This window comes from Streptomyces sp. NPDC058198 (assembly GCF_042882605.1).
Lineage (GTDB): Bacteria > Actinomycetota > Actinomycetes > Streptomycetales > Streptomycetaceae > Streptomyces.
The window spans coordinates 493,136-547,962 of the sequence record NZ_JBHVVP010000004.1; the positions used below are offsets into that span (position 1 = coordinate 493,136).

Genomic DNA, 54,827 nt, shown 5'->3' on the forward strand with positions numbered 1-54,827 from the left:
ACCCATGACCGGGTGGCCGCCCCTCCCGCCTGTGTGCCGTGGGCGTCAGCCGAGCAGCCCGCCGATGGGGTTGCTGTTACTGCCGCCGCCCCCGCCCGACGAGGAGCCGCCGGTGGCGGAGCCGCCGCTGTCGCCGCTGCCTCCGGTACTTCCGTCGCCCGCACCGCCCGTCGTGGACGGTCCCTGGCTGCTGGACGGCGGCGGGGCCTGCCGGCCGGGCTGCGGGGGCTGCTGGCCCGTGCCCTGGGTCTGGCTAGGCTGCTGCTGTGTCTGTCCGGTGCTGACACCGCCGGTCCTGGGGGCCGTGGCGTCGCCGGGGGCGGACTGCGGGGCCGACGGGCTGCCGGACCTGCTCGCCGACGGCTCGGACTTCTTGTCGTCCTTGGGGTCGCCGCCGGGGGTGCCGGACACGCCGCCGCGGCCGGGCTGCTGGGGCAGCGGGATGCCCGGCAGCTGGTTGACGGGGTCGACGTCGGGTCCTGGCACGGTGACCATGTCGGAGGACCGTACGGCGCCGCCGAGGACCGAGCCGACCACGAGCGTGAGGCCGATGACGACGGTCGCGACGACCGAGCCACGGCGCAGAACGTGACGCCGCAGGTCCCAGATCTCCGAGCGCGGTCCGAGCCTGCGCCAGGCTTCGCCCGCGAGCCGCGCGTCCATGGAGTAGACGGGGGCGCCCGCGATGATCAGCGGGGACCAGGCGGCGAGATAGATGATGTCCGGCGCGTCGTACGCCGGTACGGTCCGCCAGCTGACGGTGAGGAGCAGCGCGGCCGAGAGGAGGGCGCCGAAGGAGGCCGCGACGCGCTGCCAGAGGCCGAGGACGGTGAGGACGCCGACCACGACCTGGAGAAAGGCGATGCTGAGCCCGGCGCCGACCGGGTGGGAGAGCGCGAAGTCCCTGAGGGGTTCCGCGAGGGCCCAGGGGTGCAGCGAGTTGAGCCACTTGGCCATGGAGCCGCGCTCGCCGCCGTCGAAGAAGACGGGGTCGCAGAGCTTGCCCATGCCGGCGTAGATGGAGATGAAGCCGAGGAAGACGCGGAGCGGGAGCAGCACCACGCCGAGGTTCATCCGGCGGCCGGGGTAGTAGGCGTGCCGGACGGCTTCCGGGGTGTGCCGGTGGGAGCGGGGCCGGCCGTGCGAGGCGGGGCCCGTACCGAGGTCCGTACCGAAGTCCGCGCCGGTGCCGGAGTCCCCGTACGGGTCCGTGCCGAAGTCCGCGCCGAAGTCCGTGCCGATGCCGGTGCCGGGGTCTCCGTACGGGTCCGGCTCGGGTACGTCGTACGCGCCGACTGCCCGCCGCATGGGAGGCAGCAGCGGGGTGGTCCCGGTGCGGGATCTGCGGGGTCCGCGCGGTCCGCCGGGTCCTGGTCCGCCGACGACGGGCGTCGGCATCGTGGAGTCGTCCTCGAAGCCGGGCCGGGGGATGACCTGGGTGGCTCCGCTGTTGTATCCCCTTCCGGATACGTCGTTGTAGCCGCCGCCCGCCCGGAGCACGGAGGAGTTCCGTACGGCTTGGAGGAGTCCGGTCGCTGCGGGGTCGCCCGGAGCCGACCTGCCGCTCCAGACGACGGGAGCCCTGCGGCGTGCCGCCCTGCCGGCGGCCGCGCCGCTCATGGCGGGGATACGCGCGGCGTCCGCCGCGGCACGTGCGGGGCTGGGGCGCTGGCGCGATGCGAGCTTCACCCGGAAGCTGGCGTGGTTCACGATGACCTGCGCGGGATCGCAGTCCACTTTGAGCATGCTCAGCGGGGGCTGATCGTCGAACCCGGGCCGGGGCGTTCTGGTGTCCACACTCATCTAACCGAGTGACTTGTGTTTAGGACACTGCCTTGACGCGCGGGAAATGTCCGAGGCCCGTCAAGATCACCAGGCAGGGCCGTTCGAGTGGCCCCTCGGCGGCCACTCGTGACCCGTTCGAGTGGCCCTTCGCGGCCCGTTCGAGGAGCCGAGCAGGCCCCAGCCGGGCAAGCCCCCCGCCCCCCGCCGCCTCAGGCGCGTCGGCGGGCCGCCTCGTACAGCACCACTCCGGCCGCGACGCCCGCGTTCAGCGACTCGGCGCCGCCCGGCATGGGGATCCGTACGCGGAAATCGCACGTCTCGCCGACCAGCCGGGACAGGCCCTTGCCCTCGCTGCCGACGACGATCACGACGGGGCCGCCGAGGGCCTCCAGGTCACCGACCTCCGACTCACCGTCCGCCGCCAGACCGACGACGACGACACCGGCCTTCCGGTACGCCTCCAGGGTGCGGGTCAGGTTGGTGCAGCGGGCGACGGGCGTACGGGCCGCCGCGCCGGCCGAGGACTTCCAGGCACCGGCGGTCATCCCGGCGGCACGCCGCTCCGGTACGACGACGCCGTGGCCGCCGAAGGCGGAGACGGAGCGGACGACGGCACCGAGGTTGCGCGGGTCGGTGACACCGTCGAGCGCGACGATCAGCGGGTCCTCGCCGTCGTCGAAGGCGGCGGCCGCGAGGTCCTCGGGGTGCGCGTACTCGTACGGCGGGACCTGGAGGACGAGGCCCTGGTGGTTGAGGCCGTTCGTCATCCGGTCCAGCTCGGGCTTGGGGGCCTCCATCAGGTGGATGCCGCCGCGGTCCGCCGCGAGCTGGAGCGCCTCGCGGACGCGCTCGTCGTTGTCGATGAACTGCTGGACGTAGAGCATGGAGGCGGGCACGCCGTCGCGCAGCGCCTCGAAGACGGGGTTGCGGCCGACGACCATCTCGCTGGTGCCCTTGCCGCCCCGGCGGGCGATCTGGCGCCGGGCGGTCTGCTTGGCCTTGGCGTTGGCGGAGCGGTTCTGGACATGGCCCTTGCGGGCCGCCGCGGGCGGCGTGGGGCCCTTGCCCTCAAGGCCGCGGCGTCGCTTGCCACCGCTGCCGACCTGCGCGCCCTTCTTGTTGGACGTGCGGCGGTTCCTGCGCTGGCTGTTCCCGGCCATGACCTACCTGTTTCGTTGCTTCAGACGTGCGTACGAGCCGTACGCAAAGTTCCTGTGTGTAACAGCGTTGTGTAACAGCGTACGCAAGTGTGCCGCCCGGAGGACCGGGCGGCACATCGGGCGAGGTCAGCGCGGGCCGAGAGTCCAGCGCGGGCCTGCCGGGCCGTCCTCGATGACGAGTCCGGTCTGCTGGAGCTGGTCCCGGATGGCGTCCGCGGTGGCCCAGTCCCTGCGGCCGCGCGCCGACTCGCGCTGCTCCAGCACCAGTCGTACGAGGGTGTCGACGACGCCGTGGAGATCCTCGCCGCGGTCGGTCTCGCCGGCCCAGTGCGGGTCGAGCGGGTCCAGGCCGAGGACGCCGAGCATGGCGCGCACCTCGGCGAGCCGGGCGACGGCGGCTTCCTTGTCGTCGGCGGCGAGCGCGGAGTTGCCCTGCCGGACGGTGGTGTGGACGATCGCGAGGGCCTGCGGGACACCCAGGTCGTCGTCCATGGCCTCGGCGAAGGCGGGCGGCACCTCGTCCGCCGCCTCGACCATCCCGCCGGCCTTCTCCACGACGCGCTGGACGAAGCCCTCGATGCGCGCGAAGGCGGACTCGGCCTCGCGCAGGGCCTCGTCGCTGTACTCGATCATCGAGCGGTAGTGCGGAGTGCCGAGGTAGTAGCGCAGGACGATGGGGCGCCAGTGCTTGACCATCTCGGACACCAGCACCGAGTTGCCGAGCGACTTGGACATCTTCTCGCCGCTCATGGTGACCCAGGCGTTGTGCACCCAGTACATGGCGAAGTCGTCGCCGTACCCCTTGGCCTGCGCGATCTCGTTCTCGTGGTGCGGGAAGATCAAGTCGAGGCCGCCGCCGTGGATGTCGAAGGCGCTGCCCAGGTACTTGTGGGCCATCGCCGAGCACTCCAGGTGCCAGCCGGGCCTGCCGCGTCCCCAGGGGGTCTCCCAGCTGGGCTCGCCGGGCTTGGTGGCCTTCCACATCGCGAAGTCCCGCTGGTCGCGCTTGCCGGTCTCTCCGTCGCCCGAGGGCTGGCGCAGATCGTCCAGGTCCTGGTTGGACAGCTCCAGGTAGCCGGGGTAGGAGCGGACGTCGAAGTAGACGTTGCCGTCGGCCTCGTAGGCGTGGCCGCGCTCGATGAGGCCGCGCATCATCTCGATCATCTCGGTGATGTGGCCGGTGGCGCGCGGTTCGTAGGTCGGGGGCAGGCAGCCGAGGACGTCGTAGCCCGTGTTGAAGGCGCGCTCGTTCTCGTAGCCGATGGCCCACCACGGGCGGCCCTGGGCGGCCGACTTGGCGATGATCTTGTCGTCGATGTCCGTGACGTTGCGGATGAACGTCACCTCGTAGCCGCGGTACGCGAACCAGCGGCGCATGATGTCGAAGTTCAGTCCCGACCTGATGTGCCCGATGTGCGGGGCGGCCTGCACGGTGGCGCCACACAGGTAGATCGAGACGCAGCCCGGCGTGAGCGGGGAGAAGTCACGGATCTGCCGGGCGCCGGTGTCGTACAGCCGAATAGTCACGCGACCAGGGTAGTGCGCCAGGGGTAGTGCCCCGCGACCCTTTGGGCCACGGGGACACCGAAGCGTGACACTTATGGCCTCGCGGCCGTGCCATCAGTCATTTTTTGGGCTCATCGGCCGCTTTTGGGCTCCTCGGCCGGTGCGCGCTCCCGGGCCTGTCGGCTGGCTCCGTAGTGGTCGCTGGTGCGCGCTCCCGGCCCGTCGGCCGGCTCAGAGCCGGCCGACGACCTTGCGTGGGGTGATACGGACGACCACGCGCTCGCTGTCCTCGGCGGAGGCCGGGTTGAACTCCGCGTACGGCTTGCCGGTGTACTTGAGCGACAGCTCGTTGATCAGTTCCTCGCCACCCTCGGTGGTGAGCGTCGCGGAGCCACGGATCTCCGCATACGTGTACGGGGAATCGAAGGGCTGCACGACAACCGTCACCCGGGCGTCGCGGCGCAGGTTCCGCTCCTTGCGCCGGCCGACCGTGGTGGAGATGAGCACGTCGTCGCCGTCTCGCTTCACCCAGACCGGCGACACCTGCGGGCTGCCGTCGGGCTGGATGGTGGCGATGTTGACGAAGACGGGTCCGTCCAGGACCTGCTTGAGCTGCTCGGAGAGTGCGGCTGCCATGAGTGCCTTCCTGATGACTGAGGCCTGCCTGATGACTGACGGGCATACGCCTACCCGCCGAACTTCCTCAACTCACGGACCGCCGCGGTTATTTCGAGCAGGTCAGTCCGTACGGACCAGCAGCGCCGTGGCGATGGCGGCCAGCCCCTCGCCGCGGCCGGTGAACCCGAGCCCGTCGGAGGTGGCCGCGGAGACCGAGACGGGGGCGCCCGCGGCCTCGGAGAGGACCTTCTGCGCCTCTTCCCTGCGCTTGCCGATCTTCGGCCGGAGACCGACGACCTGTACGGCGACATTGCCGATCGTGAAACCCGCGTCGCGCACGATCCGGGCCGCCTCCGTAAGGAGGGTCAGCCCCGAGGCTCCGGACCACTCGGGGCGTCCGGTGCCGAAGTGGGCGCCGAGGTCACCGAGTCCCGCGGCGGAGAACAGCGCGTTGCAGGCCGCGTGCGCGACGACGTCCGCGTCGGAGTGGCCGGCCAGTCCCGGTCCCTCGTTCTCCCAGAGCAGGCCCGCGCACCACAGCTCGCGGCCCTCCTCGAAGGCGTGGATGTCGGTGCCGATGCCGACCTGCGGCAGGCGTACGGACACGGGCAGCGGGACGTCAGAAGCCATCGTTGGCCCTCCTTCGGGCGAGAACCGCCTCGGCCAGCACCAGATCGAGCGGCCGGGTCACCTTGAACGCCTCCTCGTGGCCGGGTACGACCACGACGGGCGCGCCGAGCCGCTCGACCATACCGGCGCAGTCCGTCGCGCCCTCGCCGACCGGCAGCACCGTCCGGTGGGCGCGCTGGAGCGTGTCACGGTCGAAGCCCTGCGGGGTCTGTACGGCGCGCAGCAGGGCCCGCTCCGGGGTGGCGACGACCGGCTCCGGCTCGCCCTTCTCCCGGGGCTCGACCTGCTTGACGGTGTCCGCGAGCGGCAGCGCGGGCACAACGGCCGGCGCTCCGTCGCGTACGGCCTCGATGACGGCGTCCACGGTGTCCACGGGCACGAGCGGGCGGGCCGCGTCATGGACGAGGACGGTGGTGATGCCGTCGGGGAGTGCCTCGACACCGAGCCGTACGGACTCCTGGCGGGTGTCACCTCCCGGCACCACGAGATAGTCGGTCCGCTCGGGCAGCGCGTGCTCGTCGAGGAGGTTCTTCACCTCGGTGGCGCCGTCGGGCGGCGCGACCACGACAACGAGCGAGACGGCGCGGGAGGCGGCCATCGCGCGGACGGCGTGGATCAGCATCGGGGTGCCGCCCAGCGTGCGGAGCGCCTTGGGGGCGCCCGGGCCGAGCCGTACCCCCCGGCCTGCTGCGGGGATCACCGCGGCGGTGCGGTGGGGGCGGGCTTCGTCTGACATCGGTTGCACTCCGGCAGGTTTGTTTCCTCGGCCGACATGGGTATGGCCTCAGCGTGCCTGGCGCGACGCCTTGACCGGACCCTTCCGTGACACATGGTCGAGACGAACCGCGCCGGCCGCCCGGGCCGTGGCGCATCGCGGTCGCGGTGTTCCGCTGCCGGGGCACGCGGTATACAAGACACACACGCGGATATCAGCGCATGTGAAGGTGTACGGGGGATGTGTACGGAGTGTCGGACGGGGTGCGGGTTTACGGACATGCCGCAGCGCCCGGCGACACAGCTTTTCCCTGATAGCTGGTCAACGGGCACCACGGCATTCACTGCGTTGTTCGTTGTGACGTCATGCGCTGCTGGAACGGCAGCGTCATGATTCAGGACGCGAGGACCTCGTCGAGCAGAGCCTCGGCCTTGTCTTCATTCGTGTTCTCCGCGAGAGCGAGTTCGCTGACAAGAATCTGTCGCGCCTTCGCGAGCATGCGCTTCTCGCCTGCGGAGAGTCCGCGCTCGCGCTCCCGACGCCACAGGTCACGCACGACTTCAGCGACCTTGATGACATCGCCGGAGGCGAGCTTTTCGAGATTTGCCTTGTATCGACGGGACCAGTTCGTCGGCTCCTCTGCGTACGGTGCCCTGAGCACCTCGAAGACCCGGTCCAGCCCGTCCTGACCGACCACATCGCGCACGCCGACGAACTCCGCATTGTCCGCCGGTACACGTACCGTCAAGTCGCCTTGGGCGACCTTGAGCACCAAGTAGGTCTTGTCCACGCCTTTGATCTGGCGAGTTTCGATTGCCTCGATCAGCGCGGCCCCGTGATGGGGATAGACCACGGTGTCGCCTACCTTGAACGTCATGTGACAGGTACCCCTTCCGTGGCTATCCAGGGTAACACGAGAATGGCTTCTTCTGAATGGCGTTTTCGCAGGTCAGGGCGCATCTCGGGGCTTGACAACAGCGACACGAACGTGCTGCGAGCGGCTTCCGGAAGGGGGTATTCGCAGGTCGGAGCGGCTACACGGGCGCGGAGAAACACACGCGTCACCCACCGCACAACACCCTCCGAAGAGGCTGAACGTCCCGATTTGCCGGATTCCAGACGGTGCAGTTCCCGTACTCCGTTCGGATGTCGGTCACCCGTACGGACGGAAGTGCGGGGGAAGTGCAGCGGAAGTGCGAGGGATTCTGAATTTGATCACCACGGCTCCTGTGCACGGTATTCGTAAGGAATGTGTGGCGGCCGGATAATTGATCACCGGCGTTATGTGAACGGCGCGCGAAACCGCGTGATCAAGCGCGGGATGGCATGCGGGATGGGGCGCGGTCGAGGTCCGGAATCGGCCGGGAACCCGTCGGGGAGCCCGTGGGGGGCGGGTCGGGTGCGGGGCGGTCAGGACGGCTCGGTAACCTGAGCCCGCTGATACACCCTGCTACACCCTGAGACCGCCACAGCTCGTCCCCTGCCCCTCCGTCCGTACGTCCTAGGAGTTGCCGCCGCCGTGAGCCGCAGCCTTCGACGCGGCGCCCTCGCCGCTTCTGCCCTCGTGTTCTCGCTCGCCACGCTCACCGCGTGCGCCGCCGGCAACAACGCGCAGACACTCGGCGTCAAGCCGGACAACGCCGCCACGTCCATCGGCGACATCACCATCCAGAACGCGACGGTGATCACCCAGCCCAAGGCCGATACGCCGGGCCCGGCGGTCGTCACCGGCACGCTCTTCAACAACGGCAAGACCAAGCAGACCCTCGACTCGATCACGCTGCCCGGCACCCGTGCCACGGTGAAGCTCTCGCCGGCCAAGGGTTCCGGACCGATCACCGTGCCGGCCCTCGGCTGGGTCCAGCTCGGCGGCGCGGGCAATGCCTCCGCCGTGATCGTGGACGGCCGTGAGGCCGGGCGGGACGGCGACGCACAGCAGGTCGTGTTCGCGTTCAGCGAGACCGGTGACGTGAGCCTGCGCGCCTTCGTCTTCCCCTCGAACACGTACTTCAAGGGCGTCGGCCCGAGCGCGCTGCCCACGCCGCCCGCGGCTCCTTCCGGCACGCCTTCCGGATCACCTTCCGGCACCCCCTCAGGGACGCCGTCGGGCACGCCGTCAGGCTCTGCGTCGGAGTCCGGGCAGCCCGGCTCGGCCATCATGCCGTCGGACTCCTCGTCCGCCTCGCACACGGCCGGCTGAGGCACGCGGCACACAGCCCGGCACACTCAGCCTGGCACGCAGGCACGGCACACGTCCCGGACGTGGCTGTGGCGCCCCACCCGGGTCTCCCGGGACGGGGCGCCACATCTCTGCCGACCCTCGTCGGCGCGGTGCCGGACTCAGTCCGGGCCGAGGTACCCCGGCCCGACCCGCTCTGGCCCGACCTGACCCGGCCCGACCCGCTCTGGCCCGACCCGGCCGAGGCCGGTTTACGGCTCGAATTTGTAGCCCAGGCCTCGTACCGTCACCAGATAGCGCGGCGCTCCCGGGTCCGGCTCGATCTTGGCTCGCAGCCGCTTCACATGGACGTCGAGCGTCTTCGTGTCGCCCACGTAGTCCGCGCCCCAGACCCGGTCGATCAGCTGCATCCGGGTCAGCACCCGGCCCGCGTTGCGCAGCAGCATCTCCAGCAGGTCGAACTCCTTGAGCGGCAGGTCGACCTTGCCCCCGGAGACCGTGACGACATGGCGGTCCACGTCCATCCGGACAGGACCGGCCTCCAGCGCGGCAGGAGTGACCTCCTCCGGCTCGCCCCGGCGGCGCAGAACCGCGCGGATACGGGCCACGAGCTCACGCGAGGAGAAGGGCTTGGTCACATAGTCGTCGGCCCCTATCTCCAGGCCGACGACCTTGTCGATCTCGCTGTCCTTGGCGGTCACCATGATCACCGGGACATTGGACTTGCCGCGCAGCTGCCGGCAGACCTCGGTGCCCGGCAGGCCGGGCAGCATCAGGTCGAGGAGGACGAGGTCGGCGCCGTTGCGTTCGAACTCGTCGAGCCCCGCGGGCCCGGTGGTCGCGATGGCAACCTCGAAGCCTTCCTTGCGGAGCATGTAGGAAAGGGCGTCGCTGAAGGATTCCTCATCCTCGACGACGAGCACTCGGGTCACGGAAGGACCTCCGGGGCAGGAATCACGGTCGGTGGAGCCAGCTCGAGGCTGGAGTCGGTGTCGTAGGGCCGGTCGTCTTCGTCCGGGCCGGTGGGTGTGCGGTCCCGTACGGCGGCCGCTTCGGGCAGCCTCAGGGTGAAGGTGGAGCCCTGGCCTTCGGAGCTCCATACGGTGACTTCCCCGCCGTGCGAGGCGGCCACATGTTTGACGATGGCCAGGCCGAGCCCCGTACCGCCGGTGGCTCGGGAGCGGGCGGGGTCGACGCGGTAGAAGCGTTCGAAGACCCGCTCGCGGTCCTTCTCCGAGATGCCGATGCCCTGGTCGGTCACGGCTATCTCGACCAGGTCCCCGCCGGGAGCGGAGACGCGGTGCGCGGCGATACCGACGCGAGTACGGGCCGGGGAGTAGTTGACGGCGTTCTCCACGAGATTACCGAGAGCGGCGGCAAGCTGGCCACGATTGCCCCAAATGTGCAGGTCTGCGGTGCCTCCCGGGGCCATGGTGATCTGTTTGGTGGACGCCGCGTGCCGGGACCGGTCGATGGCCTCGGCGACGAGTTCGTCCACGCGCACGGGCTCCGCGTCCTCCAGCGGGTCGTCGTTCTGCACCCGGGAGAGGTCGATGAGTTCCTGTACGAGGTTGGTGAGCCGGGTCGCCTCGATCTGCATCCGGCCGGCGAAGCGGGTGACCGCCTCGGGGTCGTCGGAGGCGTCCATGACGGCCTCCGAGAGCAGGGAGAGCGCACCGGTGGGGGTCTTGAGCTCGTGGCTGACATTGGCGACGAAGTCGCGCCGTACCGCTTCGATACGGCGGGCCTCGGTGAGGTCCTCGACCAGGAGAAGGACCAGGCGGGAACCGAGCGGGGCGACCCGCGCGGAGACGGCGAGCGCCTCGCCCCGGCCCGTACCGCGCCGCGGAAGATCCAGCTCCACCTGTCTTATCTCACCGTCACGCCGGGTGTCGCGCGCCATGTGCAGCATCGGCTCGACAGCGAGCTTTCCACCCCTGACCAGGCCCAGCGCGTACGCCGCGGAGCTGGCCTTGACCACGGAGTCGCTCTCGTCGAGCACGACCGCGGAGGAGCGCAGCACGGACAGCACGGTGTCGACGCCCGGGGGCAGTACGGCATCCGTGTGCAGTGAGGTACGAGTGGGTCTGGCCTGGTCGCGCTCGCTCCAGCGGAACGCCAGCATGGCGATGACGCCGGTACACACCCCGGCGATCGCTGCCACTGCGGCGACCGCCGCGTTCACGTCCATGCATCCAGGTTATGCGCGGGTACGGACACTCTCCCAGCGGTCAAGGTGTCTCCTCGGACACTCGTCGCCCAGAGTTCACCGAGGAGAAAGTGCCGGTTCACTTGTGCGGGAGGAGCCGGACGCGTAACGGACAGAACGTGGGAACGTGGGGGCACGGGCCCCGGCCCACGGCCCCTGGCCCACGGCCCCCCTTCCACGGCAGGAACGTTCAAGAGAGGGACACCCCATGCGGGACGCGTACCACGAGGAACTTGACTCGATAGGCGAGGACCTGGTCGAGATGGCCCGGCTGGTCGGTTCCGCCATCGGGCGTGCCACCACCGCCATGCTCGACTCCGATCTCAAGCTCGCCGAGAGCGTGATCGCCGCGGACCAGAAAGTCGACGATCTCCAGCACGCCCTGGAGGCCAGGGCCATCGCACTGCTGGCCCGCCAGCAGCCGGTCGCGACCGATCTGCGGATCGTGGTCACCTCGCTGCGGATGAGCGCCGACCTGGAGCGTTCGGGTGACCTGGCGCAGCATGTCGCCAAGCTGGCCCGGCTCCGCTTCCCGCAGTCCCCGGTGCCTCACGACCTGCACGCGACGCTGCTGGAGATGGGGCAGCTGGCGCAGCGCCTGATGGCGAAGGCCGCCGAGGTCATCATCACGAAGGACGTCGAGCTGGCGCTCCAGCTGGAGCAGGACGACGACGAGATGGACCTGCTGCACCGCACGCTGTTCCAGCACCTGATGGACGACCGCTGGAAGCACGGCATCGAGACGGCGGTGGATGTGACGCTGCTGGGCCGCTACTACGAGCGGTTCGCGGACCACGCGGTGTCGGTCGCCAACCGTGTCGTCTACCTGGTGACGGGCGAGCACGCGGGCGACATCCAGCCGGTGGAGACGCCGGTCGAAGGGGCCTAGGCCCTGTCGGGCGGATCTTCGCGGGCGCGGGGCGCAGAAGGGGCGCGAAGGGCGTACGGCGGCGCTTGTGCGTAATGCGCCGTTGCTGCGCCCGCCTCAATGGGCATGCAATGGGCAGAGGCGCCATCCGTGCACGCCTTTCAGGAGGATCCCATGGCCGATTCCGCCCCGACTGACCCTCAGCAGGAAGCCCCTGTCGAAGTGGTGCACCTGCCCGTCCTCGGCGCATGCGGCTGCGGCTCGGGCTGCGGCTGCGGCTGCCAGTCCGGCGCACCCTGCCAGTGCGGTTAGCCGCTAGCGTGTGTGGCGAAGGGCCTCGTCCGGGAACGCGGAGGGGGCCCTTCGCCATAATGCGGGACCACCGGTCAGGTGCATGCGGGGGTGAGTGCGGAGGCGTAGCGGGCCGCCAGGACGCGGGTGGTCTCGGCGAGCCGGGCCCGGAGTTCGGGTGGGCCGATGACCTCGATGTCCGCGCCCAGCGCGAGGAACTCCCCGTGGGCGCGGTCAAGCGATTCGATGGGGAGCACCGCGCGGGTCCAGCCGTCCGGCTCGACGGTCACGGTCCCGGCCACCGCCGCTTCCGACAGGCGGGACGCGACGCGCGGCGCGAGACGGACGACGGCCTGGCCCCGGTGGAGGCGGGCGTGGAAGTCCGCCTGGTGGCGCCGCCAGTGGCCGGCCAGGTCGAAGTCATCAGGCGGCTCGAACTGCTCGTCGCGTACGGCGAGGTCGAGAATCTGGTCGATCCGGTACGTACGCGGCCCGCGCGGCCCCGCTTCCGCTTCCGCCCGCGCTCCCGCTCCCGCTTCCGCCCGCGCTCCCGCGACCACGTACCAGCGGCCCGCCTTGAGCACCAGACCGTACGGCTCCAGGCGCCGGTCGACATCGGTCGGCTGCTTCCAGCGGCGGTAGCGGATGTCGAGCACCCTGCTGTGCCACACCGCGTCGGCGACCTGAGGCAGATACGGAACCTCGTCGTCCGGCGCGTACCAGCCAGGCGCGTCGAGATGGAAGCGGGACGACATCCGGTCGGCCTGCGCGCGTAGTTCGGCCGGGAGCGCGGCGCGCAGCTTGAGCTGGGCGGCCGCGAGTACCGAGCCGAGCCCCAGCTCGGCGGCCGGCCCCGGAATGCCGGACAGGAACAGCGCCTCGGCCTCGCCGGCGCTCAGACCGGTGAGCCGGGTGCGGTAGCCGGCGAGCAGCTGATAGCCGCCGGAGTGCCCGGCGTCCCCGTACAGCGGTACGCCCGCCAGGTGCAGCGCCTCGATGTCGCGGTAGACAGTCCGTACGGACACCTCCAGCTCCTCGGCGAGCTGGGCGGCGGTCATCCGGCCCCTGGTCTGGAGCAGCAGCAGGATCGACAGAAGACGGCTGGACTTCACTGACACAAGATGTCAGTGAAGCGCTCCTACGGTCCAGCCATGGCTTTCGCAGAGAAACTGCTGTTCGTGCCGCCCCCGGTCGAGGTGGGCGGCCGCCGCGTCAAGCGCTATCACGTCACCACCGATCCGGCCGGTATCGATCCCGAGGTCGAGAAGGCGGCGTACGCGATCCTCCCCGACCTCCTCCCGGAACCGGACGGCACACCGCCGGCCACCTTTGTCGTCCTCCACCGGGGCGGGGACGACGGGGCGTACCTCAACGCGTACAGCTGGGTATGGGACAACGTCCTGCACTTCGGCGGCGCGGCAGCCGGCCAACCGGTCCTGGGCTGCCCGGACAACGACCCGACGCACTTCGTCCAACTGAACGGCTCGCTGATCGGCTGCGTATGGGAGCTGCCGCCGATCCTCCACGAACGCGACGCATGGGTACGCCACATGATCGCCCCCGAAGCACCCGATCTCGACGCCTACCTCGCGAACTCCCTCCCCGAGGGCACCACAGGAGACCGCGCATGAACGCTTCGGGCAGCGACTTCGACTTTCTCACCGGCAGCTGGGACGTAGCCAACCGATGGCGTACGGACTTCCTCGACGAGGCGAGCGCGTGGGAGGAGTTCCCCGGTGTCAGCCACGCCTCCCGGCACTTCGGCGGCGGGGCGAGCTTCGACGAGATCGATTTCCCGACGAAGGACTTCGCCGGGCTCACGCTGCGCCTGTACGACCCGGAGCGCGCGGAGTGGTCGCTGTACTGGGCGAGCAAGCGCACGGGCACGCTGTTCCCCCCGGTCGTCGGGCGGTTCACCGACGGCCGGGGCGAGTTCTACGGGGACGACACCCACGCCGGCAAGGAGATCCGGGCGCGCTTCATCTGGTCGGAGATCACAGCGGACTCGGCCCGCTGGGAGCAGGCGTTCTCGGTGGACGGCCAGCAGACCTGGACAACCAACTGGATCATGCATCTGACCCGCCGCTGAAACCTCGACGCGGGCTACCGGCGGTGTGATCGCCGAGGTCACCAATCGCGCCACTCGTCCGTGATCTCGAATCGGCCGATGCCGTTCCTCTCCGTCAGGGCCGGGATGTCGATACCGCGCTCGCTCAGGGCCTGGTCGATGTACGCGCACAGCTGCTCACGCTCGTCGGTCTCGTATCCCGCGCCGTCGTGCTCTTCGTTGATCTCGTTGAGCGCCAGAACGACATGCTTGATCGTCTCGAAGACCTGCTCGTCGGAAGGGTTCCGCAGCGCCCTCACGTCCGCTTCGAACGTCTGCAACGCGGTGTCGGTCGCCTCCAACAGGGACTCCGGGAAGAGCTGCGCCATATAGGCACATTCCGGATCCATCACCCCGGTCGCAAGCTCCCGCGCCTCCTCAGCCACCCGGGCACGCCACTCGTCAGATGGTCTGGTCGCCATACCCCGGACCGTATGCCTCGGCACATGAGGAGCACTGTCCCTCACAGTTTGCCCCCGACCAGGACCGTGCGATGGCCACCCAGCACGTGTGCGAATCGACCGAGGAAGCCGGGGCTGAACTCGGGCCAGTCCCAGAACTCAAAGCCCAGGTAGCCGAATGCGTAGTAGTCGTCCTCCCAAGCCCACGTGGTCAGATCGCCGGCTCGGCTACAGCGCCGACAGGTGATGGCGGCCCGGCCTGTGTCGTGCCACGTCTCCATGGCTTTCCCGAAGGGTTCCCAAGCATCCGCGATCGTGTCCCCCTCCTCGGTGAACAGGTCCACGTGGGCGGCACAGTGGGGACAAACGGCGTACATGGCGTCGCCCTGGCCACCGTGGAAGACGGTTCGGCCGGTCTCGATCTTGAGTCCGTCGCTGGGCTCCCAGTCCTCTTGACCGACCGCCTTGGCCCAGAGCAGCCCGGGCGAGTGCCCCAGCGGGGCACCGAGAACACAATCCGTACGCTCGGCGCGGACTATGCCTTCCTCGACGAGCCAGTCAAGGCCGCGGGCTGCGAGTGTCGGCGCGTCTGCCGAAGTGGCATCCAGGTCGACGATGGTCTGGAAGTGGCTTCCCATGCCCGTGACAGTAGAAGGCCCCACTGACAGTTGACCGTGGGTCACCGCGTCCTCCGGTGCGCAGCTGGTGCGGACGTAAGCGGTGCTACAGACCGCAGAAGCCGGGGCGGAGACCACCAGCGTTCCTCTCCGAGATGCCTCGGCAGCCCAGGGACGGCTCAAGACAGCGTGTGGATGGCGCGCTCGGTGGCCTGCCAGCCAGCTCTCCGCCGCACAGGGTTATCGTGCCGCCGTGACCCACTCAGTGGAGCGCCCCATCCTCTTCCTCGACGTCGACGGCCCCCTTATCCCGTTCGGGCCGTCGCTCAGTCGGCTTCAGACGCCTGTCTCCGTCTCTAAAGCATTCCCCGATCAAGGGAACCCACTGCTGGGGCGGCTCGACCACGCCGTGGGGCCGCGTCTGATGGCGCTGGGGTGCGACCTGGTGTGGGCCTCGACGTGGATGGATGAAGCCAACGAGTCCGTCGCCCCACGGATCGGACTGCCCCGCCTGCCCGTAGTGGAGTGGCCCGAGGCCTCCACCAACGACGGCCCACGCGGCCTGCATTGGAAGACCCGCCCCCTCGTAGAGTGGGCCGACGACCGTCCCTTCATCTGGGTCGACGACGAGATCAGCGGTATGGATCGACTCTGGGTCGCTGCGCAGCACCAGGCACCGTCACTGCTTTACCGTGTCGACCCGACCAAGGGCCTCACCGAAGGCGACTTCTCCGTACTTGCTGATTGGCTCCGTACTACCGCGCCCAACCTCGACTCGGGAACAGACGCCTAGAGGATGAGCGCAGGGCCCGACGGGTTCGTACGTCAGCGCTGCTGCCACCACCGACGGCACGTCAAGCTGCTGATCACCGCATGAGGAGTTCGATCAAGCGGCCTGCGGTAGAGCGGTCGGCAGGTGTCATCGTTGGCCCTCGGCCATGCTCGTACGGCTCACGGCCCGAGCCCGCTATGACCCGGCGATGGCATGATCGCCGGGGAGGGCCATATATGGATGTCATCGAACTCATGGGATGGCTGGCTGAGCGCGGGTGCTCGGCCGTCTTCAAGGCGGACGGTGAGCGACCGACCGGGCATCGGTGGATGGTCATCGTCAGCGGTGGGGCGCTGGGGGAGGACTCGTTCTTTCGGACCGACCTGGCATCCGCGGACGCCTGCCTCGATGCTCTGCTGGCGCATCTGGAACACCAGGGGATCTCACCGTTCGCATGAGCCCCGTCACCCGGTGACCTGAGCTCGGGAGGCGTTGCTGATCGCCCTCGACATCCGCATCCGCCGTTGGCGTCGTCGCACCTGATGGCCCAGTGACGGCCCAGCACAGCAAAGAGCCCCCTGCCACGCGGAGGAACCGCAGGCAGGGGGCTCGGAGCGTAAGGGCTGCTACTTCTTGCCCTGGTTCTTGACGGCTTCGATCGCGGCTGCCGCGGCGTCTGCGTCGAGGTAGGTGCCGCCCGGGTTGGTCGGGTGGAAGTCGGCGTCGAGGTCGTAGACGAGGGGGATGCCGGTCGGGATGTTCAGGCCCGCGATGTCGGCGTCGGAGATGCCGTCGAGGTGCTTGACCAGTGCGCGCAGGCTGTTGCCGTGGGCGGCGACCAGGACCGTACGGCCGGTCAGCAAGTCCGGGACGACGTTGTCGTACCAGTACGGCATCATGCGGACGACGACGTCCTTGAGGCACTCGGTCCGCGGGCGGAGCTCCGACGGGATCATCGAGTAGCGGGGGTCGTCGCTCTGCGAGAACTCCGTGCCGTCCTCCAGGACCGGCGGCGGGGTGTCGTACGAACGGCGCCACAGCATGAACTGTTCCTCGCCGAACTCGGCGAGCGTCTGGGCCTTGTCCTTGCCCTGGAGCGCGCCGTAGTGGCGCTCGTTGAGCCGCCAGGAGCGGTGGACGGGGATCCAGTGGCGGTCAGCGGCTTCCAGCGCGAGCTGCGCGGTGCGGATGGCGCGCTTCTGGACGGAGGTGTGCAGCACGTCGGGCAGCAGGCCGGCGTCCTTGAGGAGCTCACCGCCGCGGACCGCCTCCTTCTCGCCCTTGTCGGTGAGGTTGACGTCCACCCAGCCGGTGAACAGGTTCTTCGCGTTCCAGTCGCTCTCGCCGTGGCGGAGGAGGATCAGCTTGTACGGTGCGTCGGCCATGGGCCAAAGCCTAATGGACCCTCCTGACGGCACCCGGCCCCGTCCCGGCTGGCCGGATCCGTCCGGCCGGGCCCGCCCGCGATCGGCCCCTGCGGTCAATTGACTGGCGCCGGCGAGGGGGCTGTAAGTAAGTTGCGCGTAAGTTGCCTTTCGCCGTCTGGCCACTTACCACCGCTGTCCTGGGGGATGCCGCATGTCCGTCGCCACGTCCGTCGCCGGTCTGAGACGTGCCGCGAGGGAAAGCGTCTCGGGACTGCCCCGGGAGTTCTGGTGGCTGTGGACGAGCACCCTGGTCAACCGGCTCGGGGCATTCGTCGCCACGTTCATGGCGCTCTATCTCACTCTGGACCGGGGCTACTCCGCCTCGTACGCCGGTCTCGTGGTCGCGCTCCATGGACTCGGCGGGGTCGTCTCCTCGCTCGGCGCGGGGGTGATGACCGACCGGCTCGGCCGCCGGCCCACGATGCTGATCGCGCAGTCGTCGACGGCCGCTTCGGTGGCGCTACTCGGTTTCATGGAGGGTCCGGTGGCCATCGCGGCGGTGGCGTTCCTGGTCGGGGTGACCTCCAGCGCTTCCCGTCCGGCGGTGCAGGCGATGGTGGCGGACATCGTCAAGCCGGAGGATCGGGTACGGGCGTTCTCGCTCAACTACTGGGCGATCAACCTGGGTTTCGCGGTCTCGGCGGCGGGCGCGGGGTTCATCGCGCAGCACAGCTATCTCGCGGGCTTCCTGGGCGAGGGGGCGCTGACGCTCGCCTGTGCCGTACTGGTCTACCTGAAGCTGCCAGAATCCCGGCCCGAGCGTGCGAAGCCCACGCCGGAGAAGCTCGCGGGGGCAGGGGCGGGGGCAGGAGCCGGGGCCGAGGCGGAGGTCCGGATGGGGACGGTCCTGCGGGACGGCCGCTTCATGACGGTCGTCTCGCTGTCCTTCGTCGTCGCACTGATCTTCCAGCAGGGGTACGTCGGTCTGCCGGTGGCCATGGGCACGGACGGGTTCTCCAGCGTCGAATTCGGTATGGCCATCGCGGTCAACGGTGCGCTGATCGTGGTGATGCAGATCCCGGTCACCCGCTTCATCCAGCACCGCGATCCCCGCCGGCTGCTGATCATCTCGTCGCTGGTCGCGGGGTACGGCTTCGGGCTGACGGCGTTCGCCGGGTCGATCGCCGTCTACGCGCTGACCGTCTGCGTCTGGACGCTGGCCGAGATCGTCAACGCCCCGACCCAGACCGGCCTGGTGGTACGGCTCTCCCCCCTCCACGGCCGGGGCCGCTACCAGGGCATGTACACGATGTCCTGGTCGGTGGCGGGGCTGGTGGCCCCGTTGATGGCGGGCTTCGTCATCGACCGCTTCGGCGCGGAGTGGCTGTGGGGGGCGTGCGCGGTGCTGGGTACGGTGGCGGGGCTGGGCTACTGGCTGCTGATGCGGGGACTGTCGGAACCGGAGGCCGAGGCGGCGGTGGAGGTGCGGTCGGCGGCGGAAGTGCGGTCTGCGACGGAGATGCAGTCGGCAGCGGACGCGGGCGGTCAGGCCACGGGCGGTCAGGCCGCAGACGCTCGGATCGCCGACAGTCAGCTCACGTAAGCCTCGCTCATCGGGACATGCAGCTGATGCCGCATAGCCGACCGGATGCTGGCTCTCGCTTCTCAGATCGAAGCCTCGTCGGTCAGCGAAGGCACGTCGCATGGACGCAGGACCATGAGCGAGTCTTCCAAGGTCGCCACCATGGCAAAGGGGAACCGGTCGAGCTCAAGACAGAGTGCGACGTCATCAGGATGGACTCCTTGACGCACACCCTCCGCCAGCTCGGCGGCGGCGCGCGACGCGGCAGCGCGGCGGAGGAAATCGGCAGCATCCGTCCCAGCCCCGGCGGCTCTCCGAGCGATGTATTGAGCGCACGCCAGATCTTCATCGGCCTGTCCACCTTCGCCAGTGACCACGAACGTGACACTGTCACTCTCGCGTGTCCGCAAGAGCCGAGCCGTTGCCTCCGCCACCACGAAGCTGGCGCACAGCACCAGCGACGCCTCCTTGACCGCAAGGGCGCCGACTGTCCCTGCCGTGGTTTTCTGCACAACGGTCCGTCCGCCAAGGTCAATAGACCGCAGCAGGCCCGGCGAGTTGACGGTGTCGAACCCGGGCGCGGACGGACCGTCTTTGAGCGCCACCCAATCCGGGTGGCGGGCCTTGAGCGCCAGGGCTTCGTCCAGCGACTCAGCAAGAACGATCTTTTCCGCCCCCTGGGCAAAGGCCCAGGCAGCCACGGTGAAAGCACGCATGACGTCGACCACGACCGCCACGGACGGGGCTTCGGCCAGATCGGCGATACCAAGAAAACGAGTGTCCATTCCGGTCATGATCGCGCATGCCCGTCGCCAGCCGGGTCTCCGCGATCCGCCAGCACGTCCTGGAGATGCCCGCTCCCGTCGTCGCCGACGCCCTCGGCAGATCAACTACCGGTTCGTCGGCACCAGGGGCGGGCCGTGGTCATACCGGCTCGATACGTTCAACATCTCCTACGGTCCCGCCTCGCCCGAGGTCTTCCTCGGCACACCACCGACACGCCGAGTCGACGAGCGCGGCTTCCTGCGCTGAGCTGTGAGGACGCTTGGACGGTCACAGAGGGTTGTCATCAGACCTTTGTCTGTGGGTCAGGGCCGGGGGGGTAGCCGGGGTGGGTCGGGTCGTGTTGAGCACCGTGGGGCCGCCCCTTTCTGTGTGAGTGTCGCGGCTCCGGGTCGGGCGTCAAGGGCGCTCCTGCGTCACGTCGGCTACGCCGATTCCGCTCCGCTCCACCCGTGACCCCCGTCCCTCCACCGCAAGTGAAGGCAGTGGGGGCGGCCGGGGGGAGGGTTCCCCGGGACGGCTCGCTAGTGGCCGGGGCGCTTTGCCGTCCTGGGGTCGGTGGGTGGTGTACGCGGCAGTGGAATGGGGCGGCCCGGCACCGGCAAAGCGTCGGACCGTCATCAGCTGTCTGAGGCACAAGCAGGTGTCTGAGCTTGGTGGGTGGCGGGGTGGGTGTGACGTATGGGACGGAAGTGGGCCGGTAAAGGGCTCCGATGTGCTCGGGAACCCGCTTAACGCACCCCCTGACACAGCACCGTCCTCCGAGGACCCCAACTGGCCAGGCAAATGGGTACATATCAGGGCGTCGAGCGCCTCTCGTACCCGCTTCTGGGGTGTCATGCGGTCACGGAGCTCAGACACCAGCTTGTGCCTCGGCCACGGACGGTGGCCAGTCGCTAAGCCGAGCCGGGCCGCCCCATTCCACTGCCGCGCAATCCACCCACCGACCTGGGGGCCGGGAACAAACCCCAGGAAACAGCGGATCTTCCCGGGGAACCCTCCCCCCGGCCGCCCCCCTCAAAGAGTTACTTGCGGTGGAGGGACGGGAGTCAAGGGTGGAGCGCAGCGGAATCGGCGTAGCCGACGCGACGCAGGAGCGCCCTTGACGCCCGACCCGGAGCCGCGACACTCACACAGAAAGGGGCGGCCCTACGGTGCTCAACACGACCCGGCCCACCCCGACTACCCCCCGGCCCTGACCTCCAGGCCCGGCTCCCTACCGACGCACCTCGCGCTGTGCCTCGTACAGGTTGCGCGGCCTGATGTCCTCCGGACGGCCGTACGCCTCCAGGCGCGCGTGCAGTTCGCCCGCGAAGTCCGGGACGTCGATCTGGTCGAACTCCCTGACCTCGCTGATACCGGCCGTCACGCTGTACGGGGCGATCTCGTCGATCTTGATCAGGCCCGCACGCTCATTGGTGACGGTGACGTTCCAGTGCGCGAACCGCGCTCCGTACAGCGGTCCCGCGATGGCGTCGCCGCCGTGCCGCCCGTCGTTGCTGACCGTGATCTCGGTCCGTACGTTGGCGAACGGCATCCCCCGGTGGGTGTCGAAGGTGCCCATCTCCATCCGGCCGCGCGACCAGACGTTGTAGCTGGACAGTCCCTCGACATTGATGCCGTGCAGCTGCGTGCCCGCGGGCGCCGGGACCGTACGCCCCTCGATCACGAAGTCCTCGATCAGATTGTCGTGCGAGCCCTCGCGGCAGTAGTACGGATGGTGGGAGCCGCGGCCCGCGACGCGCGTACGGCGCAGGGTGCACGCGGACGCGGCGATCAGCCCGAAGCCGTTGTCGACGTGGCGTACGACGACGTCCTCGGCCCAGCAGTCGTACGCGCACTGGAACGCGACGCCGTTGTGCCCCTTGTCGAGGAGGTGCGGGGACTGCGGCGTCTCGACCGCTGCGAGGGTCAGCCCCTCGACGCCGGAGCCGGTGAGCGGCGTGGCCAGGGTGGTGAACTTCGGCTCCCACTCAGGGCGTACGTCCAGCGGAAGCGGACGCTCCAGGGTGACCTTCGTGCCGTGTACGGCGGTGATGCGCACCGGCCACTCGTAGGGCACGTAGGACGTCAGCTTGGTCATGGCGTTCCAGTCGTACGCCTCCGCGCCCGGGCCGCCGCCCGCCATGTGCTGCAGGAGGGTGTGGTCCGCGTCGTCAGCGAGCCGGAGCAGGACGAGCTGTCCGCGCGTCAGCTTCGAGGTGTCCTCCACGGTCACGGACCGGTCGCCACGATCTGCGCGGGCGACGGCGGTGAGGGTCCGCCACTCGTCGCGCTTGTTGCCCGTCCAGCCCTCGAACGGCCAGGCCCGCTCCTTGATGGCGGTGGTCAGCGTGTTCCAACGCTCCTGCGGGCAGAGCCAGATGAGGCCGCCGGCCCAGGACCAGCTGGACTTGTCGCCGCCGTACCGGCTGCCGTACGGGCCGATCAGCTCGGTCAGGTTCTTCGTCGCGTACAGCTTCGTACGGCCGCTGCCGGCGCCGCGCAGGACGACGTCGCTGTGCCCGATCCGGATCACGTCGTCGATCCGGTACGTGCCGGGCGGGAGGGTGACCGTGCCGCCGCCGCGCGCTCCGGCAGCGGCGAGGGCACGGTTGATCGCGGGGGCGTCGTCCACCGAGCCATCGCCCTTGGCGCCGTACGCGCGCACGTCGGCCACGACGCGATGCCGGGGGAAGCGGGTGGCACCGGCGCGCTGGCCGGCCTGCCCGACGTACGGGATCTGGGGGTGCGTGTACGGCGACTTGGCGAACTCACGCCAGAGCGCGGACGACTCGGAAGTTCCGGACGTCCCGGCCGTCCTGGAAGTCCCGGACGCGGCGGACGCTCCGGGCGTTCCAGCCACCCCGGCCGCTCCGGCCGCGGCGACGACGACGGCGCTGCCGAGCAATGCCCTTCTGCTGATGGCGCGTTGACCGTACTCCATGAGCCGCCTCCATGTATGTGAACGACGTTCAGGTCTGCGTCTGGAGTGAGCATGCCATGGGGCTCAGGCGCCGGGGAAGAGCCGGGAAAGAGGTTGCCGGAAGGACGCTGAGACCGCGTCAGGCCGAAGGGCGCTGGGTCAGATGAGCGAACGCGTCCAGGTTCCGGGTGGACTCGCCCCGGGACACCCGCCACGCGTACTCCTTGCGGATCGCGCTCGCGAAGCCCAGCTCCAGCAGCGTGTTGAAGGAGCCGTCCGCCGCTTCGAGAACCGAGCCGAGCAAGCGGTCGATCTCGTCCTCGGTGACGGCCGCGAGCGGGAGTTTGCCCGTCAGATAGATGTCGCCGAGGCGGTCGACCGCGTAACTCACGCCGTACAGCTTGAGATTGCGCTCCAGCAGCCAGCGGTGGACGGCCTCGGCGTTCTCGTCGGGGTGGCGGATCACGAAGGCGTTGAGGGAGAGCGCGTGCCGCCCGACCAGCAGGGAGCAGGTCGTGGACAGCTTGCGGGTGCCGGGGAGGGTGACGACGTACGAGCCGGGCTGCGGGCTCTCCCACTCCAGCTCCGCGGATGTCAGCGCCCGCTCGATGACGCGGGTCACGAGCGCCGCCTCATCGGTTCGCTGTACGTCAGCCATGGTCCGAGCGTACGTCAGCCATGGTCCAAGCGTTGGTCAGCCATGGTCCAACCGTTGGTCAGCCATGGTCCGAGCGTTGGTCAGCGCGGACCTCAGCAGCCGCTGCGCGCGCGTACGTCAGCGGCTGCGCGCACGCACCTCAGCCGTGGTGCGCGCGCACGCGGCGGCGGTGATCCTGCATGGCCGCCGTATACACGTCCGCCGTCGCCGATGCCGCCGTGTCCCAGCCGAAGGACTGCGCGTGGCGTGAGGCCGCCGCGCCCATCCGGTCGACCAGCTCCGGGTGGTCCAGGAAGCCGCGCAGCGCACGCGCGTACGCCGCCGGTTCGTGGCCGGGGACGAGGAAGCCGGTCGATCCGTCCCGTACCGCCACCGGAAGACCGCCCACGGCCGCCGCCACCACCGGCGTGCCCGCCGCCTGGGCCTCTATGGCGACCAGGCCGAAGGACTCGCTGTACGACGGCATGACCAGGACGGACGCCGCCCGGAACCAGTCCGCGAGCCGGTCCTGGCCGACCGGCGGCCGGAACTGGACGATGTCGGCGATCCCGAGGCGCGCGGCGAGCTTCTGCAGCCCCTCGGGCTTGGCCAGACCGCTGCCGCTCGGACCACCGACGACCGGTACGACCAGCTTCGTACGCAGCGAGGGATCCTGCTCCAGGAGTACGGCTATGGCCCGCAGCAGCACGTCAGGGGCCTTCAGCGGCTGTATACGGCCCGCGAAGAGCGGTATGAAGGCGTCCTGCGGCAGTCCGAGGCGCGCGCGGGCGGCGGCGCGGCCGTCCGCCGGACAGAAACAGTCCAGGTTCACCCCGGGGTGGACGACGGCGGCCTTCGCCGGGTCGGCGTCGTAGAAGCGGACGAGTTCGTCGGTCTCCTCCGCCGTATTGGCGATCAGCCGGTCGGCGGCGCGCACGATCTGGGTCTCGCCGATGACACGGGCCGCGGGCTCGGGGGTGTCGCCCTCCGCCAGCGCGGCGTTCTTGACCTTCGCCATGGTGTGCATGGCGTGGACGAGCGGGACGCCCCAGCGCTCGGAGGCGAGCCAGCCGACATGTCCGGACAGCCAGTAGTGGGAGTGGACCAGGTCGTAGTAGCCGGGGCGGTGGCCCGCCCATGCCTGCATCACACCGTGGGTGAAGGCGCAGAGCTGCGCGGGCAGCTCTTCCTTGGCCAGGCCCTCGTAGGGGCCGGCGTCCACATGCCGTACGAGCACGCCGGGCGCCAGCTCCACGGTGGGCGACAGGCCGCCGGTCGTGGCGCGCGTGAAGATCTCCACCTCGATGTCGATGGCGGCCAGCCGCTTCGCCAGCTCGACGATGTAGACGTTCATACCGCCCGCGTCGCCCGTCCCCGGCTGGTGCAGCGGGGAGGTGTGGACGCTGAGCATGGCGATCCGCCGGGGCCGGCGGTGGTGGCCGGGAAGCCGGAGACGGGGTGGTCCGACGAACGTGCCTGCGATACGGGACACGTACTGGCTCACGTCCACGGTCCTCTCGCTCGGAACACTGAGCACGGCAAAGGGAGGGTTTTGAGGCCCTCTGAAGGCGGCCAACAACGGAATGGGCTCCTTCATTCCGCTTTGCCAAATCATTGCCGGTGAGGGCTCAACCCGCTCAACCCTCATCATCCGACGGGTGGCCCGCCCCGGCACGGGAAGGCCGACCGCGGCGGCAGGCCTCTCCGGCCTCTCGTCTCGGCAGACCTCTCCGGCCTCTCGTCCGGGTACCCGGGGTCGTTACGCTCATCCGTATGCCGTACGCGCCTCCGCCCTCCCGCCCGGCGTCCCGCCCGGTGGGCGCGGTGACCCGCGGCACCACCCACCAGAACCGGCTGCGCCGCATGGACCGCTGGATCAGCGCCGCGCACGGCCCCGCGCTGCGCCGCTCGGCCGACCCCGTCGTGGTGGATCTGGGGTACGGCGCCGCCCCCTGGACCGCCGTCGAGCTGCTGCGGCGGCTGCGTACGGCGGAGCCGCGTACCGAAGTCGTCGGCATCGAGATCGACCCGGCCCGGGTCGCCGCCGCGCGGCCGTACGAACGCGACGGGCTCCGCTTCCGGCACGGCGGCTTCGAGATACCGCTGGACGGCGGCCGGCGGCCGATGCTCATCCGGGCGGCCAATGTGCTGCGCCAGTACGACGAGGGCGAGGTCGCCGCGGTGTGGGCGCGGCTGTGCGCGCGCCTCGCGCCCGGCGGCCTGCTGGTCGAGGGGACCTGCGACGAGATCGGCCGGCGGCATGTGTGGGTCGCGCTCGGCCCCGAGGGACCGCGGACGGTCACCTTCGCGACCCGGCTCGGTTCGCTCGGCCGGCCCTCCGATCTCGCGGAGCGGCTGCCGAAGGCGCTGATCCACCGCAATGTGCCGGGCGAGCCGGTGCACGCGTTCCTGCGGGACTTCGACCGGGCGTGGGCGGCGGCCGCTCCGTATGCCTCCCTGGGGGCGCGGCAGCGCTGGATCAGGGCCGTACGGGAACTGGCCGCCGACTGGCCGCTCGTGGCCGATCCGCGCCGGCTGAGGCAGGGCGAGGTGACGGTGAAGTGGGCGGCCCTCGCGCCCGGTTCCGGCCGGGGCAGCCAGGGGTGACCGCGGGAACACGAACGGCTGCCCGTTCGTCCCTCATGGGGTGGGTGCGACCTGTGAGGTTCCGTCTGCCCCTGTCGTTTTGCCGGAGGGCATGGCACGATCACGGCGATGGCAGGACGTAACTGACGGTTTATCAGGTATGTCTGGTGTGGGGTTGGCTCGGAGGGGGAGCTTGTGAACCGACGTCGCTGGGCCACTGCCGCGATCACTGTGGTCTGTGCGCTCGCCGTGCTGGCGTCACCCGATCTGATGAATCAGGCGTACGCGGCGCCCGCCCCGCGGCCCGTATCGTCACCGCCCGCCGTCCCCCCGCCACCGGTCGAACTCCCGCCGGGAGCCGGGGCGTCCGCCGGGACGCTCGACGGGATATCCGCCGGGATGCCCGCCGCCCCCGGCAAGAAGTCCCTCGACGACATACGCAAGGAGATCGACGGCCTCTACCAGAAGGCCGCCTCCGCCACCGACGCGTACAACCTCGCCGAGGAGCGGGCCGCGAAGCAGTCCGCCGAAGTCGTCCAGCTGGCCGAGGACATCGTCGAGGGCCAGCTGCGGATCGACGACCTCAAGAAGCGCGCGGGCGCCGCCGCCCGCGCGCAGTACCGGGGCGGCGGGCTGCCGCCCGAGGCGCAGCTCGTCCTCACCGACGATCCGCAGCTCTTCCTGGACGGCGCGGGGCGAATACAGCAGGGCCAGAAGGCCACCCAGGACCTCATCGTCGAACTGTCCAGGGCGCAAGAGGACTTGACGACGTACACCGCGGACGCGGGCACGCAGTGGCAGAAGCTCGAATCCAACCGGGCCAAGAAGGAAAAGGCGAAGAAGGAGATCACGAAGCGGATCGCCGCCGCCAAGAAGCTCGAAGCGAGCCTGGAGAAGGAGGAGCGCGCGCGGCTGGCGCAGCTGGAGAGCGACGCGGCGTTCCAGGCGCAGTCGGCCTGGCTCAGTTCCGGCGCGCTCAAGGACATCAACCGCGCGTCGAGCGCGCAGGGCAAGAAGGCGATCGAGTTCGCGACGGGGCAGATCGGCAAGCCGTACGTCTGGGGCGCGGAGGGCCCGTCCTCGTACGACTGCTCGGGGCTGACCTCACAGGCGTGGGCGGCGGCCGGCCGGGGTATCCCGCGTACCTCGCAGGAGCAGTGGCGGCTGCTGCCGCGGATCGACATCAAGGACATGCGGCCCGGCGATCTGATCATCTACCACCAGGACGCCAGTCATGTGGGGATGTACGTCGGCGACGGCGCGATCGTGCACGCGCCGCGGCCGGGGCGGAATGTGACGCTGGCGGGCGCGGGCTCGATGCTGATCCTCGGGGTCGTACGCCCGGACAAATAGGGTGAGCGGGGTTGCGAGCAAGGTTGTGGCGCCGCCGTCCGCAGCGGTAGCCGTGGCGCCGGTCACAGCAGCCATGTGACGCAACCCACGTTCCCCGGTGCCGGAGCCCGTCCGCGCGCGTGATGTTCGTCATGGAAACGCTCCCATATCGCCATGGATGCCTGATGGTGAGCGGCATATGACAGTGGCTCTTCATCCATACGCCATTCCGCTGAGGCCGTGGCTACCGCTAAGGTCCCCGTCTGGCGGAACGTCGATCGTCGCTCCGCCGCGCCCTCGGGGGGAGGGAAGGAAAACCAGACCGATGCCCGTACCCGTACCGCGGCAGCGCACAGGTTCAACAGTGGAGACACACCCCGCCGCGGAGACCGCCAAGGGCGGCGACCTCATGCTCCTGGTGATCGAGGACGACCCGGCGGGCACGTTCACCGCTCCGGAGCTGCCCGAGGGGGCCGGTACGCGCGTCCGCATCCGTACCGCCCGCAACCTCACCGAGGCCGAGCGGCTGCTCACGGACGACATCCACTGCATCCTCGTGGATCTCGCCCTGTCGGGCATGAACGACAGCGATGAGCTGGCCCCGCTGAAGCATGTTCTGCGGCTCGCGCCCCGCCATGCCGTCCTCGCACTGGCGGCGGAGGGCGACGTCGAGCGCGCGGCCGCGGCGGTACGGGTCGGAGCGCAGGACTATCTCTTCCGCGACGAGCTGGACGGGCGGCTGCTGAGCCGTGCCATCCGGTACGCCGTCGAGCGCAAGCGCGCGGACATCGCGCAGCGCCAGCTGACCGAGTCCCGGCTGCGGGCCCAGGAGAACGCCCGGCTGGAGCGCGGCCTGCTGCCCACCCCGCTGCTCCAGGGCTCGGACCTGAGCTTCGCCGCCCGCTACCGGCCCGGCCGCTCCAGAGCCCTGCTGGGCGGGGACTTCTACGACACGGTCCGTACGCCGGACGGCACGGTCCACGCGATGATCGGCGACGTCTGCGGCCATGGCCCCGACGAGGCGGCGCTCGGCGTGGAGCTGCGGATCGCCTGGCGGGCACTGACGCTGGCCGGGCTCTGCGGCGACCAGCTGCTCTCCACGCTCCAGCAGGTCCTGGAGCACGAGCGGGAGAGCGAGGAGATCTTCGCCACGCTCTGCACGGTCGACATCTCCCCGGACGGGCGGCGGGCCGGACTCTGTCTGGCCGGCCACCCCTCGCCGCTGATCACCCGCCGTGGACGGGCGGCGCAACTGCTCGCGTACGAGGAGGGCGGCCCGGCCCTGGGACTGCTGCCGCGCGCCCGCTGGCCGCGCCGGCAGGTCGAGCTGGGCGGGTCGTGGAGTCTGATGATGTACACCGACGGCCTGATCGAGGGCCGGATGGGCCCTGGCGCCACGCAGCGGCTGGGCCAGGAGGGCATGGTCGAGATGATCAACCGGCAGCTGGCGCAGGGGCTGCGCGGCGACGACCTGCTGGAGGCGGCGGTCGCTCAGGTGCGCGAGCTGAACGGCGGTGAGCTCACCGACGATGTGGCGGTCCTGCTGCTGGGCCGCGGGGCCTGAGGCCCGGCGGCCGCGCAACCGTTTCAGCGTCCGCCGTTGTAGGGACCGTAAGGACCGTCGCTGCTCGATCCGCCGCGCCGGCCGCCACCACCACCGGAGATCTGCCGGACGGCGGGCCGTACGTCGACCAGGAAGACGATCGTGGCGACAAGCCCCGCGAGCTGCAGGAACAGGATCTGCAACGGCACGAAGAGGTTCACGACGATCGTGAGACCCAGAATGATCAGCCAGAACTTCTTGGTCTGCTTGTCAGCAGCGCGGTAGGCGTCCTCACGGGCCATCACGGAGAGGCCGAAGGCGAGGACGGCGAGGACGAGCATGCCCAGATTGAGCAGCCAGAGAAATGTGCCGAATCCTGAGAGCAACAAGCTGAGCACCGCCTGATTTGTGGAGGAAAACGCCTCTCGGCCCGGTACGCCAAGGTACCTGGAGAACGGGCCGGACACCCTTGAGGTGCCCGGCCCGTCTCCTTAGATACGTACCTCTTAGCCCTGCTACCCGCTGCTTACCCGCTGCCTACGCGCCGCTCACTTGGCGGACGGCGGCGTGTTCTTCTTCGCCGTCGTCTTGCGCGGGGCGGGGGTGACCTTCTTGGCCACGGGGGGCTTGGGAGCCGCGGCGGGCTTCTTCGCCTCGGCCACCGGAGCCGGCTTCGCCTTCTGGGCGGGGGCGGGCCGCTGCGCGGAGGCGGGCTTCGGCGTGGGCTTCGGCGCGGGCTCGGGCTCGACGGCGACGGCGATCTCGGTGATCTCGTCCGCGGCCTCACCGCGCCACGACCGTACGGTCTGCTCGCCGCGCTCGGCGACCTTCTCGTACGTCTCACGGGCCCTGACCGCGTACTCCGCGGCCACACCCACGCTCCGCAACGCCAGGTCCTGAGCGGACTCGCCCAGCTTCTTCAGATCGGTGTCGAACGAACCGAACACCTCGTTGACCTTGGCCTGGACGGTCGCCTGGGCCTCCTTGGCCTGGATGGTGACCCGGTCCTGGACAACCTTGGGGTCGGAGTTGCGTACGGCGTCGAAACGCACCGGGGCCTCGGCCCGCAGCTGCTCGATCAGGCCGGGCACCTTCCTGGCCTGCTCCACAGCGAGATCGGCGGTACCGGCCGCGAAGTAGAGAGGCGTCGGGTCGGTGAGGGTCTTGCGCAGGTCATCGGCGATGGCCATGACTGTGGTCCTCCCGGATCAGTGTGAGGGTGGGCTTTCGGCACCGCCGTCGGCCGTGCCGGGGCCGTCAGCGGAGGTGTCCTCGAAGACCCCGGCGACGTCGACGTCCGCACCGGCCGCCCGTTCCGTGGTCTCCTTACCGTGCGTGCTCTCCGTACTCTCCGCGTCGAGCGCGTTTTCCTTGCGGAACGACTCGTAGATCTGCAGCAGCACCTGCTTCTGCCGCTCATTTATCGAGGGGTCGGCGAGGAGGACGGCACGCGTCTCCAACTCCTCCCGCTCCCGCTCGTCAAGCATCCCGGCCTGCACATACAGCGTCTCGGCGGAGATCCGCAGCGCCTTGGCCAGCTGCTGCAGAATGTCCGCACTCGGCTTGCGCAGTCCGCGCTCGATCTGACTCAGATACGGATTGGACACCCCAGCGGCATCGGCGAGCTGCCGCAACGACAGCTGCGCATTACGCCGCTGCTCGCGCAGGTACCCACCGAGATTGCCGACGTTGAGTGATGCCATACGCCCATACTGCGCCACCCCCGCTAACTTTTGCAAGCGCCCGCTTGCAAAAGCGTTCCCCGCAACATTCACCCCGCGCTGTGACTGCTCGCTGCCCCGTTGACGTGTCTCACTGAAGCTGAGCCAGTCTCGGTCTATCTGAACCATCTGGTCGCTTGTCTTAGTCAACCTTGGCCATCTGTCGATCTGTCTCGCTCTTCTTGACCCACCGCCGCGCCCGGCTCCCTACGGTCGTCGTACCGGGTCGGCGCCGAGTGGGGGTGGCTAGTGGAGGCGGAGGACTTCTGGCTGGAGTATGTCGACGCCTGCGGTGAGCAGCATGGTGGGCCGCTTGGGGTGATGTGGCCGACCCGTTTCGAGGCGGCTGGGCAGGTGTGTGGGTTCCCGTCGTACCGGGGTCAGCGGAACTTCCCGGGCTGGTATTGGGCTGCTACAGGAGCTGACCTGGTGGGCTATGCGTCGTGGGTGGAGCTCGGGCACCTGATGCGGCTGGACGCCGAGCCAGATGTAGTGGGGGTGGCCTCGCAGCCTTTCCGGTTGTCGTGGCGGGACGGCGGCCGGGGTCGATGGATCCGCCATACGCCGGACTGCTTCGTACGCCGTCGGGACGGCACGGCCGTGGTGCTGGACGTGCGTAGGGACGATCGGATCGAGCCCGAGGACGCGGCGAAGTTCGCGGCCACGGCCGTGGCCTGCGCCCAGGTCGGCTGGGACTTCGAGCGGGTCGGGATGCTCGATCCCGTGCTGGCGGCGAATCTGCGCTGGCTGTCGGGTTACCGGCACCCGCGGGTGTGGCGTGAGCCGCTGGTGGCGGACCTGCGAGCGGTGTTCACCCGATCCCGTGGCCTGTTGAAGGGGGCTCGGATGGTCGGGGATCCCGTCGCGGTGCTGCCGGTGCTCTATCACTTGCTGTGGCGCCGGGAGTTGGTCATGGATTTGGAGGGCGAGCGGCTGTCCGCTGCAACGCTCGTGGGCTCGGCGCCCGCGGTTGCGGAGGAGGATTTCCGGGCCTTCCATGCCGAGTTCACACGGCGGCTCCCCAACGAGAGTTCCCTCCGCACCACCGCCAATCCCTGGTTCATCCATCAACTCCGCACGATCGCGCACACCATCGAGGCAGCCGCAGACCTCCCGGCAACACACGGACCGACGAGCAGGGGCACTGACGTCAGGGGCATCGGCACCGGTCATAAGGCTCCGCTCATGACCAGCAACCCCGGATTCATCTGCTCGTGCTGCGGCGAGCACCACGCAGATCTGCCGACGAACTACTCGACGACGGCCCCCACGCCCGGGATCCGGGTTTCTCCGACGCGACGGACTGCCTGCTCTCCTCGGATCAGTGCGTCATCCAGGCACGGCGCTACTTCGTCAAGGGACTGGTTGAGATACCGATCATAGGAAGCGACAAGGTCTTCTCCTGGGCGGCATGGGTCTCACTAAGCCGGGACAACTTCGCGCGAACCGCAGACCTTTGGGACACCCCGGGACGTGAGGCCGAGGAGCCGTACTTCGGCTGGTTGTCCACCGACCGCTTCCTCTACGCATCGAACACCATCAACTTGAAGACCCACTTCCACACCCGCCCCGTCGGGCAGCGTCCTTTCATCGAACTGGAGCCGACCGACCACGCTCTCGCAGTCGAGCAGCGGACCGGCATCACTCTGGATCGCGTCCGTGAAATCGCCGAAGCCGTCCTCCACCCCGCCGACATCGAATCCGAATGACGTCGCACGTGGTTCTGGCTTAGCGTTCCGTCCATGAGCTCACCGGACGACGACACCGACGGCAAGCCCAGTGTGACCATCCGCTGTCAGGACAACACGTCCGTCGCCGTGACATTCTGCGATCGCTTCAGCTTCGACGCAGACTCCGTGCACTATGCCGTCGAGCTGCAGGCGCCGGGCATGACCGCTCGCACCAACGAGGTCGTTGCTTGGATCTGGGACAACGATATGGTCCCGTTCCTCGAAGAGCTTGCCGCCGACTTCCGAGGATGGGACGGCGAACGGAGGTGGCAGACCAACGACAGGGAGCTAACGGTGTCCGCTGTCTTCCGGACCGGCGGTCACGTCGGGCTGACCTGGACCTTGAGGCCATGGCCGAAGTCCGCTGGCGGCTGGAGTGCCTCGATGACCACCTGGCTGGAGGCCGGCGAGCAGATGGCTTCCCTGGCAGCTGACGCCCGGCAATTCCTCGCCAGGGAGCCGCAGTGACATCCCGCATGCGCATCACCTGGACGCTGGGGGCACATGGATGGGCCGACTGCACCCTTGAGGATCACCAGGCGAAAGCCGAGCTCATTGCGTCCTACATCAGTAATGCCCCCGAGGAGCTCTTGACGGCGGTGGCCCGGCTCATCGTCGGCGAGACGGAGACCCGCGCACAGTTCGAAGCCGAGCCGACGGCCTACCGCTGGATCTTCTATCGCGAAGGCAACGACAGCTGGGTCCGCGTGTTGGAACTGCGACATGGCAGCGAACACGACAACAAGGGCACCGAGATCTGGTCGGCCCAGCTCCCCGTCGACACACTCGCCCGAACCGTGATCCGCTGCTTCGACGAGGTGGCTCGGTCCTACGGCGAGAGCGGCTACCGCAGCAAGTGGGGCGAGCACTTCCCTCGAACCGAGCTCGAAGCCCTCAGGCGCCTCTGGCGCGCTCACCGCCGTGGCGACGACGCATAGCCCGCAGACGCCCGCTGCTCAGGTTGAGTAAGACATCCCAGCCGTTGTCATCGCACTCAACCTGAACCACCCCAGGTCACGGCCTCTCGATGGTCCACTTCTATTGAGACGGGACACCTGCTCGCCGCCCTGTCTCGGTGATGTCCGGGCAGGATCGGAAGTCTCCGGGCAAGTGAGCTGACGTCTCAGTCAAGTCCGGCTGGACCCGCTGGCGAAGGGGATCACCTCGCAGCTGCGACGACCTGGACGGGTGGACCCTGGGCACCATCGATGGCAGCCGCGTACGCGGAGTACTCCGTCGCCACCACCGAGGACGACCCAGTGATCCCCACGCTTCCGTGAGGTGTGCGTCCGTCTTGCGCCCATGGCGAGTGCGGCTCGTCGACGAGGGCGGCGCACCGCGAAGGGCTGTTGCTAGGAGGCCTTGCTCAGGGCAGGGTCCGTGCGCCAGACGATGGCGAGTTCGGACAGGGGTACGCCAAGTACCTCGCTGAGCCGGACGATGGTGCCGAACGCGGGCGTCGGCAGCCGGCCGGTCTCGATCTTGCGGAGGGTCTCCGGCGAGATCTCCGCCGCCAAGGCCACTTCAACGGGGCTGCGTCCGGCCCGGGCGGAGCGCAACGCGGCCCCGAGGCGTCGGCCCGCCTCGATCTGTTCGGGGGCGAGCGGATAGCGAACCATGCGCACATGCTAGAGCCGCAGGTATCCAGCGGCAACCACTCCACCCTCTGGTATAAATATACCTGTCGGTCGCCCCGGGGAATCGAGGATCGCAGTGATCGAGCACAAATCTCCCAAAGAGATCGAGCGTATGCACGTCACTGGACGGTTCGTCGGCCAGGTGCTGGCGGAGCTCGGTGACCTCGCCGCAGTAGGGGTCAACCTGCTGGACCTGGAGCATCACGCTCGCCGCCGGATCAAGGAGCGCGGCGCGGAGTCCTGCTATTGGGACTACGCGCCCTCGTTCGGCAAGGGCCCGTTCCGCAACGTGGTGTGCCTCTCGGTCAATGATGCCGTGCTGCACGGATTGCCGCACAGCTACAAGCTGTGCGACGGGGACCTGCTGACCATGGATATGGCGGTGGCCATCGATGGCTGGGCCGCGGACTCGGCCCACTCCGTCATCGTCGGCACCCCGGCCGAGGAGGACCTGCGGCTGATCGAGGCCACCGAGGTCGCCCTGGAAGCCGCGATCAAGGTCGCCCAGCCGGGCAACAAGATTGGGGACATCTCGGCGGCCATCGGCGCGGTCGCCGCCGAGTACGGCTACCCGGTCAACCTGGAGTTCGGCGGTCACGGTATCGGCCGCACGATGCACGAGGACCTGCACATCCCCAACGACGGTCGTCCTGGCCGCGGTTGGAAGCTGCGTCCCGGCCTGACGATCGCGATCGAGCCCTGGTTCGCCGCTGGCACCAACAAGATCGTCTTTGACCCGGACGGCTGGACGATCCGCTCGGCCGACGGCTCGCGCACCGCTCATTCCGAGCACACGGTTGCCATCACCGAGGCCGGCCCGCTCGTGCTCACCCGGCGCCCTCAGAGCAATAAGGGGCTGGAAGACCAGCGGGAATCATCGGCGACCGGACGCTGACGAGGGCTTCATCGAGGGTTCAGCCCAGGTGGCCGACGACACGGCGACCGCGGTGATCAGCCGCGAGCGGGGCCGAGTTCAGCCACCGGGTGGTCGGCCGGTCGATCGCCGACCACATACACCGGCCTCGTCGCCGGCACCCGCCAGGACCCCGCGTGCTGGTCAAGGCCTCCACGTCCGCTGTCGACCACTACGGGCACGAGCAGATCATCCCAGTTGCACCGATGCGACCACATTTCGCCCCGTTCGACCCGGCGTCGCGACCGTCCGGAGGAGCCTTGCCCGGCATGGGACACCCTGTGGCGCTTCCGACGCCTGACTCTCAGCCGGGTTGCTTGGCCATGACGACCAGACCTGGCCCGCTTTGCTCATCTGCAGGGAGCCGAAGTTCGGCGACCGGGCGCAGTCCAGCCTGCTCGATCAGGTCCACGAGTTGTTCCGGCCGCCATTTGTGTGTCGTCCAACGAACGGATACGCCTCCGTATGCCTCGGTGCGCACCGCGTCTTCGTCACCGACGTGTGTAGCGGTGATGAAGTGTCCGCCTGGCTTCAAGGCTCGCGCGAAGGCGGCGAGAACCTGAGGAAGGACGTCACGGGGGAGGTTGAACAGTGACCACCACCCGAGCACGCCGCCAAGGGACGCTTCACCAAGGTCGAGGTCGGTGGCAGAGGCGACGCTGAAGCGGCATTGCGGATGAAGACGGCGCGCGTTCTCAATCATGCGAGGAGAGAGATCGACCCCGGACACGTCGAGTCCGCGTTCGGCGAGGTAGGCGGTCACCGTTCCGGGTCCGCAGCCGACGTCGAGGACAGGCCCAAGCTCGCTCACGGTGTCAGCGAAAGCGTCGATTGATGCCTTGAGCCATGGATGGCTACGGATGTCGCCGAATCCCGTCGTCACCACCATGTGGGCGTAGTTGTCGGCCACGCGGTCATAGGACTCACGGACCACGTCGAGATCGGCTGGGCGGTCGATATGGTGGGCGCGCATCAGCCGACGATAGTGCGCGACGGCCTACTGGTGGGCTCTCGCAAACTGTCACCAGTTCCCCGCGGAACCCAACCGGCCGGTGACGCGAGATCGCGGAGAGCCTCCTCCACCCCACAGCCGACAACGCCTGAACCGGATGGGTAGAGAAGGGCCTGACGGGTGCCCCCGTCTGTCGGTCAAGGTCCGGGCCTTGCTCGCCTTCGACTCCGGGCGCACGTCGATCAAGCAGACTCCCGTCCGGGTCACGGCCAAAAAGTCCGGCGTGTGCTCACGCCACCCGTTCGTCGTACGAAGTCGCAGCCTCAGCGGCTGCGAAAGTACGTCGACGAGATCGGCCGCGATCGGGATCTCGGTCGGACGCGCCACCGGACTGAACGCCTGACCAGCCGGCGTACCCCCAGGTCGATCACCACCCCCTGCCGCTCGGCACCAGCACCACTCAACCGGCCTCGCCTGATGAGCGGTAGAGGCAGTCACGCCGCGCTGAGCACGAGCACGAGCACGACAGGTGACAGCTGTGCGTTCAGCTGATGGCGGCGCCGAACCACTTGGGTAGCTGGCTGAGCAGATCCTGCTGGTCTTCGCCGGCCCATGCCACGTGGCCGTCCGGTCGCAGCAGTACGGCGGGCGCGTCCAGTTCCTCGCTGACGTCGACGACGTGGTCGACCCGATCCGCCCAGCCCGCCACCGAGAGCCGGCCGGTCTGGTCGAGCAGCAGGCCGCGGCCGCCGTGCATCAGCTCGTAGAGGCGTCCCCGTTTCAGCCCCACGTCCCGCATCCTCCGGCCGAGCAGTTCGTGGCCCTCGCCGAAGTCGTAGCGGACCTCGACCGCGGTGATGATCCCGGTGACGTACCGGTTCACCTCCTCGAAGTCCATCAGCTTCGAGAACATCTCCCGCAGCGCGGTCGCACCCGGATCGGTACCCAGCAGCGTGATCTGCGCGCGGGTGTTGTCCAGCACGCGGGCGCCCACCGGGTGCCGTTCGGCGTGGTAGCTGTCCAGCAGTCCCTTCGGTGCCCAGCCGTTGACCTCGGCGGCCAGCTTCCAGCCGAGGTTGAACGCGTCCTGGACGCCGAGGTTGAGCCCCTGCCCGCCGGTCGGCGGGTGGATGTGCGCCGCGTCGCCGGCCAGCAGCGCCCGGCCGACCCGGTAGCGCTCGGCCTGCCGGGTGGCGTCGCCGAACCGGGACAGCCAGCGCGGCGAGTGCGCGCCGAAGTCGGTGCCCGCGAAGGCCCGCAGCTGCCGCTTGAACTCCTCGAGGGTCGGCGCGGTCGTACGGTCCTCGGCCACCCCTTCGGCGGGCACGACGAGGCGGTACACCCCGTCTCCGTCGAGGATGGCGCCGAACCGCAGTTGGGTCTTGCGGACTTCCGTGACGATGGCGGCGATCGTCGCCGGATCCTCGGTCACCTCCATTTCGCCCAGCAGCGTCTCGACCGTGGCGGGCTCACCGGGGAAACCGACCCCGAGCAGCTTGCGCACCACACTGCGGCCGCCGTCGCACCCGACGAGGTAGCGCGAGCGCAGGTGCGTGCCGTCCGCCAGCTCGACGGTCACCCCGTCCTCGTCCTGGCTCAGCCCGACCACTTCGCAGCCGCGCCGGATCTCGGCACCGAGTTCGAGGGCACGCTCGTTGAGCAGCCGCTCGATGACCGGCTGCAGGGTGGTGAGGCCGTACGGGTGCGCGGTGTCCAACCGGTCCGGCCACGGCTTGTGGATGCCGCCGAAGAAACCGCCGACCTGGAACTTCTCACTGACCGCGAGGAACCGGTCCAGCAGGCCGCGCTGATCCATCACCTCGACGCTGCGCACGTGCAGGCCGCGCCCGCGGGTCTGCCCGGTCGGCTCGGCCAACTTCTCCAGCACGACCACGTGCACTCCGGCCAGCCGCAATTCGCCGGCCAGCATCAAGCCGGTCGGTCCGCCGCCGACAACGATCACGTCGATCATCACAAATCCCCATTTATTTCCGCAGATTCTGCCTTCGGCTGGCGATTCTGCGGCACGACCGGGGTCTTGCCGCAAGCCCCCCGGTGCGCTATACCTTGAGAGTGGCGAGGAGTGGGTAACCTCCTTTCCCTCATCTACTTTCCCTCATCGCGGGCGACCGCGGCCGGGCCTTCGGCCCCGACGCCGGAGCAGCAGCGGGCTTACCTGGCGAGTTCGGCCGGTTCATCCATCCGCGTCAGCTTCCGTGGGTTTCTCATCACGTAGATCCGGGCAACCCGTCCGTGCTCCACCACGAGACTCACCGCCGCCGGCTCCCCGTCGATCTCGATCCGGCCCGCAGGCGCCCCGTTGAGCCATACGGGCTTCGCCTCGAACGCGGCCACCACCCGGTTCGCGCGCGCGAGCAACGTCGCCACTGGTCCGGCCCCGTGGATCGGAGCCCGAGCGGCGGCCGCGAACCCGCCGCCATCGGCGATCAGGACCACGTCCGGCGCCATGAGCTCCAGCAGCTCCTGCAACTGTCCGGTTCGCAACGCGATCAGGAACCGCTCCACCACGGCCTGCTGCTCCGACCGGCTCACCGGCACCCGCGGCCGCCGGGCCGCCACATGCTCGCGTGCCCGCCGCGCGATCTGCCGCACCGTGGCCGCGGACTTCCCGATGGCCTCGGCGATCTCGCCGTACGGCATGTCGAAGACCTCGCGGAGCACGAACACCGCCCGCTCCGCCGGCCCGAGCGTTTCCAGCACGGTCAGCATGGCGATCGATACGCTCTCCGCGAGTTCGACGTCCTCGGCGACATCGGGGCTGGTCAGCAGGGGTTCCGGCAGCCACTCGCCCACGTATTCCTCGCGGCGGCGCGACAGCGTTCGCAGGCGGTTGAGCGCTTGCCGCGTGACGACTCGGATGAGGTACACCCGCGGGTCACGCACCTGCGACCGGTCGACGTCGGCCCACCGCAGCCAGGACTCCTGCACCACGTCCTCCGCGTCGGCCGCCGACCCGAGCATCTCGTAGGCGACCGTGAACAGCAGGCTGCGATGGGCGACGAACGGGTCCTCGGTCATGCCGTGGACGCCGCGCCGGAATTCTCAGGACGCGCGGCGAGCGGAATCTCGCACGCGGCGGAGAAGCCCTGCGACTCGATCCCGAGCGCCGTGTTGCTCCTGGTCGCGAAGTTGGCGAAGGCGATGTACACGGTGAGCTCGATCATCGCCGCCGGGCCGAGCTGGTCGAGCAGACGCGCGGACAGCTCGTCGGTGACGGTCGGCGGCGTGTTCGTCATGGCCTCGGCGTACTCCAGTACGTCCCGCTCCAGCGGCGTGAACACCTCCGACTCCCGCCAGCGCGGCACCTGGCTCGCCTTGGCCATGTCCAGGTGGTGGTTCCGCGCCTGGAAGTAGCCGATGTCGAGGCACCAGCCGCAGCCGACCTGTGCCGCGACGGCCATGTGCGCGAACGACTTGAGGCTCTGGTCGGCCGCGTCCCACTCGCTCGTCCTGCCCCCGAGCTCCAAGGATCCCTCGGCGACCTTGGGGTTGTGCCACATCACCTCGACGGGTTCGGGCACGGCACCGAGCTGCTTGATCATGCTTTCGCCGACCCCGGTGGTGAGCTCCGCCTTCGGAACGCGTAGCGCCATGGTGTTCTCCCTGTACGTGTGCCTGTTCGACACGTGGGCTGTTTACACGTGTGGCTGTTTGACACGTGTGCCTGTTTGACATGAAGACACCGCCGGGCCCGCGAATGTGACAACCGTCGCCACCGGAGGCACATCCGGTTGGCCGCCTCGGAAAACTCGCAGAAGAATTCCGGGGGGAGCTGTCGATCCGGCCGTCTCCCGTTCGACGCAGGGGTGAGGGACAGGGAAAAGCCCCCGCCCTCCCGATCGAGGAGTCACCATGCCGCGCTACCTGACGATGATCCACGTCGACGAGCAGAACCCGCCCACCGACAACCCCGGCCCCGAGTTCGACGAGCGCATGGGCGCGCTGCTCGAGGAGATCACCAAGGCCGGGGTCATGCTCGACACGGCCGGTCTCGCCCCGACCTCCGAGGGCACCCGCCTCACCTGGGCCGACGGCAAGGTCAGCTACACCGACGGTCCCTTCACCGAGAGCAAGGAAGTCATCGGCGGTTACTCCCTCATCCAGGCCAAGGACAAGGCCGAGGCCCTGGAGTGGGCCTCGCGATTCCTGCAGGTCCACCCGAAGCACTGGACGGTCACCGCCGAGGTCCGCGAGATCGCCGAAGGCTGATCCGGCTGCGCTTGCCCCGCTCCCATAGGGCTGTTCTGATGGGTTGCCGTGACGGCAGCAAGCGCGACCGAGACGGTCGAAGCGGTATTCAGGATCGAGTCCGCGCGGATCATCGCCGGTGTCGCCCGCATCGTGCGGGACGTGGGCATCGCCGAGGAACTCGCGCAAGACGCCCTGGTCACCGCGCTGGAGCAGTGGCCGGAGTCAGGTATCCCGGACAGGCCGGGCGCCTGGCTCATGGCCACTGCCAAGCACCGGGCGATCGATCTCGTACGCCGCAAGGAGACGTACGCGCGCAAGCTGGCGGAGGTCGGGCGCACGCTGGAGGACGTACCACCGCCCGAGCCGGCGGACGTGGACGACATCGACGACGATCTGCTGCGGCTGATCTTCACCGCGTGCCATCCCGTGATGTCGACGGAGGCCCGGATCGCGCTCACGCTGCGGTTGCTGGGCGGGCTGACGACGGAGGAGATCGCCCGCGCGTTCCTGGCCTCGGAGCCGGCCGTCGCCCAGCGCATCGTCCGCGCGAAACGGACGCTCGCCAAGGCCGGGGTTCCCTTCGAGGTGCCGTACGGCTCCGACCGGGCCGCCCGGGTCTCGTCGGTCCTCGAGGTCATCTACCTGATATTCAACGAGGGCTACTCCGCGACGGCCGGCGACGACCTGGTGCGCCCGGCCCTGTGCGAGGACGCGCTCCGGCTGGTTCGCGTCCTGGCGGCCCTCATGCCCGAGGAGCCCGAGATCCACGGCCTGGCCGCGCTGCTGGAGTTCCAGGCGTCCCGTATCGCCGCCCGTACGGGCCCCGACGGGGAACCGGTGCTGCTCGCCGACCAGAACCGCGCCAAGTGGAACCGCATGCTGATCCGCCGCGGCGTCGAGGCCCTGCACCGCGCGGGCCACGGCCCGTACTCCGTCCAGGCCGCCATCGCCGCGTGCCACGCACAGGCGGTGCGCTACGAGGACACGGACTGGACGGCCATCGCCGCACTGTACGGACGGCTGATGGCCCTGACCCCGTCCCCGGTGGTGGAGCTGAACCGAGCGGTCGCCGTCTCGATGGCGGAGGGCCCCGCGGCCGGCCTGAAGCTGGTGAACGCCCTGGCGGACGGACCGGCCCTGAAGGACTACCACTGGCTGCCGAGCGTCCGGGGGGATCTGCTGGAGCGCCTGGGACGGGGGAAGGAGGCGCGCGCGGAGTTCGAGAGGGCGGCGTCCCTGACCCGCAACGCGCGGGAGAGGGAACTCCTCCTGGAAAGGGCCTCACGCTGCCGCGTCTCTGGTCCCTAGCAGCCCCCCGGCCCGGGGCCAACCGTCTGCGTCCGGCGTGAGCGTCTGGAGGTGTGAGATCAGCGCCCCCGCCATACGGAAGGTCATCTCATTTGTGATCAGCAGTTACGGGACAACCCTTAACTAAAGTCACCAGATTTGATAGACCACATAAGTTCGTACCAGTAATTATCGTGTACTTCGTAAGCTTCCGGATCAATGCGGCGCACCATATCTTCGAAGCCGGCTGCGGCAATGTCCCAACTTTTGCCAGCTTCGTCTTCATCAAAAGGGTAACGCTCAATCAGCCCACCCATACACAAGGTGAAATGCTCTAGCGTGGTATTGACTACCCTCACGCCCTCCACTCCGCGAGCGGATTCCACTACATGCCCGGCGTGAGGATCCCATAGGATGCTACCAAATAGCCCAAGGGTGCCAAACTTGACGAGTCGACCACGCGGCTCAATTGAAGAGAATTCCAGGAATTCAAGAGGTAGATACAGCTCCCCGATTGATCCGTTCGGCACGTCAAGTGAAGCTGGTACGGAGACCTCCCCTACGGGTTCGCGGAAGTTCAGTGCAATCACCGCATATTCGGACTTGAATTCACTGACATTTTCACTATTCATTGCATATTTCCAAGGATATAAATGAGGGTGGGGCGGCCGCATAGTTGGTCAGCCCACGGTTCTTGTCGATAACGCGCTGGACGGCCCCGCCGGTGGCGCCGTTGCCGTCGTTCCAGTCCCGGTAGAGGTCCTCGACGTAGTCGATTTTGGCGACTGCTTCCTCGGCAGCGACTTCGGAGGCGAATCCGGGTGCTGAGGTGCCAAGTTGGGCACGAGTTGGACGGGCGGCCGTGCGCGTCGAGCTTGGCGTCTACGACGGGCCGATCCGCTTCAACATCCTCTTGCCGGACTACGTCGCCGGGCATCCGCCACTCGCTCTGCGCGCGTAGGTCACGCTTTTGCTCAGCCGGCGGTGTGGCGACGTCCCGGCGGCGCTTCGCCGCCTCAGCTCCGCGGTGGCCTCTGCAAGAGGCCACTTGGACAGGGAAAAGGCAACTTCGACAGGGCCTGCAGTCGGGGCTATCTTCGCCTGACATTCGGCGCCGCCCGCAGTCGCACAGGGGTTCCACCAGCCCAGCCTGAGTCACCCGCAAGGGGATGAGTCGATCACGCCCACAGCTCCCCGCCCCCACGCGCAGGCCACCGAATCGAGTCCACGCCCAGACAGCGAAAGCGTCAGGGACTTCCACACCAGGCTCCTCGGCCAGGGAGAGACGCATGCCCCATCTTGCTCTGTACACGTTCGGCGTCCTGAAGTCACCCCTCACCGATCCCGCACGTCTTACGCGGGAGTTCCACGAGAGCGGTGAGGCCGCCTACCGGGAGATCAGCCAGCACCCCGGATATATCGCTCGTGCTGAAGCGGCAGATCGCAGCCTGGGCGCACGGACGGATTTCGACTCGGACTGGGGTGAATGGGGAGAGTTTGCTGTTCCGGCCTGGTACGGGAAAGGCCGCACTGCGGAATCCACCGCCCTGGCCGCGACCCTCTCACTCTGGACCGACCTGCGATCCGCCTTCGACTCCATCTACACCGGTCTGCACCGCGCCGCGCTCAACAGGCGTTACGACTGGTTCGAGAGGACGGGACACCCGGGTTACGTGTTCTGGTGGGTTGCCGACGGCACGATACCCACCTGGCAGGACGGGGTTTCCCGGCTGGAACACCTCCACGACCACGGCTCCGCGCCATACGCCTTCACCTTCCACCACTCGTTCGATCTGGGCGGAACACCGACCGAGCTCAAAGGCGTCGGACCGAGAAGCGAATTGTCCATGCCCGACTCGCCTACGTGCAACTGACGATGTTCGAGGTGGCGTGCGCACCCTGTGGGGCATGGGGTCGCCGAAAATCCGCTGGTAGTGCAGTCGTTGGGCCGGGTTCATGTCACCGAGCGCGGCGATGTGCCCGCGCTGGAGCTGTTCGAGGGTGATCAGGAAGTTCAGCTTCCGGCAGAGGGCCGACGCCCGGTTGATCTGACTGTTCAGCGGGCCCTCCAATAGGTTCACCCGATGGAAGTACGAGTTCAGGTCCGTGTCGTAGACGAAGCGCGGCGACAACAGGTACGGCGTGCCGTCAGGAATGCCCAGGTCATGAGCCACAACTCCCACTTGTCCGGGGAAAGTTGCAGGTGCCAAGGCTGCGGCTCAGGCTGCGGCAGGTCCCGGGAGCTGTAGTGGACTGACCAGGCTCCTTGTCTCAACACCCGCGGACCGTACAGCTACTTGGTCATTGACCGAGCGTGCACAAGCGATGGTGCAGCGGAACCATCGTCGAGTTCGAGCAGGACCTCGACGGCTCCGTGCACGATCTCCAGCACGACCCACTCGGCCTCGTCGCCGGAGAGCTTGGGCCATTTGAAGACCCGGCCACGGAGTTTGTGCCGCGGGCGGCCATGGTCGGTCGTCTCGGTGACCGCGCAGTCCCGCGCCGGCTCACGCCTAGTCTGGGGATCATGACCGCCTTCTCCTCTTCGCCGCCGCCCATATACACCTGGCTCGACTTCAACTCGCCGCTCTCGGCGGCCCGAGCGGCCGGCCTGGTCGATCGGCTCGGCAGGAGTGGGCCGGCCACGGTGCTCGATCTTGGCTGTGGGTGGGGGGAACTGATGCTTCAGGTGCTGGCGGCAGTGCCCGGTGCGGTCGGCACCGGGATCGACACCAATGCGGATCATCTCGCCAGAGGCCGCGAGAACGCCGAGAAGCGAGGGCTCGGCGATCGGGTCCAGTTTGTCGAAGAGCCCGTCGCCGGCTTCTCCTCCGAGCCCGGTGACCTCGCCCTCTGCGTCGGATCGAGCCACGCGTTCGGGGACGCCGAGCCGCCGGCCCACACCGCCGTGGCGCTGCGAGCGCTGAGGGGCAGGGTGAGGACGGGCGGCAGGGTGCTGTTCGGTGAGAGCTTCTGGCAGCGGCCTCCGACGGCCGGCGAACTCGCGGGAATGTGGCCCGACGCCTCAGCCGACGAGCACACCGACCTCACCACGCTCGTCGGTCTCGCGGCCGCCGCGCGATTTCGCCCCCTGTGGATCGAGACGGCGACCCTCGACGAGTGGGAGCAGTTCGAATCCGGATACCTCGCCGGCAAGGAGGAGTGGCTCGCGTCTCACGGCGACCACGCAGAGGCGGACACGGTCCGCGCCGCGGCTGACGCGCATCGGGACATGTGGCTGGGCTACCGCGGCATCCTCGGCTTCGCCTACCTCACGCTCGTGGCGTACTGATCATCGCGTTCTGATCCATGGCGTACGGCCAGGGCGGCGGCTCACGCCGCCTTTCGCGGGTTCCGGAGCAGCCCGAGTCGTACCAGGCTCTCGGCTGTCGCGACGATGGCTTCCTCGTTCGATCGCGGCGCCCAGCCGAGCACGCGTCCGGCCTTCTCGCTGCTGGCCTTTCTGACCTTTCCCAGGTCGGGAACGATCGGCTTGAGCGAGGGGGCGATCAGTGAGGTGAGCCGCACCATCACGTCGGGCAGCATTCTGGTCGGGACGCGTTTCGCCGCGTCGCCCATGCGGGCCTTCAGTAGAAGGGCGATGTCATTCATCGTCATGCCGTCGCCCGCGATGGCCAGGAATCGCTCGCCCTTGGCAGCGGGACTGGTCATGGCGCGCAGGTGCAGGTCCGCCACGTCCCGTACGTCGACAACGCCGAAGGAAAGCCGGGGAGTGCCCGGCATCGCGCCGTCCATCAAAAGCCGTACGAGCTGGATGGAGCCCGAATAGTCCGGCCCGAGCACGGGACCGAACACCCCGACCGGATTGATGACCGAGAGCTCCAGAGATCCGCCTTCACGGGCGATGAAATCCCACGCCGCGCGCTCGGCCAAGGTCTTCGATTTCACATAGGCGCTCACGTCAGCGTTCGGGTCCGTCCAGCTCTCCTCGGAAAAGGGCCGGTCCGTGTGCTGGTGGCCGTACCCGATCGCGGCGAAGGAAGAGGTCTGTACGACGCGTCTGACGCCCGCGTCCCGCGCGGCCCGCAGCACACGCAGCGTCCCTTCCCGTGCCGGGACAATGAGTTCGTCCTCGTGTTTCGGCACGCCAGGAGGGAAGGGCGACGCGACATGAAGCACAAAGTCGCAGCCGGCGACGGCTTCCGGCCAGCCCGCGTCGGACAAAAGGTCGGCGACGGCGAATGAGAGAGCCTCTCCCGGTTCGGCGCCGCCCGCCTTCACCATTGCGCGCACATCGGCTTCACGCGTGAGTGAACGCACAGTCGTCCGTACGCGATAGCCCGCGTCCAGAAGCCGCACGACGCAATGCGCGCCGACGAATCCCGATCCCCCGGTTACCAGCACCAATTCGCCGCTCATGCCCGGCCTCCTCGTTCATTCATTCTCATGGTGTCGATAATGCGGCGGATCATCACCGACAGTAAGTCCCCACTGACACTGGTACTCACAGGGACAGGATGAACCGCGCACCTGGCCCTACCCTGGAAATCATGGCTACGGGACGTACGGGAAACGGACTCGGTGAATACCTGCGGATTCGCCGCGAGCGGGTACGCCCGGACGATGTCGGTCTGCCCACGGGCACGCGCCGGCGGGTGCCCGGACTGCGGCGGGAAGAGGTCGCGCTGCTCGCGGGCATCAGCGTGGAGTACTACCTGCGCCTGGAACAGGGCCGCGACCAGCACCCCTCCGACCAGGTCCTCGACAGCATCGCCCGCGCCCTGCGGCTCGACACCGACGCCGAGACGTATCTGCGCCAGCTGGCCCGCCCGGCGCGAGCCGGCAGGCGCAGGCCCGCCCGGCCGGAGCGGGTCAGCGCGAGCGTGCAGAGCCTGATCGACAACTGGACCACCACGCCCGCCCATGTCCACGGCCGCTACATGACCACCCTGGCCGCCAACGCGATGGCCGTCGCGCTCAGCCCGTACTACTCACCCGGAGTGAACAGCCTGCGCGCGGCGTTCCTGGAGCCGGAGATGCGGGAGCTCTACCGCGACTGGGACGAGATGACCGCCAAGGCTGTCGCGTACCTGCGGTCGGTCATCGGTGGCGCCGTCGACGATCCGCAGCTGACCGAGCTGATCGGCGAACTCAGCCTGCGCAGCGAGCGCTTCCGGACACTCTGGGCGCGCCAGGACGTACGGCAGAAGACGAGCGGGGTCACGCGCCTGCTGCACCCGCAGGTCGGTTCCCTCGATCTCCACTACGAGAAGCTGGCGCTCCCCGGCGCACCGGGTCAGATGCTGGTCACGTACCACGCGGAGCCCGGCTCCCCGTCCCACGAACGGCTTCAGCTGCTCGCGCACCTGGCCACGCAGCCGCCGTCCGGCCGGGCCGCGACTGCCCGGACGACTGCGCCGAGCACGTCGTCGGGATAGCCGCTGCGACAGCCACGACAGCCGCTACGGATCTACAGATCAACGGAGAGAGAAGGACATGACCGAGTCCGCGCCGTTCAACGCCCGCACCACCGCCGCCGAGGTCGTGGCGGGTATCGACCTGACCGGCCACCGCGCCGTCGTGACCGGCGCTGCATCCGGCATCGGTGTCGAGACCGCCCGGGCGCTCGCGGCCGCGGGCGCGGAGGTGACCCTTGCGGTACGGAGCGTCGAGGCCGGTGAGCGGACCGCCGAGGACATCAGCGCGACCACCGGCAACAAGCATGTCCTCGTCGCACCGCTGGATCTCGCCGACCAGGCGTCCGTCGCGGCTTTCACGGCCGCGTGGGACGGCCCGCTGCACATCCTCGTCAACAACGCCGGCGTGATGATGACGCCCGAGACACGGACGCCGGAGGGCTGGGAGCTGCAGTTCGCCACCAACCATCTCGGCCACTTCGCGCTCGCCACGGGGCTGCACCCGGCCCTCGCGGCAGCCGGCCGGGCCCGAGTCGTGGCGCTCAGTTCGATCGCGCATCTGCGGAACCCGGTGGACTTCGACGACATCCACTTCCGGGTGCGCGCGTACGACCCCCGGGTCGCCTACGCCCAGTCCAAGACCGCCACCGTCCTGTTCGCGGTCGAGGGGAACAGGCGCTGGGCCGGCGACGGCATCACCGTCAACGCGGCACACCCCGGGGCGATCTTGTCGAACCTGACGCGACATCTGAGCCCGGCGGAGCTCGACCGTACGGTCGCTACCGGCGGCTATGTGTTCAAGACGCCGCAGCAGGGCGCGGCCACATCCGTACTGCTCGCTGTCTCGCCCCGGCTCGAAGGCGTGGGCGGCCGGTACTTCGAGGACTGCGACGAAGCGCGTCGCCATGCGCCGGGGGCCTCCGGAGGCGTCGCGGACCATGCCCTCGACCCCGACGCGGCGGCGCGACTGTGGCAGGTTTCCCTCGACATGATCGCCTCGGCGTAGCGCGCTCGGCCGCAGCCGGTTGAGGACGCGGCCCGGTCCGGAGGCACGGCCTGCGTGGCTGGTGGCGTGGCCGGTGCGCGTACACGGATCACCCCCATTGCCCTACGACGTGCTCCACGAGGTCAAGCGGCGCGCCAAGGCCGACGACCGATCGGTGGCCTCGTGGATCGTCGCGCTGTCGGGCACGAGGTCAACCGGACGGCGTGACCGAGGACCACACGCCGAACCACTGCTCGGCGCCGTACTCCTCGAACCGCTCCACCTCGGTGAACCCCAGCTTCGCCGCGAGGCGCATCGAGCGGTCGTTGGCGGTCCGGGTGCAGAGCACCACCAGCTCGCCGGGAAGCGCGTCGGCGAACCAGTCGAGTGCCGCCGCGCACGCCTCGGCGGCGTACCCGCATCCCCACGCCTCCGGCAGGAACATGTAGCCGAGCTCGGCCTCCCCGGCATCCGGACGGACATGACCCGGACGCTCCGCGTCGCGCCGATCGAACGTGATCATGCCGATCATCGCTCCGTCGAGATCGATCACGAAAAGGCCAGGACGCCGCCCGGGCACCTCAGGCACCGTGCGCTCAAGCTCGTCACGCGGTCGAGGGCCACCGAGGTAGGTGCCCACCTCTGGCGAGGCGAACAGCTCGACGAACGCCGCACGGTCCTGGGCCTCGGGCTCGCGGAGCACGAGCCGCTCGGTCCCGATCGGGGCAGGTGGCCAGGCGACGGGTCCGAGCTCAGTCATGGCGGGCAACCTATCGCGCTCCCGCCGCGCAGGAGCATCAGACGACCCCCACAGCGGCAGCAGCTTCTGACCCGTCGGCCCCATCCGAGCCGCCAGCCGACCGCGGACGCGGGGTCGACCGCAGACGCCGGGCCGGAGACGCGAACGGCAGTGGTGTCCACACAAAGGCCAGAGCGGCGGCTCCCCCGACGGCGGCCCGGGCAACGCGTCTTGGACGGCTCACAATCCTTGCTCCCCCAAAAGTCCGTGAAAGGCGCGCAGTTGGCCCGACCTCTCATCGAACATCACCGCGAACCGCCGGAAACCGAGAAGTCACCTCACCCGGGCCGAAGCAGCACGCCACGCCCCGAAAACGCCCGCGAGTAGGCTCCCCCGCATGATTGTCTGGCTGAACGGAACCTTCGGAGCGGGCAAGACGACCACCACGAAGGAGCTGACCGCACTCCTTCCGCAGTCGAGGGCCTTCGACTCCGAGGAGGTCGGCTACATGCTGCGGGACGTCCTGGGCTCCGTCCCCGTGACGAACTTCCAGGAATGGCGGCCCTGGCGCGGCCTCGTCGTGGAGACGGCCGCGCAGGTTCTCGACTACGTCGGCGGTGCGCTCGTCATCCCGCAGACCGTGCTCACGGAGCAGTACTGGACGGAGATCCGCGCCGGCCTGGAGAACAAGGGCATCCCGGTGCATCACTTCGTCCTGCACACCGACCGCGACACCCTTGTCGAGCGCATCCACACGGACTCGAAGCCCGAGAGCTCCGGCGCCGTGCAGTGGCGGCTCGACCATCTCTCCGCCTACGAGGACGCCCTTCCCTGGCTACGGCGGGAAGCCACGGTCATCGATACGACCGAGATCTCACCCGCGCGCGCCGCTCAGCTGATCGTCGACAGCGTCGGGGCCGCACCCTCCTGAGGCGGGCCCGTGTCACCCGCCGGTCCGTGCCGCCCGCCGCCCGTGTCGCCCGCCGCCTCCCCCAGCACCCCCGGCAGCGGGCGGCTGTGCACGATGTCCAGGCGGGACACCGCGCGGGTGAGGGCCACGTACAGCCGGTGTACGCCGCGCGCCTCCGCCTCCGCGACGGCGGCCGGTTCGGCGAGGACGACATGGTCGTACTCCAGGCCCTTCGCCGCCGTCGCGGGCAGCACCGTCACCCGGGCGGCCGTCGCGCCGAGGTCGTCCGCCGTCGCCGTGGCGATGCCGGCCGCCCTCAGGGCCGTACGGATCCGGTCCGTGTCGGGGCCGTCCGCGATCACGCCGATCGAGCCCTCGTGGGTGAGAGCCGCCCGTACCGCCGCGGTCACCCCCGCCGGCAGATCGTCCGCCTGACGGATCGTCAATTCACCGTCCCGGCGCAGCGAACGGGCCGGTGGTACGTCGACGTCCAGCGAGGCCAGCAGCCGATTGGCGAGTTCCACGACGGCTCCCGGCACCCGGAATCCGATGGTCAGCGGGACGACGGCCGCCTCCGGTCTGCCCAGATGCGCCAGGAGCCCCGGCCAGGAGCGGGCGGCCCAGGGGGTGGTGCCCTGGGCCAGGTCGCCCAGCACCGTCAGCGAACCGAACGGCGCGCGGCGGGCGATGGCGCGGCACTCCATCGGGGAGAGGTCCTGGGCCTCGTCGATGACGATGTGGCCGTAGCCCGCGGGGTGTTCGATCAGCCCGGCGAGTTCGTCCAGCAGCACCAGATCCGCCGCCGACCACGGAAGGGCTCTGGCCGCCCGCGCCGACAGCGGGCCACCGCGTCCCCGCCGGTGCCTGCGGATCGCCTGCCGCTCCTCGGCGGTGAGGATGCCGTCGGACGGCGCCGCCGGATCGGCGAGCAGCGCCGCGAGTACCTCCTCGGGGCCCGCCTTCGGCCAGACCGTGTCGAGGTACGCGGTGACCGCCCGCGACCGGCCCACCCGCTGCGCCCACAGCGCGGACTGGGGACCGGCCCGCCGTTCCGCCTGGAGCTGGACGGCCCGTACGGCGCGGCTGCGGACGCGTTCCCGGCCGGTGGCGTACGGCGGCGCCTCGGCCCGCACCTCGGCGACGATCCGCTCCAGCTCGTCGAGCCCGAGCCGCCAGCGGTACGAGCCGTCCGGGACGGTGAGCGGCTCCGCGGGCGGCGCGACCCTCCCGTACAGCGCCCGGCGCAGCACCTCGGCCATCCTGGCGTCGTGTTTGACGACCGCCGCGGCCTCCGTGTCCTCGGTACGCACCGGATGACGCGCGATCTCGTCACCGACCGTCGACTGGCGGATGCCGATCTCTCCGAGGGCGGGCAGCACTTCGGAGATGTACGAGAGGAACGTGCGGTTCGGGCCGAGAATCAGCAGGCCGCCGCGCTGGATCCGCTGCGGATAGGTGTAGAGGAGATACGCGGCGCGGTGCAGGCCGACGGCGGTCTTGCCGGTGCCGGGGGCGCCCTGGACGCAGATGGACTCGCCGAGTGCGGACCGTACGAGATCGTCCTGTTCGGGCTGGATGGTGGCCGCGATGTCGCGCATCGGGCCGACGCGGGGGCGCTCGATCTCACCGGTGAGGATGGCGCTTCCGGCCGCGTCCCCGCTTCCCGGCGCCGCATCCTCCTCCCTCAGCCGCTCGTCCAGCGGCTCGTCCTCCAGGCTGGTCAGATCCTCCGGCGCCCCCTTGCTCCACGGCGCCCAGCCGAACCGGCGGCGGACGGCGACGCCCATCGGGTCGCGCGCGCTCGCCCGGTAGAAGGCGCGCGAGACGGGCGCGCGCCAGTCCACGACCAGGGGCGGGGCCGAGGGATGTTCGCTGATACGGCGACGGCCGATGTGGTAGCTCTGCCCACGGTGTTGGCTCGGCCCGCCATGGTCGGCGGCGGTGTCCGTACCGTCCGCACCGTCCGCCGCCGCTACCGCCACCGCCACCGCCGAGAAATCCAGCCGGCCGAAGAAGAGTGGACTGTCGGGCTCCAGCCGCAGTTCCTTGGCGCGGCTGCGCAGATGGCGGCCGAGGACTTCGGCGTCCGCGCCGGAGGCGAAGGCGTTCTCGCCGGTGATGACCTGCTCGGCGGCGTCATCCACCATGCCGGTCAGCGCGGCGCGGCAGGTCTCGTGGTAGGTCCGTTCCCGGTCGAGTTCGCCGGCGAGGTCGGGGTCGGGTGCCGTCATTCCACCGAGAATAACGTAACCAAGTTAAAAACGTTACCGAGTATCACCTTTCCGCCCGCCTGCCTGTCTACCTGTCTACCCGTCTCCGAGGCCGGTGCGCAGCCGCTCGAAGGCCAGCTCCGCCGCCGCGACCGCCTCGGGGTACAACTGCTCGGCGCCCTCGCCCGCCGCGATCCGCCGCCAGTTCTCCAGTGCGAGGACGCGTTGTACGGCGATGATCTGCCCGGCCGCGAGCGCGCCCTCGATCCCGCCGCCGAGGGCCGCGGCCAACGCGTCCTCGGAGCGCTGCTGGAACCCGTACATCCTGGCCACCAGGCTCGGCGTCCCGTACAGCAGCCGGTGGTAGGCGAGCACCTCGCGGTGGTCATTGAGCCCGGTCACCGGGTCGCGCCGGTCGAGCCCGGCCAGGAAGTGCCGCCGCAGGGCGTCGAGCGGGTACGCGCCCTCGGGCCGCCCCGCCACCACCCGGGCCGCCTCGTCGGCATGGTCGGCGAAGCGGTGCAGCGCCAGGTCCTCCTTGGCGGGGAAGTACCGGAAGAGGGTCGGCTTGGAGATCTCGGCCGCGGCCGCGACCTCCGCGACGGAGACGCGGTCGAAGCCCTTCGCAAGGAAGAGCGTGATCGCGGCGTCGGAGATGGCCTGATGCCGCTGCCGCTTCTTACGCTCCCGCAGGCCGAGGTCGCGGTCCTCGTGCTCGTCGCCGTTCATGACCATGAAGCGTACGCAGCACTTGACCGCACGCTCGACCTCACGCTTGACCTCAACCGGACTTGACGTTCAAGACTCGGCGTACGAAGCGGGATGCGGCGTGGGAGAGGTGTGATCGGGATGCGGGTGGCACGGGTGACGGCGTTCGGCGGTCCTGAGGTGCTCGTGACGGCAGAGGCCCCCGATCCGGTGGCGGGGCCCGGCGAGGTGGTGGTCGCCGTCGCCGTGGTGGACACGCTCTTCGTGGAGACGCAGATCCGGACGGGCTGGGGACAGGAGTACTTCCCGGTGCGGCCGCCGTACATCCCTGGCAGCGGTATCGCCGGCACGGTCCGCGCGGTCGGCGAGGGAGTGGACGGCGACTGGACCGGCCGCCGGGTGGTGGCCTCGATCGAATCCGGCGCGGCGGCGGAGCTGGCCGTGGCCCCGGTGGAGTCGCTGGTACCCGTACCGGACGGCCTCCCGCTCACGACCGCCGCCGCCCTGATCCACGACGGCGTCACCGCGGCCGCCCTCATGGAGATCACGAAGCCGGCCGCGGGCCAACGCGTACTGATCCTGGGCGCGTCGGGCGGCATGGGCACCCTGCTGGTCCAACTCGCCAAGGCCCGGGGCGCGTACGTCGTCGGGGTCGCCCGGGGCGAGCGGAAGACCGCTCTCGTACGGGAGTTGGGCGCGGACGCCGTGGTCGACGGCGCCGTCCGGGACTGGCCGGCGCGAGCCCGCGAGGCGCTCGGCGCGGCGGGTGCGGATGTCGTCCTGGACGGGGTGGGCGGCGAAGTGGGCCTGTCCGCCTTCCCGCTGACGGCCACCGGCGGCCGCTTCTCGGCCCACGGCGCCCCGACGGGCGGCTTCACCCCGGCGGACCCCCGGGAGGCGGCGGCCCGCGGGATCACCCTGTTGGGCATCAAGGACGTACAGATCCCGGAGAAGGACCGCGTACGCCTGGCGGCGCAATCCCTGGAGGCGGCCGCGACGGGCCACCTGCGCCCGGTGATCGGCGCCACGTTCCCCCTGGAACAAACGGCCCAGGCGCACCGAGCGATCGAGAAGCGCACCCTGCTGGGAAAGGCGCTCCTGACCTGCTGACCGGCCACACCGCCCCCGACCCGGTCACCGACCAAGAACCGACCGGGCCCGGAGGCCCGCAGGAACCAGCTCACGGAACTCATCGCGTTCAAGACGCCGGCGCTGTCGCGGCTGGGCGATGCGCCGCGCAGGCAGCGCCATACGATCACGCGGAAGCCGGTCGGCCTGCCTCAGCCCTCGGCCGAGCCCGAATTCGGCGTCACAGCCGCTGACACCGCTTGGAGCAGTGCCTCGGGCCCGGCGCCCCAGCGCGAGCTGATCACCAGGTCCCGGGCCGGGTCGACCCAGAGCAGGTGCGCGCCGCCGTTGCCCCGGGCGCAGCGTCCGGTCGAGGGGGCGTCGGGCCATACGGTGCGGTCGTCGTTGAGCCACCAGGACAGGCCGTAGTTCGGCTTCACCGGGCAGGGCGTCCACAGTTCCTCGATCCAGCGCCGGGAGACCACCTGGCGTCCTTCCCAACTCCCGCCCTGCAGGCAGAGCTGGCCGATGCGGGCCAGGTCGAGGGCGTTGATCCACAGTCCGCCGCCCCAGTGCGCGCCCCCGGACACGACGGGCACGCGGCCCTCGGCAACGTCGGCCCAGGAGTTGGCGTATCCGTGCCAGGACCAAAGGGACGAGGCGCCTATTGGTTCCGCGACACGGGTGCGCAGTATCTCCGGCAGGGGCTTGCCGAGGAGCACCGTGAGTGCCAGGGGGCCAGGTTCACGCGTACGTCGTTGTACGCCCAGCCCTCGCCGGGCGGGCCGCCCGGCGACTCGGTGCCCTCCCGGGCGCTCTGCGCATCGACCGAGGTGGGTTTGGACCAGAGTTCGCCCTCCCATTGGCTGGTCTGATCCAGGAGGTGCCGCCAGATGATGGCCCGTCCGTGGGAGTCGGCGAACTGCGGCAGGTCCACGGAGCGGTGTACCGGCTCGTCGAGTCGCAGCAGCCCGTCGTCGTACGCCGCTCCGGCGGTCAGCGCCAGGACGCTCTTGGTCGCGCTGAAGGCCATCTCCACCCGGGCCGGATCACCCCAGGAGGCGATGACCGCACCGCGCCGCAGGACGACACCGCTCGGGGGGCCGCCGTCCAGCAGCGGACCCACGACCTCACGGTGAGAGGTGTCGGACACCTGGGCCGCCAGGTACGACTTCATGTCCGCCACGCCGCGTACGACCCGTTCCGACTGCTCTCGGGTTGCTCGCGCCAGGGCGTCCGTGTGCACTCCGGCCCACGGATCGCCCGCGGCGTCATGCCGCTCCAGCCGTTCGCCCACCCGCGTCACGTTCCGACACCTCGTTCCGTGCACTTTTCGCCGTGCGCCGAGGCCCGTTCACGCCTACCCCGCGAGCCAAGATCGCTTTCCAGTGACTGTACTGCGCGCGAATCGGCCGGCCCGTGCCCCGGCTGATCTCACCTCTCCTCGACCGCCTCCTTGCCCGCCCAAGTCCATGTGCTTGGCGAGGCCAAGGGTTCACGGCCGAGCCAGGGCCTCCGGAGATAGCGCGTCTCGATCTCCCGCCCGGGCGACACATGAGCGTGACGCAGGTGGGCGCGAAGGACGGCGGTCGGTTCTCGCGGCAGGCAGTCCGGAGCCTCCGTACGCTCCGGTCGGCCACGGCCTGACCAACAGTCAACCGACTGCGCGCCTCCGCCGGTACGGCGGCCGGGGGGTTCGGCGCGCGCTTGGCCATGTGACCGTCCCGTATACCCGATATACCGTTCCGGGATGACAGCATCGGACTGGGCCTCGGGGCAGATCC

Annotated in this window: 55 protein-coding genes; 23 read left to right on the plus strand and 32 right to left on the minus strand. The window is 69.4% G+C overall.

Annotated elements, in window-relative coordinates; all coding sequences use genetic code 11:
* Nucleotides 1-45 precede the first annotated feature (45 nt).
* From ACFVWW_RS18355 to ACFVWW_RS18385, 7 genes are all read right to left on the minus strand, one after another.
* On the minus strand, nt 46-1,803 hold the full coding sequence (locus ACFVWW_RS18355; protein WP_386878577.1) for a DoxX family membrane protein: 1,758 nt from the start codon (nt 1,801-1,803) through the stop codon (nt 46-48).
* A gap of 191 nt (nt 1,804-1,994) precedes the next feature.
* Nucleotides 1,995-2,945: a 23S rRNA (guanosine(2251)-2'-O)-methyltransferase RlmB gene (gene rlmB / locus ACFVWW_RS18360; RefSeq protein ID WP_384192862.1), complete on the minus strand. Its 951-nt coding sequence runs from the start codon at nt 2,943-2,945 to the stop codon at nt 1,995-1,997.
* Nucleotides 2,946-3,071: 126 nt separating this feature from the next.
* Complete coding sequence (gene cysS / locus ACFVWW_RS18365) at nt 3,072-4,472, minus strand: cysteine--tRNA ligase (RefSeq protein WP_386878576.1); 1,401 nt, start codon at nt 4,470-4,472, stop codon at nt 3,072-3,074.
* A 210-nt stretch (nt 4,473-4,682) separates the two neighbouring features.
* The gene (locus ACFVWW_RS18370; protein WP_386878575.1) at nt 4,683-5,087 is read right to left on the minus strand and encodes a PPOX class F420-dependent oxidoreductase; all 405 of its coding nucleotides are present in this window, start codon (nt 5,085-5,087) and stop codon (nt 4,683-4,685) included.
* A 102-nt stretch (nt 5,088-5,189) separates the two neighbouring features.
* Complete coding sequence (gene ispF / locus ACFVWW_RS18375; protein ID WP_384192855.1) at nt 5,190-5,699, minus strand: 2-C-methyl-D-erythritol 2,4-cyclodiphosphate synthase; 510 nt, start codon at nt 5,697-5,699, stop codon at nt 5,190-5,192.
* Nucleotides 5,689-6,435, minus strand: coding sequence for a 2-C-methyl-D-erythritol 4-phosphate cytidylyltransferase (gene ispD, locus ACFVWW_RS18380; RefSeq protein ID WP_384192853.1), 747 nt, complete (start codon nt 6,433-6,435; stop codon nt 5,689-5,691). Before ispD ends, ispF begins: the two co-directional genes overlap by 11 nt.
* Before the next feature lie 373 nt (nt 6,436-6,808).
* On the minus strand, nt 6,809-7,291 hold the full coding sequence (locus ACFVWW_RS18385; protein ID WP_003953493.1) for a CarD family transcriptional regulator: 483 nt from the start codon (nt 7,289-7,291) through the stop codon (nt 6,809-6,811).
* A 642-nt stretch (nt 7,292-7,933) separates the two neighbouring features.
* Here ACFVWW_RS18385 and ACFVWW_RS18390 point away from each other — a divergent pair.
* The gene (locus tag ACFVWW_RS18390) at nt 7,934-8,614 is read left to right on the plus strand and encodes a DUF461 domain-containing protein (protein WP_386878574.1); all 681 of its coding nucleotides are present in this window, start codon (nt 7,934-7,936) and stop codon (nt 8,612-8,614) included.
* Nucleotides 8,615-8,844: 230 nt separating this feature from the next.
* Here the strand turns inward: ACFVWW_RS18390 and ACFVWW_RS18395 are convergent, their stop codons facing one another.
* Entirely contained in the window at nt 8,845-9,525 is a 681-nt protein-coding gene (locus tag ACFVWW_RS18395; protein ID WP_030353388.1) for a response regulator transcription factor, read from the minus strand.
* Nucleotides 9,522-10,784: a sensor histidine kinase gene (locus ACFVWW_RS18400; RefSeq protein WP_384192848.1), complete on the minus strand. Its 1,263-nt coding sequence runs from the start codon at nt 10,782-10,784 to the stop codon at nt 9,522-9,524. The genes ACFVWW_RS18395 and ACFVWW_RS18400 overlap by 4 nt, the downstream gene beginning before the upstream one ends.
* Nucleotides 10,785-11,010: 226 nt before the next feature.
* Between ACFVWW_RS18400 and phoU the strand changes: the two genes are divergently transcribed.
* Nucleotides 11,011-11,691 (plus strand): phosphate signaling complex protein PhoU, encoded by a 681-nt coding sequence (phoU, locus tag ACFVWW_RS18405; RefSeq protein ID WP_384192845.1) that lies wholly within the window; start codon nt 11,011-11,013, stop codon nt 11,689-11,691.
* A gap of 365 nt (nt 11,692-12,056) precedes the next feature.
* Here the strand turns inward: phoU and ACFVWW_RS18410 are convergent, their stop codons facing one another.
* Entirely contained in the window at nt 12,057-13,073 is a 1,017-nt protein-coding gene (locus ACFVWW_RS18410; RefSeq protein ID WP_386878573.1) for a helix-turn-helix transcriptional regulator, read from the minus strand.
* Between the two features lie 39 nt (nt 13,074-13,112).
* Between ACFVWW_RS18410 and ACFVWW_RS18415 the strand changes: the two genes are divergently transcribed.
* Nucleotides 13,113-13,592 (plus strand): hypothetical protein, encoded by a 480-nt coding sequence (locus ACFVWW_RS18415; RefSeq protein WP_386878572.1) that lies wholly within the window; start codon nt 13,113-13,115, stop codon nt 13,590-13,592.
* Entirely contained in the window at nt 13,589-14,050 is a 462-nt protein-coding gene (locus ACFVWW_RS18420) for a hypothetical protein (protein WP_386878571.1), read from the plus strand. Before ACFVWW_RS18415 ends, ACFVWW_RS18420 begins: the two co-directional genes overlap by 4 nt.
* 38 nt (nt 14,051-14,088) lie before the next feature.
* Here the strand turns inward: ACFVWW_RS18420 and ACFVWW_RS18425 are convergent, their stop codons facing one another.
* Both ACFVWW_RS18425 and ACFVWW_RS18430 read right to left on the minus strand, forming a co-directional pair.
* A complete protein-coding gene (locus ACFVWW_RS18425; RefSeq protein WP_384337180.1) occupies nt 14,089-14,490 on the minus strand; it encodes a hypothetical protein in 402 nt (133 codons plus the stop codon).
* Nucleotides 14,491-14,531: 41 nt separating this feature from the next.
* Entirely contained in the window at nt 14,532-15,107 is a 576-nt protein-coding gene (locus tag ACFVWW_RS18430) for a hypothetical protein (protein ID WP_386878570.1), read from the minus strand.
* A 232-nt stretch (nt 15,108-15,339) separates the two neighbouring features.
* Between ACFVWW_RS18430 and ACFVWW_RS18435 the strand changes: the two genes are divergently transcribed.
* Together ACFVWW_RS18435 and ACFVWW_RS18440 are read left to right on the plus strand one after the other, a co-directional pair.
* Nucleotides 15,340-15,879, plus strand: coding sequence for an HAD domain-containing protein (locus ACFVWW_RS18435; RefSeq protein WP_386878569.1), 540 nt, complete (start codon nt 15,340-15,342; stop codon nt 15,877-15,879).
* 215 nt (nt 15,880-16,094) lie between these two features.
* Nucleotides 16,095-16,316, plus strand: a complete 222-nt coding sequence (locus ACFVWW_RS18440; RefSeq protein ID WP_386878568.1) for a hypothetical protein — start codon at nt 16,095-16,097, stop codon at nt 16,314-16,316.
* A 168-nt stretch (nt 16,317-16,484) separates the two neighbouring features.
* On the opposite strand, the gene ACFVWW_RS18445 is transcribed toward ACFVWW_RS18440, so the two are convergent.
* Nucleotides 16,485-17,243, minus strand: coding sequence for a phosphoglyceromutase (locus tag ACFVWW_RS18445; RefSeq protein WP_384192825.1), 759 nt, complete (start codon nt 17,241-17,243; stop codon nt 16,485-16,487).
* A 193-nt stretch (nt 17,244-17,436) separates the two neighbouring features.
* Here ACFVWW_RS18445 and ACFVWW_RS18450 point away from each other — a divergent pair, with 193 nt between their 5' ends.
* Nucleotides 17,437-18,828, plus strand: a complete 1,392-nt coding sequence (locus ACFVWW_RS18450; RefSeq protein ID WP_386878567.1) for an MDR family MFS transporter — start codon at nt 17,437-17,439, stop codon at nt 18,826-18,828.
* A gap of 62 nt (nt 18,829-18,890) precedes the next feature.
* Here ACFVWW_RS18450 and ACFVWW_RS18455 read toward each other — a convergent pair whose 3' ends face one another.
* The 4 genes from ACFVWW_RS18455 to mshA form a co-directional block, all read right to left on the minus strand.
* A complete protein-coding gene (locus ACFVWW_RS18455; RefSeq protein WP_386878566.1) occupies nt 18,891-19,592 on the minus strand; it encodes a 2-phosphosulfolactate phosphatase in 702 nt (233 codons plus the stop codon).
* Nucleotides 19,593-20,806: 1,214 nt separating this feature from the next.
* On the minus strand, nt 20,807-22,516 hold the full coding sequence (locus ACFVWW_RS18460) for a glycosyl hydrolase family 28-related protein (RefSeq protein ID WP_386878565.1): 1,710 nt from the start codon (nt 22,514-22,516) through the stop codon (nt 20,807-20,809).
* 118 nt (nt 22,517-22,634) lie between these two features.
* Nucleotides 22,635-23,153, minus strand: coding sequence for a YbjN domain-containing protein (locus ACFVWW_RS18465; protein WP_386878564.1), 519 nt, complete (start codon nt 23,151-23,153; stop codon nt 22,635-22,637).
* A gap of 139 nt (nt 23,154-23,292) precedes the next feature.
* Nucleotides 23,293-24,636 carry a D-inositol-3-phosphate glycosyltransferase gene (gene mshA, locus ACFVWW_RS18470; RefSeq protein WP_384337197.1) on the minus strand — a complete coding sequence of 448 codons (1,344 nt, stop codon included), beginning with the start codon at nt 24,634-24,636 and terminating at the stop codon, nt 23,293-23,295.
* 269 nt (nt 24,637-24,905) lie between these two features.
* Here mshA and ACFVWW_RS18475 point away from each other — a divergent pair, with 269 nt between their 5' ends.
* The 3 genes from ACFVWW_RS18475 to ACFVWW_RS18485 all read left to right on the plus strand — a co-directional run bounded on the left by ACFVWW_RS18475 (nt 24,906) and on the right by ACFVWW_RS18485 (nt 28,614).
* Nucleotides 24,906-25,739: a class I SAM-dependent methyltransferase gene (locus ACFVWW_RS18475; protein WP_386878563.1), complete on the plus strand. Its 834-nt coding sequence runs from the start codon at nt 24,906-24,908 to the stop codon at nt 25,737-25,739.
* 174 nt (nt 25,740-25,913) lie between these two features.
* Nucleotides 25,914-27,071, plus strand: coding sequence for a C40 family peptidase (locus ACFVWW_RS18480; protein ID WP_386878562.1), 1,158 nt, complete (start codon nt 25,914-25,916; stop codon nt 27,069-27,071).
* A 304-nt stretch (nt 27,072-27,375) separates the two neighbouring features.
* A complete protein-coding gene (locus ACFVWW_RS18485; protein ID WP_384337201.1) occupies nt 27,376-28,614 on the plus strand; it encodes a PP2C family protein-serine/threonine phosphatase in 1,239 nt (412 codons plus the stop codon).
* A 23-nt stretch (nt 28,615-28,637) separates the two neighbouring features.
* Here the strand turns inward: ACFVWW_RS18485 and ACFVWW_RS18490 are convergent, their stop codons facing one another.
* From ACFVWW_RS18490 to ACFVWW_RS18500, 3 genes are all read right to left on the minus strand, one after another.
* The gene (locus ACFVWW_RS18490) at nt 28,638-28,982 is read right to left on the minus strand and encodes a DUF2516 family protein (protein ID WP_384185352.1); all 345 of its coding nucleotides are present in this window, start codon (nt 28,980-28,982) and stop codon (nt 28,638-28,640) included.
* A gap of 159 nt (nt 28,983-29,141) precedes the next feature.
* On the minus strand, nt 29,142-29,783 hold the full coding sequence (locus tag ACFVWW_RS18495; protein ID WP_384185321.1) for a hypothetical protein: 642 nt from the start codon (nt 29,781-29,783) through the stop codon (nt 29,142-29,144).
* Between the two features lie 18 nt (nt 29,784-29,801).
* A complete protein-coding gene (locus ACFVWW_RS18500) occupies nt 29,802-30,296 on the minus strand; it encodes a helix-turn-helix domain-containing protein (RefSeq protein WP_384185319.1) in 495 nt (164 codons plus the stop codon).
* A gap of 339 nt (nt 30,297-30,635) precedes the next feature.
* Here ACFVWW_RS18500 and ACFVWW_RS18505 point away from each other — a divergent pair, with 339 nt between their 5' ends.
* Genes ACFVWW_RS18505 through ACFVWW_RS18520 form a run of 4 tightly spaced genes read left to right on the plus strand, consistent with a single transcriptional unit; the run spans nt 30,636 to nt 32,982 of the window.
* A complete protein-coding gene (locus ACFVWW_RS18505) occupies nt 30,636-31,697 on the plus strand; it encodes a TnsA-like heteromeric transposase endonuclease subunit (protein WP_386878704.1) in 1,062 nt (353 codons plus the stop codon).
* Complete coding sequence (locus tag ACFVWW_RS18510) at nt 31,646-32,023, plus strand: DUF2199 domain-containing protein (protein WP_384337239.1); 378 nt, start codon at nt 31,646-31,648, stop codon at nt 32,021-32,023. Before ACFVWW_RS18505 ends, ACFVWW_RS18510 begins: the two co-directional genes overlap by 52 nt.
* 33 nt (nt 32,024-32,056) lie before the next feature.
* Complete coding sequence (locus ACFVWW_RS18515) at nt 32,057-32,512, plus strand: DUF6228 family protein (RefSeq protein WP_386878561.1); 456 nt, start codon at nt 32,057-32,059, stop codon at nt 32,510-32,512.
* A gap of 8 nt (nt 32,513-32,520) precedes the next feature.
* Complete coding sequence (locus tag ACFVWW_RS18520) at nt 32,521-32,982, plus strand: hypothetical protein (protein WP_384337207.1); 462 nt, start codon at nt 32,521-32,523, stop codon at nt 32,980-32,982.
* A 414-nt stretch (nt 32,983-33,396) separates the two neighbouring features.
* On the opposite strand, the gene ACFVWW_RS18525 is transcribed toward ACFVWW_RS18520, so the two are convergent.
* Nucleotides 33,397-33,663, minus strand: a complete 267-nt coding sequence (locus ACFVWW_RS18525) for a helix-turn-helix domain-containing protein (protein WP_384185311.1) — start codon at nt 33,661-33,663, stop codon at nt 33,397-33,399.
* A gap of 94 nt (nt 33,664-33,757) precedes the next feature.
* On the opposite strand from ACFVWW_RS18525, the gene map reads away from it, so the two are divergent.
* Nucleotides 33,758-34,576, plus strand: coding sequence for a type I methionyl aminopeptidase (gene map, locus ACFVWW_RS18530; protein ID WP_386878560.1), 819 nt, complete (start codon nt 33,758-33,760; stop codon nt 34,574-34,576).
* Between the two features lie 322 nt (nt 34,577-34,898).
* On the opposite strand, the gene ACFVWW_RS18535 is transcribed toward map, so the two are convergent.
* From ACFVWW_RS18535 to ACFVWW_RS18550, 4 genes are all read right to left on the minus strand, one after another.
* A complete protein-coding gene (locus tag ACFVWW_RS18535) occupies nt 34,899-35,567 on the minus strand; it encodes a class I SAM-dependent methyltransferase (protein WP_386878559.1) in 669 nt (222 codons plus the stop codon).
* A gap of 523 nt (nt 35,568-36,090) precedes the next feature.
* On the minus strand, nt 36,091-37,518 hold the full coding sequence (gene rox / locus ACFVWW_RS18540) for a rifampin monooxygenase (protein ID WP_386878558.1): 1,428 nt from the start codon (nt 37,516-37,518) through the stop codon (nt 36,091-36,093).
* 200 nt (nt 37,519-37,718) lie between these two features.
* Complete coding sequence (locus ACFVWW_RS18545) at nt 37,719-38,585, minus strand: RNA polymerase sigma-70 factor (RefSeq protein WP_386878557.1); 867 nt, start codon at nt 38,583-38,585, stop codon at nt 37,719-37,721.
* The gene (locus ACFVWW_RS18550) at nt 38,582-39,160 is read right to left on the minus strand and encodes a carboxymuconolactone decarboxylase family protein (RefSeq protein WP_386878556.1); all 579 of its coding nucleotides are present in this window, start codon (nt 39,158-39,160) and stop codon (nt 38,582-38,584) included. The genes ACFVWW_RS18545 and ACFVWW_RS18550 overlap by 4 nt, the downstream gene beginning before the upstream one ends.
* 259 nt (nt 39,161-39,419) lie before the next feature.
* Between ACFVWW_RS18550 and ACFVWW_RS18555 the strand changes: the two genes are divergently transcribed.
* The gene (locus ACFVWW_RS18555; RefSeq protein WP_384185293.1) at nt 39,420-39,776 is read left to right on the plus strand and encodes a YciI family protein; all 357 of its coding nucleotides are present in this window, start codon (nt 39,420-39,422) and stop codon (nt 39,774-39,776) included.
* Between the two features lie 48 nt (nt 39,777-39,824).
* Nucleotides 39,825-41,066: an RNA polymerase sigma factor gene (locus ACFVWW_RS18560; RefSeq protein WP_386878555.1), complete on the plus strand. Its 1,242-nt coding sequence runs from the start codon at nt 39,825-39,827 to the stop codon at nt 41,064-41,066.
* Between the two features lie 119 nt (nt 41,067-41,185).
* On the opposite strand, the gene ACFVWW_RS18565 is transcribed toward ACFVWW_RS18560, so the two are convergent.
* Nucleotides 41,186-41,677: an SUKH-4 family immunity protein gene (locus ACFVWW_RS18565; RefSeq protein ID WP_386878554.1), complete on the minus strand. Its 492-nt coding sequence runs from the start codon at nt 41,675-41,677 to the stop codon at nt 41,186-41,188.
* 657 nt (nt 41,678-42,334) lie between these two features.
* Between ACFVWW_RS18565 and ACFVWW_RS18570 the strand changes: the two genes are divergently transcribed.
* Both ACFVWW_RS18570 and ACFVWW_RS18575 read left to right on the plus strand, forming a co-directional pair.
* Complete coding sequence (locus ACFVWW_RS18570) at nt 42,335-42,919, plus strand: DUF3291 domain-containing protein (RefSeq protein ID WP_386878553.1); 585 nt, start codon at nt 42,335-42,337, stop codon at nt 42,917-42,919.
* Between the two features lie 653 nt (nt 42,920-43,572).
* Nucleotides 43,573-44,337: an SAM-dependent methyltransferase gene (locus ACFVWW_RS18575; RefSeq protein ID WP_386878552.1), complete on the plus strand. Its 765-nt coding sequence runs from the start codon at nt 43,573-43,575 to the stop codon at nt 44,335-44,337.
* A 41-nt stretch (nt 44,338-44,378) separates the two neighbouring features.
* Here the strand turns inward: ACFVWW_RS18575 and ACFVWW_RS18580 are convergent, their stop codons facing one another.
* Nucleotides 44,379-45,425: an SDR family oxidoreductase gene (locus ACFVWW_RS18580; RefSeq protein ID WP_386878551.1), complete on the minus strand. Its 1,047-nt coding sequence runs from the start codon at nt 45,423-45,425 to the stop codon at nt 44,379-44,381.
* A 131-nt stretch (nt 45,426-45,556) separates the two neighbouring features.
* On the opposite strand from ACFVWW_RS18580, the gene ACFVWW_RS18585 reads away from it, so the two are divergent.
* Nucleotides 45,557-46,444 carry a helix-turn-helix domain-containing protein gene (locus ACFVWW_RS18585; RefSeq protein WP_386878550.1) on the plus strand — a complete coding sequence of 296 codons (888 nt, stop codon included), beginning with the start codon at nt 45,557-45,559 and terminating at the stop codon, nt 46,442-46,444.
* 58 nt (nt 46,445-46,502) lie between these two features.
* A complete protein-coding gene (locus tag ACFVWW_RS18590) occupies nt 46,503-47,429 on the plus strand; it encodes an SDR family NAD(P)-dependent oxidoreductase (RefSeq protein ID WP_386878549.1) in 927 nt (308 codons plus the stop codon).
* Between the two features lie 190 nt (nt 47,430-47,619).
* Here the strand turns inward: ACFVWW_RS18590 and ACFVWW_RS18595 are convergent, their stop codons facing one another.
* Nucleotides 47,620-48,168 (minus strand): GNAT family N-acetyltransferase, encoded by a 549-nt coding sequence (locus tag ACFVWW_RS18595; RefSeq protein ID WP_386878548.1) that lies wholly within the window; start codon nt 48,166-48,168, stop codon nt 47,620-47,622.
* A gap of 376 nt (nt 48,169-48,544) precedes the next feature.
* On the opposite strand from ACFVWW_RS18595, the gene ACFVWW_RS18600 reads away from it, so the two are divergent.
* Nucleotides 48,545-49,078 (plus strand): AAA family ATPase, encoded by a 534-nt coding sequence (locus ACFVWW_RS18600; RefSeq protein WP_386878547.1) that lies wholly within the window; start codon nt 48,545-48,547, stop codon nt 49,076-49,078.
* Here ACFVWW_RS18600 and ACFVWW_RS18605 read toward each other — a convergent pair.
* Both ACFVWW_RS18605 and ACFVWW_RS18610 read right to left on the minus strand, forming a co-directional pair.
* Nucleotides 49,039-51,288 (minus strand): HelD family protein, encoded by a 2,250-nt coding sequence (locus tag ACFVWW_RS18605; protein ID WP_386878546.1) that lies wholly within the window; start codon nt 51,286-51,288, stop codon nt 49,039-49,041. The two genes, ACFVWW_RS18600 and ACFVWW_RS18605, sit on opposite strands and share 40 nt — an antisense overlap.
* Before the next feature lie 75 nt (nt 51,289-51,363).
* Nucleotides 51,364-52,002 (minus strand): TetR family transcriptional regulator, encoded by a 639-nt coding sequence (locus tag ACFVWW_RS18610; RefSeq protein ID WP_386878545.1) that lies wholly within the window; start codon nt 52,000-52,002, stop codon nt 51,364-51,366.
* A 114-nt stretch (nt 52,003-52,116) separates the two neighbouring features.
* On the opposite strand from ACFVWW_RS18610, the gene ACFVWW_RS18615 reads away from it, so the two are divergent.
* Nucleotides 52,117-53,085, plus strand: a complete 969-nt coding sequence (locus ACFVWW_RS18615; protein ID WP_386878544.1) for a zinc-binding dehydrogenase — start codon at nt 52,117-52,119, stop codon at nt 53,083-53,085.
* 170 nt (nt 53,086-53,255) lie between these two features.
* On the opposite strand, the gene ACFVWW_RS18620 is transcribed toward ACFVWW_RS18615, so the two are convergent.
* Nucleotides 53,256-53,642 carry a hypothetical protein gene (locus ACFVWW_RS18620; protein ID WP_386878543.1) on the minus strand — a complete coding sequence of 129 codons (387 nt, stop codon included), beginning with the start codon at nt 53,640-53,642 and terminating at the stop codon, nt 53,256-53,258.
* Between the two features lie 65 nt (nt 53,643-53,707).
* Entirely contained in the window at nt 53,708-54,349 is a 642-nt protein-coding gene (locus tag ACFVWW_RS18625) for a serine hydrolase (protein ID WP_386878542.1), read from the minus strand.
* Nucleotides 54,350-54,827: the final 478 nt, after the last annotated feature.

Excerpts from the sequence above, each read along its gene's own strand:
- ACFVWW_RS18610 (WP_386878545.1), bottom strand. The coding sequence starts at position 52,002 with ATGGTCATGAACGGCGACGAGCACGAGGACCGCGACCTCGGCCTGCGG.
- ACFVWW_RS18425 (WP_384337180.1), bottom strand. The coding sequence starts at position 14,490 with ATGGCGACCAGACCATCTGACGAGTGGCGTGCCCGGGTGGCTGAGGAG.
- ispF (WP_384192855.1), bottom strand. The coding sequence starts at position 5,699 with ATGGCTTCTGACGTCCCGCTGCCCGTGTCCGTACGCCTGCCGCAGGTC.
- ACFVWW_RS18440 (WP_386878568.1), top strand. The coding sequence starts at position 16,095 with ATGGATGTCATCGAACTCATGGGATGGCTGGCTGAGCGCGGGTGCTCG.
- ACFVWW_RS18445 (WP_384192825.1), bottom strand. The coding sequence starts at position 17,243 with ATGGCCGACGCACCGTACAAGCTGATCCTCCTCCGCCACGGCGAGAGC.
- rlmB (WP_384192862.1), bottom strand. The coding sequence starts at position 2,945 with ATGGCCGGGAACAGCCAGCGCAGGAACCGCCGCACGTCCAACAAGAAG.
- ACFVWW_RS18455 (WP_386878566.1), bottom strand. The coding sequence starts at position 19,592 with ATGGACACTCGTTTTCTTGGTATCGCCGATCTGGCCGAAGCCCCGTCC.
- ACFVWW_RS18535 (WP_386878559.1), bottom strand. The coding sequence starts at position 35,567 with ATGCGCGCCCACCATATCGACCGCCCAGCCGATCTCGACGTGGTCCGT.
- ACFVWW_RS18515 (WP_386878561.1), top strand. The coding sequence starts at position 32,057 with ATGAGCTCACCGGACGACGACACCGACGGCAAGCCCAGTGTGACCATC.
- ACFVWW_RS18590 (WP_386878549.1), top strand. The coding sequence starts at position 46,503 with ATGACCGAGTCCGCGCCGTTCAACGCCCGCACCACCGCCGCCGAGGTC.
- ACFVWW_RS18600 (WP_386878547.1), top strand. The coding sequence starts at position 48,545 with ATGATTGTCTGGCTGAACGGAACCTTCGGAGCGGGCAAGACGACCACC.
- ACFVWW_RS18370 (WP_386878575.1), bottom strand. The coding sequence starts at position 5,087 with ATGGCAGCCGCACTCTCCGAGCAGCTCAAGCAGGTCCTGGACGGACCC.
- ACFVWW_RS18400 (WP_384192848.1), bottom strand. The coding sequence starts at position 10,784 with ATGGACGTGAACGCGGCGGTCGCCGCAGTGGCAGCGATCGCCGGGGTG.
- ACFVWW_RS18355 (WP_386878577.1), bottom strand. The coding sequence starts at position 1,803 with ATGAGTGTGGACACCAGAACGCCCCGGCCCGGGTTCGACGATCAGCCC.
- ACFVWW_RS18605 (WP_386878546.1), bottom strand. The coding sequence starts at position 51,288 with ATGACGGCACCCGACCCCGACCTCGCCGGCGAACTCGACCGGGAACGG.
- ACFVWW_RS18450 (WP_386878567.1), top strand. The coding sequence starts at position 17,437 with ATGTCCGTCGCCACGTCCGTCGCCGGTCTGAGACGTGCCGCGAGGGAA.
- ACFVWW_RS18575 (WP_386878552.1), top strand. The coding sequence starts at position 43,573 with ATGACCGCCTTCTCCTCTTCGCCGCCGCCCATATACACCTGGCTCGAC.
- phoU (WP_384192845.1), top strand. The coding sequence starts at position 11,011 with ATGCGGGACGCGTACCACGAGGAACTTGACTCGATAGGCGAGGACCTG.
- ACFVWW_RS18460 (WP_386878565.1), bottom strand. The coding sequence starts at position 22,516 with ATGGAGTACGGTCAACGCGCCATCAGCAGAAGGGCATTGCTCGGCAGC.
- ACFVWW_RS18415 (WP_386878572.1), top strand. The coding sequence starts at position 13,113 with ATGGCTTTCGCAGAGAAACTGCTGTTCGTGCCGCCCCCGGTCGAGGTG.
- ACFVWW_RS18505 (WP_386878704.1), top strand. The coding sequence starts at position 30,636 with ATGTGGCCGACCCGTTTCGAGGCGGCTGGGCAGGTGTGTGGGTTCCCG.
- rox (WP_386878558.1), bottom strand. The coding sequence starts at position 37,518 with ATGATCGACGTGATCGTTGTCGGCGGCGGACCGACCGGCTTGATGCTG.
- ACFVWW_RS18595 (WP_386878548.1), bottom strand. The coding sequence starts at position 48,168 with ATGACTGAGCTCGGACCCGTCGCCTGGCCACCTGCCCCGATCGGGACC.
- ACFVWW_RS18585 (WP_386878550.1), top strand. The coding sequence starts at position 45,557 with ATGGCTACGGGACGTACGGGAAACGGACTCGGTGAATACCTGCGGATT.
- ACFVWW_RS18580 (WP_386878551.1), bottom strand. The coding sequence starts at position 45,425 with ATGAGCGGCGAATTGGTGCTGGTAACCGGGGGATCGGGATTCGTCGGC.
- ACFVWW_RS18385 (WP_003953493.1), bottom strand. The coding sequence starts at position 7,291 with ATGACGTTCAAGGTAGGCGACACCGTGGTCTATCCCCATCACGGGGCC.
- ACFVWW_RS18545 (WP_386878557.1), bottom strand. The coding sequence starts at position 38,585 with ATGACCGAGGACCCGTTCGTCGCCCATCGCAGCCTGCTGTTCACGGTC.
- ACFVWW_RS18420 (WP_386878571.1), top strand. The coding sequence starts at position 13,589 with ATGAACGCTTCGGGCAGCGACTTCGACTTTCTCACCGGCAGCTGGGAC.
- ACFVWW_RS18475 (WP_386878563.1), top strand. The coding sequence starts at position 24,906 with ATGCCGTACGCGCCTCCGCCCTCCCGCCCGGCGTCCCGCCCGGTGGGC.
- ACFVWW_RS18495 (WP_384185321.1), bottom strand. The coding sequence starts at position 29,783 with ATGGCCATCGCCGATGACCTGCGCAAGACCCTCACCGACCCGACGCCT.
- ispD (WP_384192853.1), bottom strand. The coding sequence starts at position 6,435 with ATGTCAGACGAAGCCCGCCCCCACCGCACCGCCGCGGTGATCCCCGCA.
- ACFVWW_RS18485 (WP_384337201.1), top strand. The coding sequence starts at position 27,376 with ATGCCCGTACCCGTACCGCGGCAGCGCACAGGTTCAACAGTGGAGACA.
- ACFVWW_RS18570 (WP_386878553.1), top strand. The coding sequence starts at position 42,335 with ATGCCCCATCTTGCTCTGTACACGTTCGGCGTCCTGAAGTCACCCCTC.
- ACFVWW_RS18550 (WP_386878556.1), bottom strand. The coding sequence starts at position 39,160 with ATGGCGCTACGCGTTCCGAAGGCGGAGCTCACCACCGGGGTCGGCGAA.
- ACFVWW_RS18565 (WP_386878554.1), bottom strand. The coding sequence starts at position 41,677 with ATGAATAGTGAAAATGTCAGTGAATTCAAGTCCGAATATGCGGTGATT.
- ACFVWW_RS18500 (WP_384185319.1), bottom strand. The coding sequence starts at position 30,296 with ATGGCATCACTCAACGTCGGCAATCTCGGTGGGTACCTGCGCGAGCAG.
- ACFVWW_RS18525 (WP_384185311.1), bottom strand. The coding sequence starts at position 33,663 with ATGGTTCGCTATCCGCTCGCCCCCGAACAGATCGAGGCGGGCCGACGC.
- ACFVWW_RS18555 (WP_384185293.1), top strand. The coding sequence starts at position 39,420 with ATGCCGCGCTACCTGACGATGATCCACGTCGACGAGCAGAACCCGCCC.
- ACFVWW_RS18465 (WP_386878564.1), bottom strand. The coding sequence starts at position 23,153 with ATGGCTGACGTACAGCGAACCGATGAGGCGGCGCTCGTGACCCGCGTC.
- ACFVWW_RS18615 (WP_386878544.1), top strand. The coding sequence starts at position 52,117 with ATGCGGGTGGCACGGGTGACGGCGTTCGGCGGTCCTGAGGTGCTCGTG.
- ACFVWW_RS18520 (WP_384337207.1), top strand. The coding sequence starts at position 32,521 with ATGCGCATCACCTGGACGCTGGGGGCACATGGATGGGCCGACTGCACC.
- ACFVWW_RS18430 (WP_386878570.1), bottom strand. The coding sequence starts at position 15,107 with ATGGGAAGCCACTTCCAGACCATCGTCGACCTGGATGCCACTTCGGCA.